This is a genomic window from Bacillus sp. MD-5, assembly GCF_002201875.1.
Taxonomy (GTDB): domain Bacteria; phylum Bacillota; class Bacilli; order Bacillales; family Bacillaceae; genus Bacillus; species Bacillus stercoris.
The window spans coordinates 4,090,001-4,145,860 of record NZ_CP021911.1; the positions used below are offsets into that span (position 1 = coordinate 4,090,001).

The 55,860-nt window shown below is 42.6% G+C and carries 73 protein-coding genes and 2 other annotated features (2 of these 75 only partly in view); all 73 genes read left to right on the forward strand.

The window, feature by feature from the left end; genetic code table 11:
• Positions 1–232 carry the 3' portion of a transcriptional regulator CtsR gene (gene ctsR / locus CDO84_RS20840; protein ID WP_014662512.1) on the forward strand. 233 nt of this gene lie to the left of the window's left edge, so 232 of the gene's 465 nt are visible here — the last part of the coding sequence; the start codon falls outside the window, past its left edge; its stop codon occupies positions 230–232.
• A 13-nt stretch (positions 233–245) separates the two neighbouring features.
• Positions 246–803, forward strand: coding sequence for a protein-arginine kinase activator protein McsA (gene mcsA, locus CDO84_RS20845; RefSeq protein WP_014475591.1), 558 nt, complete (start codon positions 246–248; stop codon positions 801–803).
• Entirely contained in the window at positions 803–1,894 is a 1,092-nt protein-coding gene (locus CDO84_RS20850) for a protein-arginine kinase McsB (RefSeq protein ID WP_040081043.1), read from the forward strand. The genes mcsA and CDO84_RS20850 overlap by 1 nt, the downstream gene beginning before the upstream one ends.
• Positions 1,891–4,323 (forward strand): ATP-dependent protease ATP-binding subunit ClpC, encoded by a 2,433-nt coding sequence (gene clpC, locus CDO84_RS20855; protein WP_014475592.1) that lies wholly within the window; start codon positions 1,891–1,893, stop codon positions 4,321–4,323. Before CDO84_RS20850 ends, clpC begins: the two co-directional genes overlap by 4 nt.
• Before the next feature lie 91 nt (positions 4,324–4,414).
• Complete coding sequence (gene radA / locus CDO84_RS20860; protein ID WP_015252992.1) at positions 4,415–5,791, forward strand: DNA repair protein RadA; 1,377 nt, start codon at positions 4,415–4,417, stop codon at positions 5,789–5,791.
• Between the two features lie 3 nt (positions 5,792–5,794).
• The gene (disA, locus tag CDO84_RS20865) at positions 5,795–6,877 is read left to right on the forward strand and encodes a DNA integrity scanning diadenylate cyclase DisA (RefSeq protein WP_014662516.1); all 1,083 of its coding nucleotides are present in this window, start codon (positions 5,795–5,797) and stop codon (positions 6,875–6,877) included.
• A gap of 115 nt (positions 6,878–6,992) precedes the next feature.
• A complete protein-coding gene (locus CDO84_RS20870; protein WP_014662517.1) occupies positions 6,993–8,093 on the forward strand; it encodes a PIN/TRAM domain-containing protein in 1,101 nt (366 codons plus the stop codon).
• 14 nt (positions 8,094–8,107) lie between these two features.
• On the forward strand, positions 8,108–8,806 hold the full coding sequence (gene ispD / locus CDO84_RS20875; protein WP_040081040.1) for a 2-C-methyl-D-erythritol 4-phosphate cytidylyltransferase: 699 nt from the start codon (positions 8,108–8,110) through the stop codon (positions 8,804–8,806).
• Entirely contained in the window at positions 8,799–9,275 is a 477-nt protein-coding gene (ispF, locus tag CDO84_RS20880) for a 2-C-methyl-D-erythritol 2,4-cyclodiphosphate synthase (protein ID WP_014475594.1), read from the forward strand. Before ispD ends, ispF begins: the two co-directional genes overlap by 8 nt.
• A 90-nt stretch (positions 9,276–9,365) precedes the next feature.
• Positions 9,366–10,817 carry a glutamate--tRNA ligase gene (gltX, locus tag CDO84_RS20885; RefSeq protein ID WP_014662519.1) on the forward strand — a complete coding sequence of 484 codons (1,452 nt, stop codon included), beginning with the start codon at positions 9,366–9,368 and terminating at the stop codon, positions 10,815–10,817.
• 2 nt (positions 10,818–10,819) lie between these two features.
• Positions 10,820–11,050, forward strand: a binding site (T-box leader).
• Between the two features lie 68 nt (positions 11,051–11,118).
• Entirely contained in the window at positions 11,119–11,772 is a 654-nt protein-coding gene (gene cysE, locus CDO84_RS20890) for a serine O-acetyltransferase (protein ID WP_003225749.1), read from the forward strand.
• The gene (gene cysS, locus CDO84_RS20895; RefSeq protein ID WP_014478619.1) at positions 11,769–13,169 is read left to right on the forward strand and encodes a cysteine--tRNA ligase; all 1,401 of its coding nucleotides are present in this window, start codon (positions 11,769–11,771) and stop codon (positions 13,167–13,169) included. Before cysE ends, cysS begins: the two co-directional genes overlap by 4 nt.
• Before the next feature lie 3 nt (positions 13,170–13,172).
• Complete coding sequence (locus CDO84_RS20900) at positions 13,173–13,604, forward strand: mini-ribonuclease 3 (RefSeq protein ID WP_040081037.1); 432 nt, start codon at positions 13,173–13,175, stop codon at positions 13,602–13,604.
• Positions 13,588–14,337, forward strand: coding sequence for a 23S rRNA (guanosine(2251)-2'-O)-methyltransferase RlmB (rlmB, locus tag CDO84_RS20905; RefSeq protein ID WP_003225755.1), 750 nt, complete (start codon positions 13,588–13,590; stop codon positions 14,335–14,337). The genes CDO84_RS20900 and rlmB overlap by 17 nt, the downstream gene beginning before the upstream one ends.
• A gap of 6 nt (positions 14,338–14,343) precedes the next feature.
• Positions 14,344–14,856 (forward strand): ribosome-dependent mRNA decay endonuclease Rae1/YacP, encoded by a 513-nt coding sequence (rae1, locus tag CDO84_RS20910; protein WP_003225756.1) that lies wholly within the window; start codon positions 14,344–14,346, stop codon positions 14,854–14,856.
• A 62-nt stretch (positions 14,857–14,918) separates the two neighbouring features.
• The gene (sigH, locus tag CDO84_RS20915) at positions 14,919–15,575 is read left to right on the forward strand and encodes an RNA polymerase sporulation sigma factor SigH (RefSeq protein ID WP_003225758.1); all 657 of its coding nucleotides are present in this window, start codon (positions 14,919–14,921) and stop codon (positions 15,573–15,575) included.
• Positions 15,576–15,667: 92 nt separating this feature from the next.
• A complete protein-coding gene (gene rpmG, locus CDO84_RS20920; protein ID WP_003156421.1) occupies positions 15,668–15,817 on the forward strand; it encodes a 50S ribosomal protein L33 in 150 nt (49 codons plus the stop codon).
• A gap of 34 nt (positions 15,818–15,851) precedes the next feature.
• A complete protein-coding gene (secE, locus tag CDO84_RS20925) occupies positions 15,852–16,031 on the forward strand; it encodes a preprotein translocase subunit SecE (protein ID WP_004399676.1) in 180 nt (59 codons plus the stop codon).
• Between the two features lie 178 nt (positions 16,032–16,209).
• The gene (gene nusG, locus CDO84_RS20930) at positions 16,210–16,743 is read left to right on the forward strand and encodes a transcription termination/antitermination protein NusG (protein WP_003225764.1); all 534 of its coding nucleotides are present in this window, start codon (positions 16,210–16,212) and stop codon (positions 16,741–16,743) included.
• Positions 16,744–16,910: 167 nt separating this feature from the next.
• Positions 16,911–17,336 (forward strand): 50S ribosomal protein L11, encoded by a 426-nt coding sequence (rplK, locus tag CDO84_RS20935; RefSeq protein WP_003156430.1) that lies wholly within the window; start codon positions 16,911–16,913, stop codon positions 17,334–17,336.
• Between the two features lie 94 nt (positions 17,337–17,430).
• Positions 17,431–18,129: a 50S ribosomal protein L1 gene (rplA, locus tag CDO84_RS20940; protein ID WP_003242022.1), complete on the forward strand. Its 699-nt coding sequence runs from the start codon at positions 17,431–17,433 to the stop codon at positions 18,127–18,129.
• 45 nt (positions 18,130–18,174) lie between these two features.
• Positions 18,175–18,315 (forward strand) — a sequence feature (ribosomal protein L10 leader region).
• Between the two features lie 65 nt (positions 18,316–18,380).
• A complete protein-coding gene (gene rplJ, locus CDO84_RS20945; protein ID WP_014662526.1) occupies positions 18,381–18,881 on the forward strand; it encodes a 50S ribosomal protein L10 in 501 nt (166 codons plus the stop codon).
• Positions 18,882–18,926: 45 nt separating this feature from the next.
• Positions 18,927–19,298 carry a 50S ribosomal protein L7/L12 gene (gene rplL / locus CDO84_RS20950; protein WP_003156436.1) on the forward strand — a complete coding sequence of 124 codons (372 nt, stop codon included), beginning with the start codon at positions 18,927–18,929 and terminating at the stop codon, positions 19,296–19,298.
• 89 nt (positions 19,299–19,387) lie between these two features.
• Positions 19,388–19,993 carry a class I SAM-dependent methyltransferase gene (locus tag CDO84_RS20955; protein WP_014662527.1) on the forward strand — a complete coding sequence of 202 codons (606 nt, stop codon included), beginning with the start codon at positions 19,388–19,390 and terminating at the stop codon, positions 19,991–19,993.
• A 245-nt stretch (positions 19,994–20,238) separates the two neighbouring features.
• Positions 20,239–23,820: a DNA-directed RNA polymerase subunit beta gene (gene rpoB, locus CDO84_RS20960; RefSeq protein WP_040081034.1), complete on the forward strand. Its 3,582-nt coding sequence runs from the start codon at positions 20,239–20,241 to the stop codon at positions 23,818–23,820.
• 61 nt (positions 23,821–23,881) lie between these two features.
• Positions 23,882–27,481 carry a DNA-directed RNA polymerase subunit beta' gene (gene rpoC, locus CDO84_RS20965; protein ID WP_004399688.1) on the forward strand — a complete coding sequence of 1,200 codons (3,600 nt, stop codon included), beginning with the start codon at positions 23,882–23,884 and terminating at the stop codon, positions 27,479–27,481.
• Between the two features lie 178 nt (positions 27,482–27,659).
• Positions 27,660–27,908, forward strand: a complete 249-nt coding sequence (locus tag CDO84_RS20970; RefSeq protein WP_003242012.1) for a 50S ribosomal protein L7ae-like protein — start codon at positions 27,660–27,662, stop codon at positions 27,906–27,908.
• Between the two features lie 113 nt (positions 27,909–28,021).
• Positions 28,022–28,438 carry a 30S ribosomal protein S12 gene (rpsL, locus tag CDO84_RS20975; protein ID WP_003225781.1) on the forward strand — a complete coding sequence of 139 codons (417 nt, stop codon included), beginning with the start codon at positions 28,022–28,024 and terminating at the stop codon, positions 28,436–28,438.
• A gap of 41 nt (positions 28,439–28,479) precedes the next feature.
• Positions 28,480–28,950 carry a 30S ribosomal protein S7 gene (gene rpsG, locus CDO84_RS20980; protein WP_003225784.1) on the forward strand — a complete coding sequence of 157 codons (471 nt, stop codon included), beginning with the start codon at positions 28,480–28,482 and terminating at the stop codon, positions 28,948–28,950.
• 52 nt (positions 28,951–29,002) lie between these two features.
• Positions 29,003–31,081 carry an elongation factor G gene (gene fusA, locus CDO84_RS20985; RefSeq protein ID WP_014662529.1) on the forward strand — a complete coding sequence of 693 codons (2,079 nt, stop codon included), beginning with the start codon at positions 29,003–29,005 and terminating at the stop codon, positions 31,079–31,081.
• Positions 31,082–31,200: 119 nt separating this feature from the next.
• Complete coding sequence (gene tuf, locus CDO84_RS20990) at positions 31,201–32,391, forward strand: elongation factor Tu (protein ID WP_003242008.1); 1,191 nt, start codon at positions 31,201–31,203, stop codon at positions 32,389–32,391.
• A 99-nt stretch (positions 32,392–32,490) separates the two neighbouring features.
• Positions 32,491–33,447 carry an alpha/beta fold hydrolase gene (locus CDO84_RS20995; protein ID WP_040081031.1) on the forward strand — a complete coding sequence of 319 codons (957 nt, stop codon included), beginning with the start codon at positions 32,491–32,493 and terminating at the stop codon, positions 33,445–33,447.
• A 236-nt stretch (positions 33,448–33,683) separates the two neighbouring features.
• A complete protein-coding gene (gene rpsJ / locus CDO84_RS21000) occupies positions 33,684–33,992 on the forward strand; it encodes a 30S ribosomal protein S10 (protein ID WP_003156464.1) in 309 nt (102 codons plus the stop codon).
• 39 nt (positions 33,993–34,031) lie between these two features.
• Positions 34,032–34,661, forward strand: a complete 630-nt coding sequence (rplC, locus tag CDO84_RS21005) for a 50S ribosomal protein L3 (RefSeq protein WP_014662531.1) — start codon at positions 34,032–34,034, stop codon at positions 34,659–34,661.
• Between the two features lie 27 nt (positions 34,662–34,688).
• Entirely contained in the window at positions 34,689–35,312 is a 624-nt protein-coding gene (gene rplD, locus CDO84_RS21010; RefSeq protein WP_003225792.1) for a 50S ribosomal protein L4, read from the forward strand.
• Entirely contained in the window at positions 35,312–35,599 is a 288-nt protein-coding gene (gene rplW, locus CDO84_RS21015) for a 50S ribosomal protein L23 (protein ID WP_003156467.1), read from the forward strand. The genes rplD and rplW overlap by 1 nt, the downstream gene beginning before the upstream one ends.
• Positions 35,600–35,630: 31 nt before the next feature.
• Positions 35,631–36,464: a 50S ribosomal protein L2 gene (gene rplB, locus CDO84_RS21020; protein ID WP_003225795.1), complete on the forward strand. Its 834-nt coding sequence runs from the start codon at positions 35,631–35,633 to the stop codon at positions 36,462–36,464.
• A gap of 57 nt (positions 36,465–36,521) precedes the next feature.
• Positions 36,522–36,800 carry a 30S ribosomal protein S19 gene (gene rpsS, locus CDO84_RS21025; protein ID WP_003156472.1) on the forward strand — a complete coding sequence of 93 codons (279 nt, stop codon included), beginning with the start codon at positions 36,522–36,524 and terminating at the stop codon, positions 36,798–36,800.
• 16 nt (positions 36,801–36,816) lie between these two features.
• Complete coding sequence (gene rplV / locus CDO84_RS21030) at positions 36,817–37,158, forward strand: 50S ribosomal protein L22 (protein WP_014662532.1); 342 nt, start codon at positions 36,817–36,819, stop codon at positions 37,156–37,158.
• A gap of 3 nt (positions 37,159–37,161) precedes the next feature.
• On the forward strand, positions 37,162–37,818 hold the full coding sequence (rpsC, locus tag CDO84_RS21035) for a 30S ribosomal protein S3 (RefSeq protein WP_003242001.1): 657 nt from the start codon (positions 37,162–37,164) through the stop codon (positions 37,816–37,818).
• 1 nt (position 37,819) lies between these two features.
• On the forward strand, positions 37,820–38,254 hold the full coding sequence (gene rplP / locus CDO84_RS21040; RefSeq protein ID WP_003225801.1) for a 50S ribosomal protein L16: 435 nt from the start codon (positions 37,820–37,822) through the stop codon (positions 38,252–38,254).
• Complete coding sequence (rpmC, locus tag CDO84_RS21045) at positions 38,244–38,444, forward strand: 50S ribosomal protein L29 (RefSeq protein ID WP_003156482.1); 201 nt, start codon at positions 38,244–38,246, stop codon at positions 38,442–38,444. Before rplP ends, rpmC begins: the two co-directional genes overlap by 11 nt.
• Before the next feature lie 22 nt (positions 38,445–38,466).
• Positions 38,467–38,730, forward strand: a complete 264-nt coding sequence (gene rpsQ / locus CDO84_RS21050) for a 30S ribosomal protein S17 (protein WP_003225804.1) — start codon at positions 38,467–38,469, stop codon at positions 38,728–38,730.
• Positions 38,731–38,770: 40 nt separating this feature from the next.
• Positions 38,771–39,139 carry a 50S ribosomal protein L14 gene (gene rplN / locus CDO84_RS21055; RefSeq protein ID WP_003225805.1) on the forward strand — a complete coding sequence of 123 codons (369 nt, stop codon included), beginning with the start codon at positions 38,771–38,773 and terminating at the stop codon, positions 39,137–39,139.
• 36 nt (positions 39,140–39,175) lie between these two features.
• The gene (rplX, locus tag CDO84_RS21060; RefSeq protein ID WP_003156486.1) at positions 39,176–39,487 is read left to right on the forward strand and encodes a 50S ribosomal protein L24; all 312 of its coding nucleotides are present in this window, start codon (positions 39,176–39,178) and stop codon (positions 39,485–39,487) included.
• 26 nt (positions 39,488–39,513) lie between these two features.
• Positions 39,514–40,053, forward strand: coding sequence for a 50S ribosomal protein L5 (rplE, locus tag CDO84_RS21065; RefSeq protein WP_003225809.1), 540 nt, complete (start codon positions 39,514–39,516; stop codon positions 40,051–40,053).
• 22 nt (positions 40,054–40,075) lie between these two features.
• Positions 40,076–40,261, forward strand: coding sequence for a 30S ribosomal protein S14 (gene rpsN / locus CDO84_RS21070; RefSeq protein WP_003156488.1), 186 nt, complete (start codon positions 40,076–40,078; stop codon positions 40,259–40,261).
• A 31-nt stretch (positions 40,262–40,292) separates the two neighbouring features.
• Entirely contained in the window at positions 40,293–40,691 is a 399-nt protein-coding gene (gene rpsH / locus CDO84_RS21075; RefSeq protein ID WP_003241998.1) for a 30S ribosomal protein S8, read from the forward strand.
• Between the two features lie 29 nt (positions 40,692–40,720).
• Positions 40,721–41,260 carry a 50S ribosomal protein L6 gene (gene rplF / locus CDO84_RS21080; RefSeq protein WP_014662533.1) on the forward strand — a complete coding sequence of 180 codons (540 nt, stop codon included), beginning with the start codon at positions 40,721–40,723 and terminating at the stop codon, positions 41,258–41,260.
• A 32-nt stretch (positions 41,261–41,292) separates the two neighbouring features.
• Complete coding sequence (rplR, locus tag CDO84_RS21085) at positions 41,293–41,655, forward strand: 50S ribosomal protein L18 (protein WP_003225816.1); 363 nt, start codon at positions 41,293–41,295, stop codon at positions 41,653–41,655.
• 24 nt (positions 41,656–41,679) lie between these two features.
• Positions 41,680–42,180, forward strand: a complete 501-nt coding sequence (rpsE, locus tag CDO84_RS21090; protein ID WP_003328273.1) for a 30S ribosomal protein S5 — start codon at positions 41,680–41,682, stop codon at positions 42,178–42,180.
• 13 nt (positions 42,181–42,193) lie between these two features.
• Positions 42,194–42,373 (forward strand): 50S ribosomal protein L30, encoded by a 180-nt coding sequence (gene rpmD / locus CDO84_RS21095; RefSeq protein WP_003156497.1) that lies wholly within the window; start codon positions 42,194–42,196, stop codon positions 42,371–42,373.
• Between the two features lie 30 nt (positions 42,374–42,403).
• Positions 42,404–42,844, forward strand: coding sequence for a 50S ribosomal protein L15 (rplO, locus tag CDO84_RS21100; RefSeq protein ID WP_014662534.1), 441 nt, complete (start codon positions 42,404–42,406; stop codon positions 42,842–42,844).
• 1 nt (position 42,845) lies between these two features.
• Positions 42,846–44,141 carry a preprotein translocase subunit SecY gene (gene secY, locus CDO84_RS21105; protein WP_014662535.1) on the forward strand — a complete coding sequence of 432 codons (1,296 nt, stop codon included), beginning with the start codon at positions 42,846–42,848 and terminating at the stop codon, positions 44,139–44,141.
• Positions 44,142–44,195: 54 nt separating this feature from the next.
• Positions 44,196–44,849: an adenylate kinase gene (locus tag CDO84_RS21110; protein ID WP_040081028.1), complete on the forward strand. Its 654-nt coding sequence runs from the start codon at positions 44,196–44,198 to the stop codon at positions 44,847–44,849.
• Positions 44,846–45,592 carry a type I methionyl aminopeptidase gene (gene map, locus CDO84_RS21115; protein ID WP_003225828.1) on the forward strand — a complete coding sequence of 249 codons (747 nt, stop codon included), beginning with the start codon at positions 44,846–44,848 and terminating at the stop codon, positions 45,590–45,592. Before CDO84_RS21110 ends, map begins: the two co-directional genes overlap by 4 nt.
• A gap of 59 nt (positions 45,593–45,651) precedes the next feature.
• Positions 45,652–45,855, forward strand: coding sequence for a KOW domain-containing RNA-binding protein (locus CDO84_RS21120; protein ID WP_014662537.1), 204 nt, complete (start codon positions 45,652–45,654; stop codon positions 45,853–45,855).
• 48 nt (positions 45,856–45,903) lie between these two features.
• On the forward strand, positions 45,904–46,122 hold the full coding sequence (gene infA / locus CDO84_RS21125) for a translation initiation factor IF-1 (protein WP_003156508.1): 219 nt from the start codon (positions 45,904–45,906) through the stop codon (positions 46,120–46,122).
• Positions 46,123–46,155: 33 nt separating this feature from the next.
• Positions 46,156–46,269, forward strand: coding sequence for a 50S ribosomal protein L36 (rpmJ, locus tag CDO84_RS21130; RefSeq protein ID WP_003156543.1), 114 nt, complete (start codon positions 46,156–46,158; stop codon positions 46,267–46,269).
• Positions 46,270–46,291: 22 nt separating this feature from the next.
• Positions 46,292–46,657, forward strand: coding sequence for a 30S ribosomal protein S13 (gene rpsM / locus CDO84_RS21135; protein ID WP_003235095.1), 366 nt, complete (start codon positions 46,292–46,294; stop codon positions 46,655–46,657).
• A 20-nt stretch (positions 46,658–46,677) separates the two neighbouring features.
• Positions 46,678–47,073 (forward strand): 30S ribosomal protein S11, encoded by a 396-nt coding sequence (gene rpsK / locus CDO84_RS21140; protein WP_009966385.1) that lies wholly within the window; start codon positions 46,678–46,680, stop codon positions 47,071–47,073.
• A 176-nt stretch (positions 47,074–47,249) separates the two neighbouring features.
• Complete coding sequence (locus tag CDO84_RS21145) at positions 47,250–48,194, forward strand: DNA-directed RNA polymerase subunit alpha (RefSeq protein WP_003225835.1); 945 nt, start codon at positions 47,250–47,252, stop codon at positions 48,192–48,194.
• 78 nt (positions 48,195–48,272) lie between these two features.
• Positions 48,273–48,635 carry a 50S ribosomal protein L17 gene (gene rplQ, locus CDO84_RS21150; RefSeq protein WP_003225836.1) on the forward strand — a complete coding sequence of 121 codons (363 nt, stop codon included), beginning with the start codon at positions 48,273–48,275 and terminating at the stop codon, positions 48,633–48,635.
• A 127-nt stretch (positions 48,636–48,762) separates the two neighbouring features.
• Complete coding sequence (locus CDO84_RS21155; protein WP_040081024.1) at positions 48,763–49,608, forward strand: energy-coupling factor ABC transporter ATP-binding protein; 846 nt, start codon at positions 48,763–48,765, stop codon at positions 49,606–49,608.
• Positions 49,584–50,453, forward strand: a complete 870-nt coding sequence (locus tag CDO84_RS21160) for an energy-coupling factor ABC transporter ATP-binding protein (protein WP_040081022.1) — start codon at positions 49,584–49,586, stop codon at positions 50,451–50,453. The genes CDO84_RS21155 and CDO84_RS21160 overlap by 25 nt, the downstream gene beginning before the upstream one ends.
• Positions 50,450–51,247, forward strand: coding sequence for an energy-coupling factor transporter transmembrane component T family protein (locus CDO84_RS21165; protein WP_040081020.1), 798 nt, complete (start codon positions 50,450–50,452; stop codon positions 51,245–51,247). The genes CDO84_RS21160 and CDO84_RS21165 overlap by 4 nt, the downstream gene beginning before the upstream one ends.
• A 9-nt stretch (positions 51,248–51,256) precedes the next feature.
• A complete protein-coding gene (truA, locus tag CDO84_RS21170; RefSeq protein ID WP_040081019.1) occupies positions 51,257–52,000 on the forward strand; it encodes a tRNA pseudouridine(38-40) synthase TruA in 744 nt (247 codons plus the stop codon).
• A gap of 161 nt (positions 52,001–52,161) precedes the next feature.
• A complete protein-coding gene (gene rplM, locus CDO84_RS21175) occupies positions 52,162–52,599 on the forward strand; it encodes a 50S ribosomal protein L13 (RefSeq protein ID WP_003241966.1) in 438 nt (145 codons plus the stop codon).
• Positions 52,600–52,619: 20 nt separating this feature from the next.
• Entirely contained in the window at positions 52,620–53,012 is a 393-nt protein-coding gene (gene rpsI, locus CDO84_RS21180) for a 30S ribosomal protein S9 (RefSeq protein WP_004399691.1), read from the forward strand.
• 453 nt (positions 53,013–53,465) lie between these two features.
• Positions 53,466–54,233, forward strand: coding sequence for a class I SAM-dependent methyltransferase (locus CDO84_RS21185; RefSeq protein WP_040081016.1), 768 nt, complete (start codon positions 53,466–53,468; stop codon positions 54,231–54,233).
• Between the two features lie 184 nt (positions 54,234–54,417).
• Positions 54,418–54,861 carry a YbaK family protein gene (locus CDO84_RS21190; RefSeq protein ID WP_014662543.1) on the forward strand — a complete coding sequence of 148 codons (444 nt, stop codon included), beginning with the start codon at positions 54,418–54,420 and terminating at the stop codon, positions 54,859–54,861.
• Between the two features lie 59 nt (positions 54,862–54,920).
• Entirely contained in the window at positions 54,921–55,634 is a 714-nt protein-coding gene (gene cwlD, locus CDO84_RS21195; protein WP_014662544.1) for an N-acetylmuramoyl-L-alanine amidase CwlD, read from the forward strand.
• Between the two features lie 94 nt (positions 55,635–55,728).
• Positions 55,729–55,860 carry the beginning of an iron-sulfur carrier protein/transcriptional regulator SalA gene (gene salA, locus CDO84_RS21200; protein WP_040081013.1) on the forward strand. The gene runs 927 nt beyond the window's last position, so 132 of the gene's 1,059 nt are visible here — the first part of the coding sequence; the start codon lies at positions 55,729–55,731; its stop codon lies off the right edge, out of view.

Sequence of the window (55,860 nt, forward strand, 5' to 3'; positions counted from 1 at the left end):
TGAAGTTGTCCTGATCAATAATATTATTTCTCAAATTAGTACCCATTTGTCTCAAGCAGCCTCTGATGACATTATTTTAAGGCTATTAGAAGACAAGGTGATTTCAGAAAGAGAAGCAAAAATGATGGTCAGCGTAATGGACCGCTCAGTTTTACACATTGACTTGCCTGAACGTGATGAATTAAGAGCAAGAATGATGAAGGCTATGCTGACTGCTTTAAAATTAAAATAAGCGGGTGAAAAGATTGATTTGTCAAGAGTGCCACGAGAGACCAGCCACTTTTCACTTTACAAAGGTTGTTAACGGAGAAAAAATAGAAGTTCATATTTGTGAACAATGTGCCAAAGAAAATAGTGATTCATATGGTATAAGTGCAAATCAAGGTTTCTCTATTCATAATTTACTTTCGGGTTTGCTGAACATGGATTCTTCATTTCAAAATGCAGGGACTCAAATGTTCAGTCACTCGGAGCAAATATCTGCTTGTCCGAAATGCGGAATGACGTTTCAGCAATTCAGAAAAATTGGCCGCTTTGGATGTTCTGAATGTTACAAAACATTCCATAGCAACATTACACCTATCCTACGTAAAGTGCACAGCGGAAACACTGTGCATGCAGGGAAGATACCGAAACGAATAGGCGGCAATCTTCATGTTAGACGGCAGATTGATATGCTGAAAAAAGAATTAGAATCCTTAATCCATCAAGAAGAATTTGAAAACGCAGCTCATGTGAGAGATCAAATTCGTTCTTTAGAACAATCACTCAAAAGTACAGATAGTGAGGAGGAACAGGGGTAATGTCGCTAAAGCATTTTATTCAGGACGCACTAAGCAGTTGGATGAAGCAGAAGGGACCTGAAAGTGACATTGTACTCAGCAGCCGCATACGTTTAGCAAGGAACTTTCAACATATTCGGTTCCCTACGCGGTATTCCAATGAAGAAGCCTCATCCATCATACAGCAATTTGAAGATCAGTTTTCAGAGCAAGAAATTCCCGGAATCGGCAAATTCGTTTTGATTAGAATGAATGATGCACAGCCTTTAGAAAAGCGTGTACTTGTTGAAAAGCATCTAATCAGTCCGAATTTGACAGAGTCTCCTTTTGGCGGCTGTTTGCTTTCTGAAAATGAGGAAGTAAGCGTCATGCTAAATGAAGAGGATCATATTAGAATACAATGTCTTTTCCCAGGATTTCAGCTTCTAGAAGCAATGAAAGCCGCGAACCAGGTCGATGACTGGATTGAAGAAAAAGTTGATTATGCATTCAATGAGCAGAGAGGGTACTTAACCAGCTGTCCTACAAACGTAGGTACAGGTTTAAGGGCTTCAGTCATGATGCATCTGCCAGCACTGGTTTTAACTAGGCAAATAAATCGAATTATACCGGCAATTAATCAATTAGGCTTAGTTGTTAGAGGAATTTATGGGGAAGGCAGCGAAGCAGTAGGGAATATCTTTCAAATTTCAAATCAGATCACGCTTGGTAAGTCCGAGCAGGATATTGTAGATGATCTTAACAGTGTTGCTGCTCAACTGATTGAACAAGAGCGATCTGCCCGAGAAGCGATTTATCAAACTTCTCAAATTGAACTTGAGGATCGGGTATATCGGTCTTATGGGGTCTTGTCTAATTGCCGGATGATAGAATCTAAAGAAACTGCAAAGTGCCTTTCAGATGTTCGGTTAGGCATAGACCTAGGCATTATAAAAGGACTTTCAAGCAACATACTTAACGAACTAATGATTTTGACGCAGCCAGGTTTTTTACAGCAGTACTCGGGAGGCGCTTTGCGTCCGAACGAAAGGGACATTCGAAGAGCGGCTCTCATAAGAGAACGGCTTCACTTAGAAATGAATGGGAAAAGACAGGAGGATGAATCGATATGATGTTTGGAAGATTTACAGAACGGGCTCAAAAGGTACTGGCGCTAGCACAGGAAGAAGCACTTCGTTTAGGTCATAATAATATTGGCACTGAGCATATTTTATTAGGACTGGTAAGAGAAGGAGAGGGCATTGCTGCCAAAGCTCTTCAAGCGCTTGGACTCGGTTCAGATAAAATTCAGAAAGAAGTAGAAAGTTTGATCGGGCGCGGGCAGGAAATGTCTCAAACGATTCATTATACTCCTAGAGCTAAAAAAGTCATTGAACTTTCGATGGATGAAGCAAGAAAACTCGGTCATTCTTATGTCGGAACAGAACATATTCTTCTTGGCCTGATTCGTGAAGGAGAAGGTGTTGCCGCGAGAGTTCTGAATAATCTCGGTGTCAGCTTAAATAAAGCAAGACAGCAGGTGCTCCAGCTTCTTGGAAGCAATGAAACAGGATCATCAGCGGCAGGAACAAACAGCAATGCGAATACGCCTACGCTTGATAGCTTGGCAAGAGACTTGACTGCTATTGCGAAGGAAGACAGTCTTGATCCTGTAATCGGCAGAAGCAAGGAAATCCAGCGTGTCATTGAAGTGTTAAGCCGCAGAACGAAAAACAACCCTGTTCTCATTGGTGAACCAGGTGTTGGTAAAACGGCTATCGCAGAAGGGCTGGCACAGCAAATTATCAATAATGAAGTACCCGAAATCTTACGTGATAAACGTGTGATGACATTAGACATGGGAACGGTTGTTGCCGGCACAAAATATCGCGGAGAATTTGAGGATCGCCTGAAAAAGGTCATGGATGAAATTCGCCAGGCAGGAAATATCATTCTATTCATCGATGAGCTCCATACATTAATCGGGGCAGGCGGAGCAGAAGGTGCAATCGATGCATCTAATATCTTAAAACCTTCACTTGCTCGCGGTGAGCTCCAATGTATTGGAGCAACGACTCTTGATGAGTACCGTAAATATATTGAAAAAGACGCAGCACTGGAACGCCGTTTTCAGCCGATCCAAGTTGATCAGCCATCTGTCGATGAAAGTATTCAAATTTTACAAGGTCTTCGTGATAGATACGAAGCCCACCACCGTGTTTCTATCACTGATGATGCCATTGAAGCTGCGGTTAAGCTTTCTGACAGATATATTTCTGACCGCTTCCTTCCGGATAAAGCCATTGACTTAATCGATGAAGCTGGTTCCAAGGTGAGACTGCGCTCCTTTACAACGCCTCCTAACTTAAAAGAGCTTGAGCAGAAGCTTGATGAGGTTCGTAAAGAGAAGGATGCGGCAGTGCAAAGCCAAGAGTTTGAAAAAGCTGCTTCCTTGCGTGATACTGAGCAGCGCCTGCGCGAGCAAGTAGAGGATACGAAGAAATCATGGAAAGAGAAGCAAGGGCAGGAAAACTCAGAGGTTACTGTGGATGATATTGCGATGGTTGTATCCAGCTGGACCGGTGTGCCTGTATCTAAAATCGCCCAAACTGAAACTGATAAGCTTCTCAATATGGAAAACATTCTTCACTCTCGTGTCATCGGCCAGGATGAAGCGGTTGTAGCTGTTGCAAAAGCCGTCAGACGTGCGAGAGCAGGGTTAAAAGATCCTAAACGCCCAATTGGCTCATTCATTTTCTTAGGCCCTACAGGTGTAGGTAAAACAGAGCTTGCGCGAGCACTTGCTGAATCCATTTTTGGCGATGAAGAATCCATGATCAGAATAGATATGTCTGAATACATGGAAAAACACTCAACTTCAAGACTTGTCGGTTCACCTCCGGGATACGTGGGATACGATGAAGGCGGTCAATTGACTGAGAAAGTCAGAAGAAAACCTTACTCTGTTGTGCTTCTTGATGAGATTGAGAAAGCGCACCCTGATGTCTTCAATATCCTTCTGCAAGTTCTTGAAGACGGCCGATTGACTGATTCTAAAGGACGTACAGTCGATTTCCGCAATACCATTTTGATCATGACATCAAACGTCGGAGCAAGTGAGCTGAAACGCAATAAATATGTCGGCTTTAACGTTCAGGATGAGACTCAAAATCATAAAGACATGAAAGATAAAGTGATGGGTGAATTGAAACGGGCGTTTAGACCTGAGTTCATCAACCGTATTGATGAAATCATCGTCTTCCATTCACTTGAGAAAAAACATCTTACTGAAATCGTGTCATTAATGTCTGATCAATTGACGAAACGCCTGAAAGAACAGGATCTTTCTATCGAATTGACTGATGCTGCAAAAGCAAAAGTCGCGGAAGAGGGCGTTGATCTGGAGTACGGAGCCCGTCCGTTAAGAAGAGCGATCCAAAAACACGTAGAGGATCGTTTATCTGAAGAACTCCTCAGAGGAAATATTCATAAAGGACAGCATATTGTTCTTGATGTAGAAGATGGTGAATTTGTCGTAAAAACGACTGCTAAAACGAATTAATATAGAAGACAGAAATGAGGCATACAGCATGTAAGTGTATGCCTCACTTTCATATCAAGAAATAGAACAAGGGAGAGGTCTTACACTATATATGGCTAAAACAAAATCGAAATTCATCTGCCAATCCTGCGGCTACGAGTCTCCAAAATGGATGGGGAAATGTCCGGGCTGCGGTGCTTGGAATACAATGGTTGAAGAAATGATTAAAAAAGCACCGGCCAATCGGAGAGCGGCTTTTTCTCATTCTGTTCAAACTGTACAGAAACCTTCACCTATTACATCAATCGAAACATCAGAAGAACCCCGCGTTAAAACCCAGCTTGGCGAGTTTAACAGAGTACTCGGCGGAGGTGTCGTTAAAGGCTCCCTCGTTTTAATCGGCGGTGATCCTGGTATCGGAAAGTCAACGTTATTACTGCAGGTTTCCGCTCAATTATCAGGCTCATCAAACAGTGTTCTGTATATTTCGGGAGAAGAATCTGTAAAGCAAACGAAGCTTCGAGCTGACCGCCTCGGCATCAATAATCCGTCACTGCATGTTTTATCTGAAACCGATATGGAGTATATTTCGTCTGCTATACAAGAGATGAATCCAGCGTTTGTCGTTGTTGACTCTATTCAAACGGTATACCAAAGCGATATCACATCGGCACCGGGCAGCGTGTCACAGGTCAGAGAATGTACCGCTGAGCTAATGAAAATTGCAAAAACAAAAGGTATCCCGATTTTTATCGTGGGACACGTGACGAAAGAAGGGTCTATTGCAGGGCCGAGACTGTTGGAGCATATGGTTGACACTGTTTTATATTTTGAAGGAGAACGTCACCATACTTTCCGCATTTTGCGGGCTGTAAAAAACCGTTTCGGATCTACAAACGAAATGGGCATATTTGAAATGCGGGAAGAGGGGCTGACTGAGGTTTTGAATCCTTCAGAAATTTTCTTAGAGGAACGCTCTGCGGGTTCCGCGGGCTCGAGTATCACTGCTTCTATGGAGGGCACTAGACCGATTCTCGTTGAAATTCAGGCGCTCATCTCGCCAACAAGCTTTGGAAATCCAAGGCGTATGGCAACGGGAATAGACCACAACAGGGTTTCTCTGTTAATGGCTGTATTAGAAAAAAGAGTGGGGCTGCTGCTGCAAAATCAGGATGCTTATTTGAAAGTGGCTGGCGGCGTTAAGCTTGATGAACCGGCAATTGATCTTGCCATTGCGATCAGTATCGCTTCAAGCTTTAGAGACACACCTCCAAATCCTGCAGATTGTTTTATTGGAGAAGTGGGATTAACCGGAGAAGTGCGACGGGTTTCAAGAATTGAACAGCGTGTGAAAGAAGCGGCAAAGCTTGGTTTTAAACGCATGATCATACCCGCGGCTAATCTGGATGGATGGACAAAACCAAAAGGGATTGAGGTTATCGGAGTAGCAAATGTTGCAGAGGCGCTTCGTACTTCATTAGGAGGATAATAGATGGAAAAAGAGAAAAAAGGGGCGAAACACGAGTTAGACTTGTCATCTATATTGCAGTTTGTTGCTCCGGGTACACCGCTCAGAGCGGGGATGGAGAACGTCTTGAGAGCAAATACAGGCGGTCTGATCGTTGTTGGATATAATGATAAAGTAAAAGAAGTGGTGGATGGAGGGTTTCACATCAACACGGCTTTTTCTCCGGCGCATTTGTATGAGCTGGCTAAAATGGATGGCGCGATCATTTTAAGTGATTCGGGTCAAAAGATCCTATATGCGAATACACAGCTGATGCCGGATGCCACAATTGCTTCATCAGAAACAGGAATGCGGCACAGAACTGCCGAAAGAGTAGCTAAGCAAACCGGCTGTCTTGTGATCGCTATTTCTGAAAGAAGAAATGTCATAACGTTATATCAGGAAAACATGAAGTATACACTAAAGGACATAGGATTTATTTTAACCAAGGCGAACCAAGCCATTCAAACACTTGAAAAATATAAGACAATCCTCGATAAAACGATTAATGCACTGAATGCGTTAGAGTTTGAGGAGCTTGTTACCTTCAGTGATGTCTTGTCTGTCATGCATCGTTATGAAATGGTGTTGAGAATTAAAAACGAAATAAATATGTATATCAAAGAGCTGGGGACAGAAGGACATCTGATCAAACTGCAAGTCATTGAATTGATTACGGATATGGAAGAAGAGGCCGCTTTATTTATTAAGGATTATGTAAAAGAAAAGATTAAAGATCCGTTTGTTCTTTTGAAGGAGCTGCAGGATATGTCCAGTTATGATCTGCTGGATGATTCCATTGTGTATAAGCTTCTCGGTTATCCTGCTTCTACTAATCTTGATGATTATGTATTGGCTAGAGGATACAGGCTGTTAAATAAGATACCGCGTCTGCCGATGCCAATTGTTGAAAATGTTGTAGAAGCATTTGGAGTCCTTCCAAGGATTATTGAGGCGAGTGCAGAAGAATTAGATGAAGTAGAGGGAATCGGTGAAGTACGAGCCCAAAAAATCAAAAAAGGATTAAAACGCCTGCAAGAGAAGCATTATTTAGACCGGCAGCTGTGATTTCGGTTAAAACCTGGTGAATACGGGTATATTAATGTTGGTTTTTGTTTATTCTGATATTCGTAGGGTGCATAAGACTTTGTGAAATTAAAATGTTTAAAAAGGAGGTGGGGGTATGTTAAAACGAATAGTTCAGGCGTTCTTCATTATTTTTGGCGGCGTTGTTGGTATATTTCTAATACCTGAATTGTTTGTACTGTTAAATATACAGGACATACCTTTAATAACAAACGCATATACGTCTGCGGCAATTGGGGCAATTATCTTTTTTCTCATCAGTATATGGGGTACAGAATACGTTGTGAACTGGGTGAAGTGGATAGAGGATTCATTGTTAAAAGCGCCGGTTCCAGATTTGTTATTTGGAAGTCTAGGCCTGGTTTTTGGACTTATAATTGCTTATCTTATCGTAAATGTTATTCCTTTAGACAATATACCTTACCGCATATTCAGCACAATTATCCCTGTATTTTTGGCTTTCTTCCTCGGTTATCTCGGCTTCCAGGTGGGCTTTAAGAAAAAGGATGAATTGATCAGCCTGTTTTCCATTTCCGCCAGAATGCAAAAGAAAAAAGGATCAGCTGAAGAAGAACATGAGGTTCAAGACAAGAAGCTGAAAATTTTGGACACTAGTGTTATTATTGATGGGAGAATAGCAGATATTTGCCAGACTGGATTTTTAGAGGGAGTTATCGTGATTCCGCAGTTTGTCCTTGAGGAGTTGCAGCATATTGCCGACTCTTCCGATGTGTTAAAACGAAACAGAGGACGCCGCGGTCTTGATATCCTGAACCGCATTCAGAAAGAATTAGACATTGAAGTTGAAATTTACGAAGGCGACTTTGAGGATATTCAGGAGGTTGACAGTAAGCTCGTCAAACTTGCGAAGCTGACATCCGGGGTCGTTGTGACGAATGATTTTAATTTAAATAAAGTATGCGAGCTTCAGAAGGTAGCAGTATTAAACATTAATGACCTTGCCAATGCGGTCAAGCCTGTTGTGCTTCCTGGCGAGGAAATGAATGTTCAGGTCATTAAGGATGGGAAAGAGCATAATCAGGGAGTTGCCTACTTGGATGATGGTACGATGATTGTCGTTGAAGAAGGACGCAATTATATCGGCAAGCATATTGATGTACTCGTCACAAGTGTGCTGCAGACAGCAGCGGGACGAATGATTTTTGCGAAGCCTAAGCTGTTGGAGAAGGCGCTGTAAAGGGAGAAAAAACAATGAGTTATGATGTGGTGATTCCTGCAGCCGGACAGGGAAAGCGGATGAAGGCAGGGAGAAATAAACTGTTCATTGAGCTGAAAGGAGACCCGGTGATCATACACACGTTAAGAGTGTTTGACAGCCACCGGCAGTGCGAAAAAATCATTTTGGTGATTAACGAGCAGGAGCGGGAGCACTTTCAACAATTGCTGACCGATTATCCGTTTCAAACATCGATTGAGCTTGTTGCAGGCGGAGATGAGCGTCAGCACAGTGTTTATAAGGGGCTGAAAGCCGTAAAGCAAGAAAAGATTGTCCTTGTACATGATGGTGCCCGCCCATTTATAAAACATGAAAAAATTGACGAACTGATCGCAGAGGCGGAACAGACAGGAGCGGCCATCCTCGCTGTCCCGGTAAAAGATACGATTAAACGCGTTCAAGATTTACAAGTCAGCGAGACGATTGAACGTTCAAGCTTGTGGGCTGTCCAAACGCCACAAGCTTTTCGTCTTTCTTTATTGTTGGAGGCTCACGCTGAGGCCGAGCGCAAGGGATTTTTAGGGACGGATGACGCCAGCCTCGTTGAACAGATGGAAGGCGGTTCGGTCCGTGTTGTAGAAGGCAGTTATACAAATATTAAGCTGACGACGCCAGACGATTTGACGTCAGCTGAAGCTATCATGGAATCAGAAAGTGGGAATAAACATGTTTAGAATTGGACAAGGATTTGATGTGCATCAATTAGTGGAGGGCCGTCCTCTGATTATTGGCGGAATTGAAATCCCGTACGAAAAAGGGCTGCTTGGCCATTCTGATGCAGACGTATTGCTGCATACTGTCGCTGACGCCTGTCTGGGAGCTGTGGGTGAAGGTGACATTGGCAAGCATTTTCCTGACACAGATCCTGAGTTCAAGGACGCAGACTCTTTCAAATTACTTCAGCATGTCTGGGGAATCGTGAAACAAAAAGGGTATGTCCTTGGGAACATTGATTGTACCATCATAGCGCAAAAGCCGAAGATGCTGCCGTACATAGAAGATATGAGAAAAAGAATCGCTGAAGGCCTTGAGGCAGAGGTTTCACAGGTAAATGTAAAAGCAACAACGACAGAAAAGCTTGGATTTACAGGCCGAGCGGAAGGAATAGCGGCTCAGGCGACTGTACTGATACAAAAAGGCTAACTTGTTTTGATGCTGGGTCTATTTGGTGGTAGAATAGATTCATACATTTTTGCCTGAGGCCATACATGACATGAAAGGAAGTATTTGAAAATGGGAAACGAAGTACGCGTCCGTTATGCACCGAGTCCAACCGGACATTTGCATATTGGAAATGCCAGAACGGCGCTTTTTAATTATTTATTTGCTCGCAATCAAGGCGGTAAGTTTATCATTCGTGTTGAGGACACTGATAAAAAGCGCAATATTGAGGGCGGAGAACAAAGCCAGCTGAATTATCTGAAGTGGCTAGGTATTGACTGGGATGAGAGTGTGGATGTCGGCGGAGAGTACGGCCCATACCGTCAGTCAGAGCGTAACGATATCTATAAAGTGTACTATGAAGAGCTCCTTGAAAAAGGGCTTGCTTATAAATGCTACTGTACGGAAGAAGAGCTTGAAAAAGAGCGTGAAGAGCAGATTGCCCGCGGAGAAATGCCACGGTATTCTGGGAAACACAGAGATCTGACTCAGGAAGAACAGGAGAAATTTATTGCTGAAGGCAGAAAGCCGAGTATTCGTTTCCGTGTTCCAGAAGGAAAAGTCATCGCCTTCAACGACATCGTAAAAGGCGAAATTTCTTTTGAATCAGATGGCATTGGCGACTTCGTTATTGTGAAAAAGGATGGAACGCCTACTTATAACTTCGCGGTAGCTATTGATGACTACTTAATGAAAATGACACACGTGCTGCGCGGTGAGGATCATATTTCTAACACACCGAAACAGATTATGATCTATCAAGCATTCGGGTGGGATATTCCTCAGTTCGGACATATGACGCTGATTGTAAACGAAAGCCGTAAAAAGCTCAGCAAACGTGATGAATCCATTATTCAATTCATCGAGCAGTACAAAGAGCTTGGCTACTTGCCAGAAGCGCTGTTCAACTTTATCGGACTGCTAGGCTGGTCACCGGTTGGAGAAGAAGAGCTTTTCACAAAAGAGCAGTTTATTGAAATTTTTGATGTAAATCGTTTATCTAAATCACCAGCTTTGTTTGATATGCATAAGCTAAAATGGGTTAACAACCAATATGTGAAGAAGCTGGATCTTGATCAGGTTGTTGAACTGACGCTTCCGCATTTGCAAAAAGCCGGCAAAGTTGGCACTGAGCTTTCTGCTGAAGAACAAGAGTGGGTTCGCAAATTGATTTCACTGTATCATGAGCAATTAAGCTACGGTGCCGAAATTGTTGAGCTGACTGATTTGTTCTTTGCGGATGAGATCGAGTATAATCAAGAAGCGAAAGCTGTTCTGGAAGAGGAGCAGGTTCCTGAAGTGCTCAGCACATTCGCTGCGAAGCTTGAAGAGCTTGAGGAGTTCACTCCAGATAATATCAAAGCATCGATCAAAGCAGTGCAGAAAGAAACTGGCCACAAAGGGAAAAAACTGTTTATGCCGATTCGTGTTGCTGTTACAGGGCAAACTCACGGTCCGGAACTGCCGCAATCAATCGAATTGATCGGTAAAGAGACTGCGATTCAGCGTTTGAAAAATATCTAAATAAATGATTGTTGATAGGGAAGAGTATAAAGCTTTAGGCCATTACAGAAAGGATCTTCATTGGCTGAGAGAGATCCATGAGCCGGGTTTTAGAAGTGCGCCCTTAAGACCTTTGAAGAACGTTTTTTAAAATCAGTATTCAAAGGCGGCCGCCGCCGTTACAGGCTGAAGTTGGGAGAGCAGGAGTCTGCTTTTCAAACAGAGTGGAACCGCGCGGTTAAAGCGTCTCTGTCATGTTTACATGCAGAGACGCTTTTTTTATTGGGCAGAGGAAATCAGATAGAGAAACGGGGGGAAGCATGTGTTTTTTAGAATGCTCAAAGAAGACATTGATACTGTTTTCGATCAAGATCCTGCAGCAAGAAGCTATTTTGAAGTGATTTTAACTTATTCCGGTTTACATGCTATATGGGCGCATCGGATTGCACATGCTTTATATAAACGAAAATTTTATTTCCTTGCACGCCTTATATCTCAAGTAAGCCGATTTTTTACCGGGATCGAAATCCACCCCGGCGCTACAATTGGGAGAAGATTTTTCATAGACCACGGCATGGGGGTTGTCATTGGGGAGACATGTGAAATCGGCAATAACGTAACCGTTTTTCAGGGGGTTACCCTTGGGGGAACGGGGAAAGAAAAGGGAAAAAGGCACCCAACGATTAAAGATGACGCATTGATAGCCACAGGTGCTAAAGTGCTCGGTTCAATTACGGTCGGTGAAGGCTCAAAGATTGGCGCTGGTTCAGTAGTGCTGCATGATGTTCCTGATTTTTCAACAGTTGTCGGTATCCCCGGACGGGTCGTTGTACAAAATGGCAAGAAGGTAAGACGCGATTTAAACCATCAGGATTTGCCCGATCCGGTTGCTGACCGCTTTAAGTCTTTGGAACAGCAGATTTTAGAGCTGAAGGCAGAACTTGAAGACAGAAAAGAAAGGATCAATCAAAAATGACAATCACACTTTATAATACATTGACTAGACAGAAGGAAACATTCGTTCCTCTTGAAGAGGGGAAAGTGAAAATGTATGTATGCGGACCGACAGTTTACAATTACATTCACATCGGAAACGCGCGTCCGGCTATCGTTTACGATACGGTTCGAAACTATTTGGAGTACAAAGGCTATGATGTGCAGTATGTCTCTAACTTCACAGACGTAGACGATAAATTAATTAAAGCGGCAAATGAACTTGGTGAGGATGTGCCTACCATTTCAGAGCGTTTTATTAAAGCATATTTTGAAGATGTAGGTGCGCTCGGATGCCGAAAAGCCGACCTTCATCCGCGAGTGATGGAAAACATGGATGCCATTATCGAATTCGTAGATCAGCTCGTGAAAAAGGGCTACGCTTATGAATCAGAAGGTGACGTTTATTTCAAAACAAGAGCGTTTGAAGGATACGGAAAGCTTTCTCAGCAATCAATCGATGAGCTAAGATCAGGTGCACGCATCCGGGTCGGCGAGAAAAAAGAAGATGCTCTTGATTTCGCACTGTGGAAAGCGGCAAAAGAAGGGGAAATCTCTTGGGATAGCCCTTGGGGAAAAGGACGTCCGGGCTGGCACATTGAATGCTCAGCAATGGTGAAAAAGTATCTGGGTGACCAGATTGATATCCATGCGGGCGGACAGGATTTAACATTCCCTCACCATGAAAACGAAATTGCGCAATCTGAGGCACTGACAGGAAAAACGTTTGCGAAGTACTGGCTCCATAATGGCTATATCAATATTGATAATGAAAAAATGTCAAAATCACTGGGCAACTTTGTGCTTGTGCATGACATCATTAAACAGCATGATCCGCAGCTTTTGAGATTCTTTATGCTATCTGTTCATTATCGCCATCCGATTAACTATTCAGAAGAGCTTCTAGAAAATACGAAAAGCGCATTTAACCGTTTAAAAACAGCGTACAGCAATCTTCAGCACCGTCTGAACAGCAGTACGAATTTAACGGAAGATGACGATCAATGGCTTGAGAAAGTTGAAGAACACCGCAAAGCATTTGAAGAAGCGATGGACGATGACTTTAATACGGCGAATGCGATTTCTGTCTTGTTCGACTTAGCGAAACACGCCAATTACTATCTTCAGAAAGACCATACAGCTGATCATGTGATTACGGCGTTTATCGAGATGTTTGACCGTATTGTTTCTGTTCTCGGTTTTTCATTGGGTGAGCAGGAACTTCTCGATCAAGAGATTGAAGACTTAATCGAAAAACGAAATGAAGCGCGCCGGAATCGCGATTTTGCGTTGTCAGACCAGATTCGCGACCAGCTGAAAAGCATGAATATCATTCTTGAAGATACGGCTCAAGGCACTCGCTGGAAACGGGGAGAATAACGGATGCTTGAATTTGATACGATAAAAGATTCAAAGCAGCTTAACGGTCTTGCGCTTGCTTATATAGGTGATGCCATTTTTGAAGTGTATGTAAGGCATCACCTGCTTAAGCAGGGCTTTACCAAACCAAATGATCTTCATAAGAAATCAAGCCGGATTGTTTCGGCAAAGTCGCAGGCTGAGATCCTATTTTTTCTGCAGAATCAATCATTTTTTACGGAAGAAGAGGAAGCGGTGCTGAAAAGAGGCAGAAATGCCAAGTCAGGAACAACACCTAAAAATACAGATGTTCAGACGTACCGCTATAGTACAGCATTTGAAGCTCTTCTGGGCTACCTTTTTCTAGAGAAAAGAGAGGAACGGCTTAGTCAGCTCGTAGCCGAAGCTATACAATTCGGGACGTCAGGGAGGAAAACAAATGAGTCAGCAACATGATTACGTCATAGGGAAGAATGCAGTGATCGAGACGTTAAAATCTGATCGGAAGCTGTATAAGCTGTGGATGGCGGAAAACACCGTAAAGGGACAGGCACAGCAAGTGATTGAGCTTGCGAAAAAGCAGGGAATCACGATTCAATACGTCCCGAGAAAAAAACTCGATCAAATGGTGACAGGACAGCATCAAGGCGTTGTGGCACAGGTTGCAGCGTATGAATATGCAGAACTGGACGATTTATATAAAGCAGCCGAAGAAAGAAATGAACAGCCTTTCTTCCTCATTCTGGACGAGCTTGAAGACCCTCATAATCTTGGTTCCATTATGAGAACAGCGGATGCGGTCGGCGCTCATGGCATCGTCATTCCAAAACGGAGAGCTGTCGGGCTGACAACAACAGTGGCAAAAGCTTCAACAGGGGCAATTGAGCACATTCCTGTAGCAAGAGTCACCAATTTGGCACGGACGTTAGAAGAGATGAAAGAGCGGGGAATCTGGGTTGTCGGAACGGACGCGTCCGCGCGTGAGGATTACCGCAATATGGACGGCAATATGCCTTTGGCTTTAGTCATCGGAAGTGAAGGAAAAGGGATGGGCCGCCTCGTGAAAGAAAAGTGTGATTTTCTCATTAAACTCCCGATGGCCGGAAAGGTAACTTCACTAAATGCATCTGTCGCGGCTGGTCTTTTGATGTATGAAGTCTACCGGAAACGAAACCCTCTGGGAGAATAAAGACCCATGGATATCCTGTTAGTAGACGGGTACAACATGATTGGAGCCTGGCCGCAGCTGAAGGATTTAAAAGCGAACAGTTTCGAAGAGGCGAGAGACGTACTGATTCAGAAAATGGCGGAATATCAATCGTATACAGGAAACAGGGTTATTGTTGTTTTTGACGCGCATCTCGTAAAAGGGCTTGAGAAAAAACAGACCAACCATCGAGTTGAAGTGATTTTTACAAAAGAAAATGAGACGGCTGATGAGCGGATAGAAAAGCTCGCTCAGGCTTTGAATAATATTGCGACTCAAATTCACGTTGCGACCTCTGACTATACTGAGCAATGGGCGATTTTCGGACAGGGGGCATTGCGGAAATCGGCCCGGGAGCTTTTGAGAGAGGTAGAAGCGATTGAAAGGCGAATAGAGAGACGGGTAAGAAAAATCACTTCCGAAAAGCCGGCGGGTAAAATTGCTTTATCGGAAGAGGTTTTGAAAACGTTTGAAAAGTGGAGGCGGGGAGACTTAGATTAAGTTGACGCTTTTTTGCCCAATACTGTATAATATTTCTATCTACGTGCGCCGGGGGGATCGGAGTGAATCTACAGAACAACAAGGGAAAATTCAACAAAGAGCAGTTTTGCCAGTTGGAGGACGAGCAGGTCATTGAAAAGGTTCATGTTGGGGACAGTGATGCGTTAGATTACTTGATTACGAAGTACCGAAACTTTGTTCGGGCGAAAGCAAGATCCTATTTCTTAATAGGGGCGGACAGAGAAGATATTGTTCAGGAAGGTATGATAGGCCTCTATAAGTCTATTCGTGACTTCAAAGAGGACAAGCTTACCTCTTTCAAAGCTTTCGCAGAATTATGTATTACCCGCCAAATTATTACCGCAATAAAGACAGCTACTCGCCAGAAACACATTCCTTTGAATTCCTACGTCTCATTAGATAAACCGATTTTTGATGAAGAATCAGACCGAACGCTGCTTGATGTCATTTCAGGGGCGAAAACCTTAAATCCTGAGGAAATGATCATTAATCAGGAAGAATTTGATGACATTGAAATGAAAATGGGAGAACTACTAAGTGATTTAGAGAGAAAAGTACTCGTCTTATATCTCGACGGGAGAAGTTACCAAGAGATTTCCGATGAACTGAACCGACATGTGAAATCGATCGACAATGCCCTTCAGCGTGTGAAACGCAAGCTGGAGAAGTACTTGGAAATTCGCGAAATCAGTTTGTAATAGGAATTTAAGCTATATTGACAGTATTTTTCTGACTATGATATGTTACTAAAGATAAGAACTAATGTCTATTTAGAAAAAGGTGTAATGACATGAGAAAAAAGATTACGTTAGCATGCAAGACATGCGGAAACCGTAATTATACGACAATGAAGAGCTCTGCATCAGCGGCTGAGCGATTAGAAGTAAAGAAATACTGCAGTACTTGCAATTCACATACAGCTCATCTTGAAACAAAATAGTTTTTGCGCTTTTTAAATTGTGGAGGTCTTTTACATGCGTATTATGAAATTCTTTAAAGATGTTGGGAAAGAAATGAAAAAGGTAAGCTGGCCTAAAGGAAAAGAGTTAACGCGTTATACCATTACGGTAATTTCAACAGTTATCTTTTTTGTTATCTTTTTTGCCCTCCTTGACACAGGAATTTCTCAATTAATTCGTTTAATAGTTGAATAATGATCAGCAATACGTGCTATAATAGATCATAATATTACTTGCCAAAACCCGTTCAGCGGGTTTTTTATTGTGGCTTAAAATGAAAGTTATCATAGGCTTGCCGCCTATTTTTTGAAGCGTTATGGTAATTCACTAAAACCAAATGCGGGGAGGGAAGGACTGGACAGTCCTGAAGAGAATGGAAAAGAATTGGTATGTTGTTCACACGTACTCTGGTTACGAGAATAAAGTAAAAGCCAACTTGGAAAAACGTGTTGAATCAATGGGGATGCAGGATAAAATTTTCCGTGTAGTCGTACCCGAAGAAGAAGAAACGGATATCAAAAACGGCAAGAAAAAAGTCGTGAAAAAGAAAGTATTCCCTGGTTATGTGCTTGTTGAAATTGTAATGACAGACGATTCTTGGTATGTTGTCCGCAACACGCCGGGTGTTACTGGATTCGTAGGATCTGCCGGATCAGGTTCAAAACCGACGCCGCTTCTTCCAGGCGAAGCAGAAACCATTCTGAAGAGAATGGGCATGGACGAACGCAAAACTGATATTGACTTTGAACTGAAAGAGACAGTGAAAGTAATAGACGGACCTTTTGCTAACTTTACTGGATCGATTGAAGAGATTGATTATGACAAAAGCAAGGTCAAAGTTTTCGTTAATATGTTCGGCCGCGAAACGCCGGTTGAGCTGGAATTTACCCAAATCGATAAATTGTAATGTGAAAAAACTTGAAATTGCTATATATAAATGATAATATAGCAAAGGTACGTCTTGGACTTATCCAAGGCAACTAGCATGATATTTCGTCATTCATATAAAGAATGAAACCTTGAGTGGGAGGGTTTACCCTATTACCACATCACGGACTTAAGGAGGTGTGTCTCGTGGCTAAAAAAGTAGTTAAAGTTGTAAAATTGCAAATTCCTGCTGGAAAAGCTAACCCAGCACCACCAGTTGGACCTGCACTTGGTCAAGCCGGTGTTAACATCATGGGATTCTGTAAGGAGTTTAACGCTCGTACAGCTGACCAAGCTGGTTTAATCATTCCTGTTGAAATTTCGGTTTACGAAGACCGTTCATTTACATTTATTACAAAAACTCCACCTGCTGCAGTATTGCTTAAAAAAGCAGCTGGAATTGAGTCTGGTTCTGGTGAACCAAACCGTAATAAAGTGGCAACCGTTAAGCGCGATAAAGTACGCGAAATCGCTGAAACGAAAATGCCTGACTTAAACGCAGCAGACGTTGAAGCGGCAATGCGCATGGTTGAAGGTACTGCCCGCAGTATGGGTATTGTAATCGAGGATTAATTTGTTTCTTGTCGGGTTGCGAGTTTTAACAAGTTCGCAACCCTTATTCGTGGGAGGTTATTCCGCTATAACCACATAAGGAGGAAATTTTAAAATGGCTAAAAAAGGTAAAAAGTACGTTGAAGCTGCTAAGCTTGTAGACCGTTCTAAAGCTTACGACGTTTCTGAAGCAGTAGCTCTCGTTAAAAAAACAAACACAGCTAAATTCGACGCTACAGTTGAAGTGGCTTTCCGTTTAGGGGTTGACCCTCGTAAAAACGACCAGCAAATCCGCGGAGCAGTTGTGCTTCCAAACGGAACTGGTAAAACTCAGCGTGTTCTCGTTTTCGCAAAAGGCGAAAAAGCGAAAGAAGCTGAAGCTGCTGGTGCAGATTACGTAGGCGATACTGACTACATCAACAAAATTCAACAAGGCTGGTTCGATTTCGATGTAATCGTAGCTACACCTGACATGATGGGTGAAGTTGGTAAAATCGGTCGTGTACTTGGACCAAAAGGTTTAATGCCAAACCCTAAAACTGGTACAGTTACTTTCGAAGTTGAAAAAGCGATCGGCGAAATCAAAGCTGGTAAAGTTGAATACCGCGTAGATAAAGCTGGAAACATTCATGTTCCTATCGGTAAAGTTTCTTTCGAGGATGAAAAACTTGTTGAGAACTTCACAACAATGTACGATACAATCCTGAAAGCTAAACCTGCCGCAGCTAAAGGCGTTTACGTGAAAAACGTTGCTGTAACTTCTACTATGGGACCTGGTGTCAAAGTAGACTCTTCAACTTTTAACGTAAAATAATATTGACATGACATCAACATTCTGATATGATTCAAAATGTTGTAAAATAGAATATCATTTATACCGTAGACAGTAGGGGCCTAACCGCTTAATCATCCTACCGAGGTGTATATTATCACAGCTATTACGTTACGTATGCTTGTATATACAGCCTCCATGTCTCATGGAGGCTTTTTATATGGAATCCGTCGTCTCAGTCGTGATCACCTAACGGTATAAGTGTTACACAAGAATCTACAGGAGGTGTAACCATGAGCAGCGCAATTGAAACTAAAAAAGTTGTTGTTGAAGAAATTGCTTCTAAACTGAAAGAAAGTAAATCAACGATCATCGTTGACTATCGCGGACTTAACGTTTCTGAAGTAACTGAACTTCGTAAACAGCTTCGCGAAGCTAACGTTGAGTTCAAAGTTTACAAAAATACGATGACTCGCCGTGCGGTTGAACAAGCTGAGCTTAATGGTTTGAATGATTTCTTAACTGGACCGAACGCGATCGCATTTAGCACTGAAGATGTTGTCGCTCCGGCTAAAGTTCTGAATGACTTCGCTAAAAATCACGAAGCTCTTGAAATCAAAGCTGGCGTAATCGAAGGTAAAGTTTCTACTGTTGAAGAAGTGAAAGCTCTTGCTGAACTTCCATCACGCGAAGGCTTGCTTTCTATGTTGCTTAGCGTACTTCAAGCTCCAGTTCGCAACTTTGCTCTTGCTGCAAAAGCTGTGGCAGAACAAAAGGAAGAACAAGGCGCTTAATCTAATCAGTTTTTCATAAATTAAAACAAAATGGAGGAATTACAAATGGCTTTAAATATCGAAGAAATCATTGCTTCCGTTAAAGAAGCAACTGTACTTGAATTGAACGACCTAGTAAAAGCAATCGAAGAAGAATTTGGCGTAACTGCTGCTGCTCCTGTAGCTGTAGCTGGCGGAGCTGCTGCAGGCGGAGCTGCTGAAGAGCAAAGCGAATTCGATCTTATCCTTGCTGGTGCTGGATCTCAAAAAATCAAAGTTATCAAAGTTGTACGTGAAATCACTGGTCTTGGCTTGAAAGAAGCTAAAGAACTTGTTGACAACACTCCAAAACCACTTAAAGAAGGTATTGCTAAAGAAGAAGCTGAAGAGCTTAAAGCTAAACTTGAAGAAGTTGGCGCTTCTGTAGAAGTTAAGTAATCTTCACTTACCTGGAGGGGAAGCTCGCTTTTATGAGGCGAGCTTTTTCTTTGCCATTCTTTAAGCCATGAAAAAAGGAGGTTCTAATAATGAGTGAGCACTATTATTCAGAAAAACCTTCAGTGAAAAGCAACAAGCAAACCTGGTCTTTTAGGCTTCGGAATAAAGATTTCACGTTTACCAGCGACAGCGGGGTTTTTTCTAAAAAAGAAGTTGATTTCGGCTCCCGCCTGCTGATTGATTCTTTTGAAGAGCCTGAGGTTGAGGGCAGCATTTTGGATGTAGGCTGCGGGTACGGGCCGATTGGTTTATCGCTTGCCAGCGACTTTAAAGACCGGACTATCCACATGATTGATGTTAATGAGAGAGCCGTAGAACTATCAAATGGAAATGCGGAACAGAACGGAATAACAAACGTTAAGATTTATCAAAGCGATTTGTTTTCAAACGTTGATTCTGCTCAAACATTTGCTTCTATTCTTACAAATCCCCCAATCCGAGCCGGAAAAAAAGTTGTCCATGCTATCTTTGAGAAAAGCGCTGAACACTTAAAAGCTTCAGGTGAATTGTGGATCGTCATACAGAAAAAGCAAGGCGCGCCTTCTGCCATTGAAAAGCTCGAGGAACTGTTCGATGAAGTTTCTGTCGTTCAAAAAAAGAAAGGCTATTATATCATAAAAGCAAAAAAAGTTTGACTCGGTATTTTAACTATGTTAATATTGTAAAATGCCAATGTATATATTTTGCTTGATATAATGAATTGTCAATATCTATGTATAAATTATACAAGTATGGAAATGCTAATAAAATCGGTATTTGTTTTTGGATGTGGTTTTCTTAATTAGAAACCCTTTTTTCTTTTGTCTTGTAAAAGTATTTTCTTTCTTTGGAAGAAATGCTTATTACACATATAATACGCATGATTTGAGGGGTGAATCAGTTGACAGGTCAACTAGTTCAGTATGGACGACACCGCCAGCGCAGAAGCTATGCTCGCATTAGCGAAGTGTTAGAATTACCAAATCTCATTGAAATTCAAACCTCTTCTTATCAGTGGTTTCTTGATGAGGGTCTTAGAGAGATGTTTCAAGACATATCACCAATTGAGGATTTCACTGGTAACCTCTCTCTTGAGTTCATTGATTATAGTTTAGGTGAGCCTAAATATCCTGTAGAGGAATCAAAAGAACGTGATGTGACTTACTCAGCTCCGCTAAGAGTGAAGGTTCGTTTAATTAACAAAGAAACTGGAGAGGTAAAAGACCAAGATGTCTTCATGGGTGATTTCCCTATTATGACAGATACAGGTACTTTTATCATTAACGGTGCGGAACGCGTTATCGTTTCTCAGCTTGTTCGGTCTCCAAGTGTATATTTCAGTGGTAAAGTAGACAAGAACGGTAAAAAAGGTTTTACCGCAACTGTCATTCCAAACCGTGGCGCATGGTTAGAATACGAAACTGATGCGAAAGATGTTGTTTATGTCCGCATTGATCGCACACGTAAGTTGCCGGTTACGGTTCTTTTGCGTGCTCTCGGCTTCGGCTCCGATCAAGAGATTCTTGATCTCATAGGAGAAAACGAATACCTGAGAAATACGCTTGATAAAGATAACACAGAAAACAGCGACAAAGCGCTGCTTGAAATTTACGAGCGTCTCCGTCCTGGAGAGCCGCCTACAGTAGAAAATGCGAAAAGCTTGCTTGATTCTCGTTTCTTTGATCCGAAACGATACGATCTTGCCAATGTAGGACGCTATAAAATTAATAAAAAACTTCATATTAAGAATCGCCTCTTCAATCAGAGACTTGCTGAAACGCTCGTTGATCCTGAAACAGGAGAAATCCTTGCTGAAAAAGGTCAGATTCTTGATAGAAGGACACTTGATAAAGTACTGCCATACTTAGAAAACGGAATCGGTTTCAGAAAGCTGTATCCGAATGGCGGTGTTGTTGAAGATGAAGTGACTCTTCAATCCATTAAAATCTTTGCTCCGACTGATCAAGAAGGAGAACAGGTTATTAATGTAATCGGGAATGCTTACATCGAAGAAGAGATTAAAAACATCACGCCTGCTGATATTATTTCTTCAATCAGCTACTTCTTCAACCTGCTGCACGGAGTAGGCGACACAGATGATATCGATCATCTTGGAAACCGCCGTTTACGTTCTGTAGGCGAGCTTCTCCAGAACCAATTCCGTATCGGTTTAAGCCGTATGGAGCGTGTGGTTCGTGAGAGAATGTCAATTCAAGATACGAATACAATTACGCCTCAGCAGCTGATCAATATTCGTCCTGTTATTGCGTCCATTAAAGAGTTCTTTGGAAGCTCACAGCTTTCTCAATTCATGGATCAGACGAACCCGCTTGCTGAATTAACGCATAAGCGCCGTCTGTCAGCATTAGGACCGGGCGGATTGACACGTGAGCGTGCCGGAATGGAAGTGCGTGACGTTCACTACTCCCACTATGGCCGTATGTGTCCGATTGAAACGCCTGAGGGCCCGAACATCGGTTTGATCAACTCACTATCATCTTATGCAAAAGTAAACCGTTTTGGCTTTATTGAAACGCCATATCGCCGCGTTGATCCTGAAACAGGGAAGGTAACGGGCAGAATCGATTACTTAACTGCTGATGAAGAGGATAACTATGTTGTCGCTCAAGCGAACGCTCGTCTTGATGACGAAGGCGCCTTTATTGATGACAGCATCGTAGCTCGTTTCCGCGGGGAGAACACCGTTGTTTCCAGAAACCGTGTAGACTACATGGATGTATCGCCTAAGCAGGTTGTATCTGCTGCGACAGCATGTATCCCGTTCTTAGAAAACGATGACTCCAACCGTGCCCTCATGGGAGCGAACATGCAGCGTCAGGCTGTGCCTTTGATGCAGCCAGAAGCGCCATTTGTTGGAACTGGTATGGAATACGTATCAGGAAAAGACTCTGGTGCCGCTGTAATTTGTAAACACCCTGGTATCGTTGAACGCGTAGAAGCGAAAAACGTTTGGGTTCGCCGTTATGAAGAAGTAGACGGTCAAAAAGTAAAAGGAAACCTGGATAAATACAGCCTGCTGAAATTTGTCCGCTCTAACCAAGGTACGTGCTACAACCAGCGTCCGATCGTAAGTGTCGGCGATGAAGTGGTAAAAGGAGAAATCCTTGCTGACGGCCCTTCTATGGAGCTTGGTGAACTTGCACTTGGCCGTAACGTAATGGTTGGCTTCATGACATGGGATGGCTACAACTATGAGGATGCCATCATCATGAGTGAACGCCTTGTAAAGGATGATGTTTATACATCTATCCACATTGAAGAATACGAATCAGAAGCACGTGATACGAAACTTGGACCTGAAGAGATCACTCGCGATATTCCAAACGTCGGTGAAGATGCGCTTCGCAATCTTGATGACCGCGGAATCATCCGTATTGGGGCAGAAGTAAAAGACGGAGATCTTCTTGTTGGTAAAGTAACGCCTAAAGGCGTAACTGAACTGACTGCAGAAGAACGCCTGCTTCACGCCATCTTTGGCGAGAAAGCCCGCGAGGTTCGTGATACTTCTCTTCGTGTGCCTCACGGCGGCGGAGGAATTATCCATGACGTTAAAGTCTTCAACCGTGAAGACGGAGACGAACTTCCTCCAGGTGTTAACCAGTTAGTACGCGTATATATCGTTCAGAAACGTAAGATTTCTGAAGGGGATAAAATGGCCGGTCGTCACGGTAACAAAGGTGTTATCTCTAAGATTCTTCCTGAAGAGGATATGCCTTACCTTCCTGACGGCACACCAATTGATATCATGCTTAACCCGCTGGGCGTACCATCACGTATGAACATCGGGCAGGTATTGGAACTTCATATGGGTATGGCCGCTCGTTACCTCGGCATTCACATTGCATCTCCTGTATTTGACGGAGCGCGTGAAGAGGATGTCTGGGAAACACTTGAAGAAGCCGGCATGTCTCGTGACGCCAAAACAGTGCTTTACGACGGACGTACTGGAGAGCCGTTTGATAACCGCGTATCTGTCGGTATCATGTACATGATCAAACTGGCTCACATGGTTGACGATAAACTCCATGCTCGCTCTACAGGTCCTTACTCACTTGTTACGCAGCAGCCTCTTGGCGGTAAAGCGCAATTTGGCGGACAGCGTTTCGGTGAGATGGAGGTTTGGGCACTTGAAGCTTATGGTGCGGCTTACACTCTTCAAGAAATTCTGACTGTTAAGTCCGATGACGTGGTTGGACGTGTGAAAACATACGAAGCCATCGTTAAAGGCGACAATGTTCCTGAACCAGGTGTTCCGGAATCATTCAAAGTGTTAATCAAAGAACTTCAAAGCTTAGGTATGGATGTCAAAATCCTTTCTGGTGATGAAGAAGAAATAGAAATGAGAGATTTAGAAGACGAAGAAGATGCGAAACAAGCTGACGGCCTGGCATTATCAGGTGATGAAGAGCCGGAAGAAACAGCATCTGCAGACGTTGAACGTGATGTAGTAATAAAAGAATAATCTCTAGTTATAAAGGCAAGTGACATCGGTTAATCCGAAGATAAAAAGGGAGGTAGGCCCCTTGCTAGATGTGAACAATTTTGAGTATATGAACATCGGTCTTGCTTCACCGGATAAAATCCGTTCATGGTCTTTTGGTGAAGTGAAAAAGCCTGAAACGATAAACTATCGTACGTTAAAACCTGAAAAGGACGGTCTATTCTGCGAACGCATTTTCGGACCGACTAAGGACTGGGAATGTCATTGTGGGAAGTACAAGCGAGTTCGTTATAAAGGCGTAGTTTGTGACCGCTGCGGAGTCGAAGTAACACGGGCTAAAGTCCGTCGTGAGAGAATGGGGCACATTGAACTGGCTGCCCCAGTTTCCCACATTTGGTATTTCAAAGGTATTCCAAGCCGTATGGGTCTTGTGCTGGATATGTCACCTCGTGCTTTAGAAGAAGTGATTTACTTTGCTTCTTACGTTGTAACTGACCCGGCAAATACACCGCTTGAAAAGAAACAGCTTCTGTCTGAGAAAGAATACCGTGCTTATCTTGATAAATACGGTAATAAATTCCAAGCATCTATGGGTGCTGAAGCAATTCATAAACTTCTTCAAGATATCGATCTTGTAAAAGAAGTTGATATGTTAAAAGAAGAGCTGAAAACTTCACAAGGACAACGACGTACTCGTGCGATCAAACGTCTTGAAGTTTTAGAAGCCTTCCGTAACTCAGGAAACAAGCCTTCTTGGATGATCCTTGATGTGCTTCCTGTTATTCCTCCGGAGCTTAGACCGATGGTTCAGCTAGATGGCGGACGTTTTGCGACTTCTGATTTGAACGATCTTTATCGTCGTGTCATCAACCGTAACAATCGTTTGAAACGCCTTCTGGACCTTGGTGCGCCAAGCATCATCGTTCAAAACGAAAAGCGTATGCTTCAAGAGGCTGTCGATGCCTTAATTGACAACGGCCGCCGCGGACGCCCTGTAACAGGTCCTGGTAACAGACCGTTAAAATCTCTTTCTCACATGTTGAAAGGGAAGCAAGGCCGTTTCCGTCAAAACCTTCTTGGTAAACGTGTCGATTACTCCGGACGTTCTGTAATCGTTGTTGGTCCTCATTTGAAAATGTACCAATGCGGATTACCGAAGGAAATGGCGCTTGAACTCTTCAAGCCTTTCGTTATGAAAGAACTTGTTGAAAAGGGTCTTGCTCACAACATTAAGAGTGCGAAACGCAAAATTGAGCGCGTACAGCCTGAAGTTTGGGATGTATTAGAATCAGTTATTAAGGAGCACCCAGTACTGCTGAACCGTGCCCCTACACTTCACAGATTAGGTATTCAGGCGTTTGAACCAACGCTTGTTGAAGGACGCGCAATCCGCCTTCACCCGCTCGTATGTACAGCTTACAACGCTGACTTTGACGGTGACCAAATGGCGGTTCACGTACCATTATCTGCTGAAGCACAAGCTGAAGCACGCATCTTGATGCTTGCGGCTCAAAACATCTTGAACCCTAAAGATGGTAAACCGGTTGTAACTCCGTCTCAGGATATGGTACTTGGTAACTATTACCTGACACTTGAGCGTGCCGGTGCTGTCGGTGAAGGTATGGTCTTCAAGAATACAGACGAAGCGCTTCTTGCTTATCAAAACGGATATGTTCACCTTCATACGAGAGTAGCTGTTGCAGCTAACTCCCTTAAGAATGTGACATTTACCGAAGAACAGCGCTCAAAATTGTTAATTACAACTGTCGGTAAGCTTGTCTTCAATGAAATTCTTCCGGAATCATTCCCTTACATGAATGAACCAACGAAGAGCAACATTGAAGAGAAAACACCTGACCGTTTCTTCTTGGAAAAAGGTGCTGACGTTAAAGCTGTCATCGCACAGCAGCCAATCAATGCACCGTTCAAAAAAGGTATTCTGGGTAAAATCATCGCGGAAATCTTTAAACGATTCCATATCACGGAAACGTCTAAAATGCTTGACCGCATGAAAAACTTAGGTTTCAAATATTCAACAAAAGCTGGTATTACAGTTGGGGTTTCTGACATCGTCGTACTCGATGATAAACAAGAAATTCTTGAAGAAGCGCAAAGCAAAGTTGACAACGTTATGAAGCAGTTCCGCCGCGGTCTGATCACTGAAGAAGAACGCTATGAGAGAGTCATCTCTATCTGGAGTGCTGCAAAAGACGTGATCCAAGGCAAACTGATGAAATCACTTGATGAACTCAACCCAATCTACATGATGAGTGACTCTGGTGCCCGTGGTAACGCATCTAACTTTACGCAGCTTGCCGGAATGCGCGGTCTGATGGCCAACCCGGCTGGACGTATCATTGAGTTGCCGATCAAATCAAGTTTCCGTGAAGGTCTGACAGTATTGGAGTACTTTATCTCCACACACGGTGCGCGTAAAGGTCTTGCCGATACCGCTCTTAAAACTGCTGACTCAGGTTACCTTACACGCCGTCTCGTTGACGTTGCGCAGGATGTTATCATCCGTGAAACTGATTGCGGAACTGACCGAGGCATTCTTGCTAAGCCTCTTAAAGAAGGAACCGAAACAATTGAGCGCTTAGAAGAACGCTTAATCGGCCGTTTTGCACGAAAACAAGTGAAGCACCCTGAAACAGGTGAAGTGCTTGTGAATGAAAACGAACTAATCGATGAAGATAAGGCGCTGGAGATTGTCGAAGCTGGCATTGAAGAAGTGTGGATCCGTTCTGCCTTCACATGTAATACGCCTCATGGTGTATGTAAACGATGCTATGGCCGAAATCTTGCAACTGGCTCCGATGTTGAAGTCGGTGAAGCTGTCGGAATCATTGCTGCCCAATCAATCGGTGAGCCTGGTACACAGTTAACAATGCGTACATTCCATACAGGCGGGGTTGCCGGAGACGATATCACACAGGGTCTTCCGCGTATCCAAGAGCTTTTCGAAGCGCGTAATCCGAAAGGTCAGGCAACAATTACAGAAATCGACGGTACAGTCGTTGAGATTAATGAAGTTCGTGATAAGCAGCAGGAAATTGTCGTTCAAGGCGCAGTGGAAACACGTTCTTATACGGCACCTTACAACTCCCGTCTGAAAGTAGCGGAAGGAGATAAAATTACTCGTGGCCAAGTACTGACAGAAGGTTCAATCGATCCGAAAGAACTTCTTAAAGTGACTGACCTGACGACTGTTCAAGAGTATCTTCTCCATGAGGTTCAAAAGGTTTACCGTATGCAGGGTGTTGAAATCGGTGATAAACACGTAGAAGTAATGGTTCGCCAGATGCTTCGTAAAGTACGCGTAATTGATGCCGGTGACACTGATGTGCTTCCAGGTACATTGCTTGACATCCACCAATTTACTGAAGCGAACAAAAAGGTGTTGCTTGAAGGCAATCGACCTGCTACAGGCCGTCCTGTCTTACTCGGTATTACAAAAGCATCTCTTGAAACTGATTCATTCTTATCTGCTGCTTCCTTCCAGGAAACAACGCGTGTCCTTACAGATGCAGCGATCAAAGGTAAGCGTGACGAGCTTCTCGGCTTGAAAGAGAATGTTATCATCGGTAAACTTGTTCCAGCTGGTACAGGAATGATGAAATACCGTAAAGTAAAACCAGTATCAAATGTTCAGCCGACTGACGATATGGTTCCGGTTGAATAACTGATTTCATTCTGCTGAAAGACTGTTTTTGCAGTCTTTCAGCAGATATATTTATTAAAAAGTCACTCTATGAGAAGATAGAAACTAAAAAATGTCATACCTTGTTGACATTCGTCTCCTAGAATGATAATATAACCAAGGTGCTCGAAATAAACCTGTTACTTTGGAGGATATGTTTATGTCTTATGATAAAGTATCACAGGCCAAATCAATTATTATTGGTACGAAGCAAACAGTGAAAGCTCTAAAGCGAGGTTCAGTAAAGGAAGTAGTCGTTGCAAAGGACGCAGATCCGATACTTACGTCAAGTGTTGTTTCACTTGCGGAAGATCAAGGTATCTCTGTCTTAATGGTTGAATCCATGAAAAAGCTCGGCAAAGCCTGCGGAATTGAGGTAGGAGCAGCCGCTGTTGCCATTATTTTATAACGTACTTTTGTTTTTACGTAAGATTCAATCTTGTGTAAAGACATTGTTTTTTGCCTTTTGATGAACCACCTGGGTATGTGGGTTATAAAACGTAATGAAGGGAGGAAAAAATCATGCCTACAATTAATCAGCTAATTCGCAAAGGACGCGTGAGTAAAGTAGAAAACTCAAAGTCTCCTGCACTTAACAAAGGATACAACAGCTTTAAAAAAGAGCACACTAACGTATCTTCTCCACAAAAACGCGGGGTATGTACTCGTGTTGGTACAATGACACCGAAAAAACCGAACTCAGCACTTCGTAAATATGCTCGTGTTCGTTTGACTAACGGAATCGAGGTTACTGCTTACATTCCTGGTATCGGTCACAACCTGCAAGAGCACAGTGTTGTACTTATCCGCGGTGGACGTGTAAAAGACTTACCAGGGGTACGTTACCACATCGTTCGTGGTGCGCTTGATACTGCTGGAGTTGAAAACCGTGCACAAGGCCGTTCTAAATACGGTACGAAAAAACCTAAAGCAAAATAATAAACGAAAATACGCATAATTGATGAAGGGAGGATATTCAGATGCCACGTAAAGGTCCTGTAGCTAAAAGAGATGTTTTACCTGATCCGATTTACAACTCTAAACTTGTATCTCGTCTAATCAACAAAATGATGATCGATGGTAAAAAAGGTAAGTCTCAAACAATCCTATACAAGTCATTCGATATCATTAAAGAACGTACTGGCAATGATGCAATGGAGGTTTTCGAACAAGCATTGAAAAACATCATGCCTGTACTTGAAGTAAAAGCACGCCGTGTAGGTGGTGCGAACTACCAAGTTCCTGTAGAAGTTCGTCCTGAACGTCGTACGACTCTTGGACTTCGCTGGTTAGTAAACTACGCTCGTCTTCGTGGAGAAAAAACGATGGAAGAGCGTTTAGCTAACGAAATCCTTGACGCAGCTAACAACACTGGTGCTGCTGTTAAGAAACGTGAAGATACTCATAAGATGGCTGAAGCAAACAAAGCATTTGCTCACTATCGTTGGTAGGATTTATATACTAAAAAACACAATTTCCCAATAAGGAAGGAGAAATTACCCAATGGCAAGAGAGTTCTCCTTAGACAAAACTCGTAATATCGGGATCATGGCTCACATTGATGCCGGTAAAACGACTACTACAGAACGTATCTTGTTCTATACTGGTCGTATCCACAAAATTGGTGAAACTCATGAAGGAGCTTCACAAATGGACTGGATGGAGCAGGAACAAGAACGTGGTATCACAATCACTTCCGCTGCGACAACTGCACAGTGGAAAGGATACCGCGTAAACATCATCGATACTCCAGGACACGTAGACTTCACAGTTGAAGTTGAACGTTCTCTTCGTGTACTTGATGGTGCTGTTGCTGTACTTGATGCGCAATCAGGCGTTGAGCCTCAAACAGAAACTGTTTGGCGTCAGGCAACAACTTACGGAGTACCGCGTATCGTTTTTGTTAACAAAATGGACAAAATCGGTGCAGACTTCCTTTACTCTGTAGGAACTTTAAGAGATCGTCTTCAAGCAAACGCTCATGCAATTCAATTGCCGATCGGTGCTGAAGATAATTTCGAAGGTATCATCGACCTTGTAGAAAACGTTGCGTATTTCTACGAAGATGACCTCGGAACTCGTTCTGATGCAAAAGAAATCCCTGAAGAGTATAAAGAGCAAGCTGAAGAGCTTCGCAACAGCCTTATTGAAGCTGTATGTGAGCTTGATGAAGAGCTTATGGATAAATACCTTGAGGGTGAAGAAATCACAATTGACGAGTTAAAAGCAGGTATCCGTAAAGGTACATTAAATGTTGAATTCTACCCTGTTCTTGTTGGTTCTGCCTTCAAAAACAAAGGTGTTCAACTCGTACTTGATGCTGTTCTTGACTACCTTCCTGCACCAACTGACGTTGCTGCAATCAAAGGTACACGTCCTGATACAAATGAAGAGATTGAGCGTCATTCTTCTGATGAAGAGCCATTCTCTGCATTAGCATTTAAAGTTATGACTGACCCTTACGTTGGTAAGTTGACGTTCTTCCGTGTGTACTCTGGAACACTTGATTCCGGTTCATACGTGAAAAACTCTACTAAAGGCAAACGTGAGCGTGTTGGACGTATTCTTCAAATGCACGCTAACAGCCGTGAAGAAATCTCTACTGTATACGCAGGGGATATCGCAGCTGCTGTAGGTCTAAAAGATACAACTACTGGAGATACTCTATGTGATGAGAAGGATCTTGTTATCCTTGAGTCAATGGAATTCCCAGAACCAGTTATCGACGTTGCTATTGAGCCTAAATCAAAAGCTGACCAAGATAAAATGGGTATCGCTTTAGCGAAACTTGCTGAAGAAGATCCTACATTCCGTACTCAAACAAACCCAGAAACTGGCCAAACGATCATCTCTGGTATGGGTGAACTTCACCTTGATATCATTGTTGACCGTATGAAGCGCGAATTTAAAGTAGAAGCCAATGTTGGTGCTCCTCAAGTTGCGTACCGTGAAACATTCCGTACCGGTGCAAAAGTAGAAGGTAAATTCGTACGTCAGTCTGGTGGACGCGGTCAGTTCGGACACGTTTGGATCGAATTCGAACCAAACGAAGAAGGCGCGGGCTTTGAATTTGAAAATGCGATTGTTGGTGGGGTCGTTCCTCGTGAATACATCCCAGCTGTTCAAGCAGGTCTGGAAGATGCACTTGAAAATGGTGTACTAGCAGGCTTCCCGCTTATCGACATTAAAGCTAAACTTTTCGACGGTTCTTACCATGATGTTGACTCAAACGAAATGGCATTTAAAGTTGCTGCTTCTATGGCATTGAAAAATGCAGTCAGCAAATGTAACCCAGTTCTTCTTGAACCAATCATGAAAGTAGAAGTGGTTATTCCAGAAGAATACATGGGAGATATCATGGGTGATATCACTTCACGTCGCGGACGCGTAGAAGGTATGGAAGCACGCGGTAACGCTCAAGTTGTTCGTGCTATGGTTCCTCTTGCTGAAATGTTCGGTTACGCTACTGCACTTCGTTCTAATACGCAAGGTCGCGGTACGTTCACTATGTTCATGGATCACTACGAAGAAGTGCCGAAGAGCGTTTCTGAAGAAATTATCAAAAAAAATAAAGGCGAATAATTGATTTTGCCGCTTAACTCAAGTATAACTACTATTGTAAGATGAGGAAGTGAAAGCTTTCTTTCACTTCCTATCACTCTATACATTACTAATTAAAAGCTCTTAAGGAGGATTTTAGAATGGCTAAAGAAAAATTCGACCGTTCCAAATCACATGCCAATATTGGTACAATTGGACACGTTGACCATGGTAAAACAACTTTAACTGCTGCTATCACAACAGTACTTCATAAGAAATCTGGTAAAGGTACAGCTATGGCGTACGATCAAATTGATGGTGCTCCAGAAGAACGTGAGCGCGGTATCACAATCTCTACTGCACACGTTGAGTACGAAACTGAAACTCGTCACTATGCACACGTTGACTGCCCAGGACACGCTGACTATGTTAAAAACATGATCACTGGTGCTGCACAAATGGACGGAGCTATCCTTGTAGTATCTGCTGCTGATGGCCCAATGCCACAAACTCGTGAGCACATCCTTCTTTCTAAAAACGTTGGTGTACCATACATCGTTGTATTCTTAAACAAATGCGACATGGTAGACGACGAAGAGCTTCTTGAACTAGTTGAAATGGAAGTTCGCGATCTTCTTAGCGAATACGACTTCCCTGGTGATGATGTACCAGTAATCAAAGGTTCTGCTCTTAAAGCTCTTGAAGGTGACGCTGAGTACGAAGCTAAAATCTTCGAACTTATGGATGCGGTTGATGAGTACATCCCAACTCCAGAACGTGACACTGAAAAACCATTCATGATGCCAGTTGAGGACGTATTCTCAATCACTGGTCGTGGTACAGTAGCGACTGGCCGTGTAGAACGCGGACAAGTTAAAGTCGGTGACGAAGTTGAAATCATCGGTCTACAAGAAGAGAACAAGAAAACAACTGTTACAGGTGTTGAAATGTTCCGTAAGCTTCTTGATTATGCTGAAGCTGGTGACAACATTGGTGCCCTTCTTCGTGGTGTATCTCGTGAAGAAATCCAACGTGGTCAAGTACTTGCTAAACCAGGTACAATCACTCCACACAGCAAATTCAAAGCTGAAGTTTACGTTCTTTCTAAAGAAGAGGGTGGACGTCACACTCCATTCTTCTCTAACTACCGTCCTCAGTTCTACTTCCGTACAACTGACGTAACTGGTATCATCCATCTTCCAGAAGGCGTAGAAATGGTTATGCCTGGAGATAACACTGAAATGAACGTTGAACTTATCTCTACAATCGCTATCGAAGAAGGAACTCGTTTCTCTATTCGTGAAGGCGGACGTACTGTTGGTTCAGGCGTTGTTTCTACAATCACTGAGTAATAGTATGATTTTAAACGAGATCCACTGTGGGTCTCGTTTTTTGTTTGCTTATCTTTTTCTTGTATAATAGGATCTATCATATTCGAGGGGCTACTATCTATGATTCCTGAAAAGAGATCAATCGCAATCATGAAAGAACTGAGCATTGAAAATACAAAGCAAATGCTGATGATTAATGGAGCTGATATTGAAAATCCATTGCTGCTTTTTTTACATGGCGGGCCGGGTACGCCGCAAATCGGATACATTAGACATTATCAAAAAGAGCTGGAACGGTATTTCACTGTAGTTCATTGGGATCAGAGAGGATCAGGGCTTTCATATTCTAAACGAATTTCGCAACACTCCATGACAATAAATCACTTCATTAAAGATGCAATCCATGTCACTCAATGGCTCTTAGCTCACTTTTCAAAAACAAAACTATATCTGGCCGGTCATTCTTGGGGGTCAATACTGGCGCTTCATGTAGTGCAGCAGCGCCCGGACTTGTTTTACGCTTATTATGGAATCAGTCAGGTTGTCAGCCCTCACGATGAAGAATCAACTGCTTATCGACATATTCGTAAAACTTCTGAAGAAAAAAAAGCCAGCATATTATCTTTGCTAACACGTTTCATTGGTGCTCCGCCTTGGAAGCAGGATATCCAGCATCTTATCTATCGATTTTGCGTTGAGGTAAGCAGAGGAGGATTCACTCGCCTGCATCGACATTCTCTTGCTGTTTTATTTCAAATGCTTACTGGTAATGAGTATGGTGTGCGAAACATTCATAGCGTCCTCAATGGACTGCGCTTCAGCAAAAAACATTTAACAGATGAGTTGTACAGGTTTAATGCATTTAGATCTGTTCCTTCTATTAAAGTACCGTGTGTTTTCATTTCAGGGAAACATGACTTAATTGTTCCAACTGAAATATCGAAACAGTATTATCAAGAACTCGTGGCGCCCGAAAAGCGCTGGGTTCAATTTGAGAATTCAGCTCATACCCCGCATATTGAAGAGCCGTCATTATTCGCTAGTACACTAAGTCGTCATGCACGCTACCATTTATGATAGGTCCTTGATAAATAAGAAAAACCCCTGTATAATATAAAAAGTGTGCAAACCATGCATATTTTAAATAAGTCTTGCAACATACGCCTATTTTCTGTATAATGGTGTATGTTGGTCTTTGACTGCGATGAAGTGAGAGGTTGCTGACACACCCGGCCGCTTTGCCATGGCAAGGTGTTCAGGTTTTTCTCACGGAGAACTGTCTAACGTGATGTAGGCGAAAAGGAGGGAAAATAATGGCAAAACAAAAAATTCGTATTCGTTTGAAAGCATATGATCATAGAATCCTTGATCAATCTGCAGAGAAGATTGTTGAAACGGCAAAACGTTCTGGTGCCAGCGTATCTGGTCCGATTCCGTTGCCAACTGAAAAATCAGTTTACACAATCCTTCGTGCGGTGCACAAATACAAAGATTCTCGTGAGCAATTTGAAATGCGTACACATAAACGTTTAATCGACATTGTGAACCCAACACCACAAACTGTTGATGCTCTTATGCGATTAGACTTACCATCTGGTGTCGATATCGAAATTAAACTTTAATTCTAAAATATAGAATGATCTTAATAGGAGGTGTGACGAATGACCAAAGGAATCTTAGGAAGAAAAATTGGTATGACGCAAGTATTCGCTGAGAACGGTGATCTTATTCCGGTAACTGTTATCGAGGCTGCTCCAAACGTTGTTCTTCAAAAGAAAACAGCTGAAAACGACGGTTACGAAGCAATCCAGCTTGGTTTTGACGACAAGCGTGAAAAGCTTTCTAACAAACCTGAAAAAGGGCACGTTGCAAAAGCGGAAACTGCTCCTAAGCGCTTCGTTAAAGAATTACGCGGAGTGGAAATGGATGCGTATGAAGTTGGTCAGGAAGTCAAGGTTGAAATTTTCTCTGCTGGAGAAATCGTAGATGTAACAGGAGTATCTAAAGGTAAAGGTTTCCAAGGTGCGATCAAACGCCACGGACAATCTCGCGGACCTATGTCTCACGGTTCACGCTACCACCGTCGTCCTGGTTCAATGGGACCTGTAGATCCTAACCGTGTATTCAAAGGTAAATTATTACCTGGACGTATGGGCGGAGAGCAAATCACTGTTCAAAACCTTGAAATCGTAAAAGTTGATGCAGAACGCAATCTTCTTTTGATCAAAGGTAACGTACCTGGTGCGAAGAAAACTTTAATCACTGTTAAAAGTGCTGTTAAATCTAAATAACTCTCTTAGGAAAGGAGGAAATTGATCATGCCAAAAGTAGCATTATACAACCAAAACGGTTCTACTGCTGGTGACATCGAATTAAATGCTTCTGTATTTGGTATCGAACCAAATGAGAGTGTTGTATTCGACGCTATTCTTATGCAAAGAGCTTCCTTACGTCAAGGAACTCACAAAGTAAAAAATCGTTCTGAAGTACGCGGCGGAGGTCGTAAACCATGGCGTCAAAAAGGTACTGGACGTGCCCGTCAAGGTTCAATCCGTTCACCGCAATGGCGCGGAGGTGGTGTCGTATTCGGCCCAACACCACGCAGCTATTCTTATAAATTACCTAAAAAAGTTCGCCGCTTGGCAATCAAATCAGTATTGTCTTCTAAAGTGAACGACAACAACATCATCGTTCTTGAAGATCTTACTCTTGATACGGCTAAAACAAAAGAAATGGCAGCTATCCTTAAAGGATTATCTGTTGAGAAAAAAGCTTTAATCGTAACTGCGGATGCAAACGAAGCAGTAGCTTTATCTGCTCGTAACATTCCTGGAGTTACTGTTGTTGAAGCTAACGGAATCAACGTTTTAGACGTTGTCAACCACGAGAAGCTTCTGATTACAAAAGCAGCGGTTGAAAAAGTAGAGGAGGTGCTTGCATAATGAAAGATCCTCGTGATGTTCTAAAGCGCCCCGTCATTACTGAACGTTCTGCTGATTTAATGACTGAAAAGAAATATACTTTTGAAGTTGATGTAAGAGCTAACAAAACAGAAGTGAAAGACGCGGTTGAAAGCATCTTTGGAGTGAAAGTTGACAAAGTCAACATCATGAACTACAAAGGTAAATCAAAACGTGTTGGACGCTACACTGGTATGACTAGCCGTCGCAGAAAAGCGATCGTAAAACTTACTGCAGACAGCAAAGAAATCGAAATTTTTGAAGCTTAATTATCTGTAAAAAGAAGGAGGGAAATTCAAAATGGCGATTAAAAAGTATAAACCGACCTCTAATGGACGTCGTGGCATGACAACTTCAGATTTTGCTGAAATCACGACTGACAAGCCGGAAAAATCCTTGCTTGCTCCCCTTCACAAAAAAGGCGGACGTAACAACCAAGGTAAATTGACTGTACGTCACCAAGGTGGCGGACATAAACGCCAATACCGTGTTATCGACTTCAAACGCGATAAAGATGGTATACCTGGACGCGTTGCTACAGTTGAATACGATCCAAACCGTTCAGCTAACATCGCTCTAATCAACTATGCAGACGGAGAAAAACGTTACATTCTTGCTCCTAAAGGAATTCAAGTGGGTACTGAAATCATGTCAGGTCCTGAAGCTGACATTAAAGTAGGTAATGCACTTCCACTTATCAACATCCCTGTTGGTACAGTTGTGCATAACATTGAATTAAAACCTGGTAAAGGCGGACAGCTTGTACGTTCAGCTGGTACATCTGCTCAGGTTCTTGGTAAAGAAGGTAAATACGTTCTTGTACGTCTTAACTCTGGTGAAGTTCGCATGATCCTTTCTGCTTGCCGTGCTTCTATCGGTCAAGTAGGTAACGAACAGCACGAACTTATCAACATTGGTAAAGCTGGACGTTCTCGCTGGAAAGGCATCCGTCCTACAGTTCGTGGTTCTGTAATGAACCCTAACGATCACCCACACGGTGGTGGTGAAGGACGTGCGCCAATCGGACGTAAATCACCAATGTCTCCATGGGGTAAACCAACTCTTGGATTCAAGACTCGTAAGAAAAAGAACAAATCCGATAAATTTATCGTACGTCGTCGTAAAAATAAATAACGGGGTTGTCTACGGTTCTTTTCGGACCGTAGTGCAATCACGAAGGGAGGTTCCAAAATGGCTCGCAGCTTAAAAAAAGGACCATTTGTCGATGGACACTTGATGACTAAAATCGAGAAATTAAATGAAACAGACAAGAAACAAGTCGTAAAAACTTGGTCTCGTCGTTCTACTATTTTCCCACAGTTTATTGGTCACACAATCGCAGTCTATGACGGACGTAAACACGTGCCTGTATTCATCTCTGAAGATATGGTAGGGCACAAGTTGGGTGAATTCGCTCCAACTCGTACGTACAAAGGTCATGCTAGTGATGACAAAAAAACAAGACGCTAAGAGAGGAGGCTTTTAAATGCAAGCTAAAGCTGTTGCAAGAACAGTCCGTATTGCTCCTCGTAAAGCACGTCTAGTAATGGACCTGATTCGAGGCAAGCAAGTAGGTGAGGCAGTATCAATCTTGAACCTTACACCAAGAGCTGCTTCTCCAATTATCGAGAAAGTATTAAAATCCGCTATTGCAAATGCTGAGCATAACTATGAAATGGACGTTAACAACCTGGTTATTTCTCAAGCATTCGTTGACGAAGGCCCTACGTTAAAAAGATTCCGCCCACGTGCTATGGGACGTGCGAGCCAAATCAACAAACGTACGAGCCACATTACAATCGTTGTATCAGAAAAGAAGGAGGGATAAGTAGTGGGTCAAAAGGTAAATCCAGTCGGTCTTCGTATCGGAGTCATTCGTGATTGGGAATCTAAGTGGTACGCTGGTAAAGATTACGCTGACTTCCTGCACGAAGATTTAAAAATTCGTGAATACATTAGCAAACGCCTTTCTGACGCTTCTGTTTCTAAAGTAGAAATCGAGCGTGCAGCAAACCGCGTTAACATTACGATCCACACAGCTAAGCCTGGTATGGTTATCGGTAAAGGCGGTTCTGAAGTCGAAGCACTTCGCAAAGCCCTTAACAGCCTTACTGGCAAGCGTGTACACATTAACATTCTTGAAATCAAAAGAGCAGATCTTGATGCACAGCTAGTTGCTGACAACATCGCTCGTCAATTAGAAAACCGTGTTTCTTTCCGCCGTGCGCAGAAACAACAAATCCAACGTACTATGCGTGCTGGAGCACAAGGTGTGAAAACAATGGTTTCTGGTCGTCTTGGCGGTGCAGATATCGCTCGTTCTGAATACTACAGTGAAGGAACTGTTCCATTGCACACATTACGTGCGGACATTGACTATGCAACATCTGAAGCTGACACTACTTACGGTAAGCTTGGTGTGAAAGTCTGGATCTATCGTGGAGAGGTTCTTCCTACTAAGAAGAAAACTGAGGAAGGAGGAAAATAATATGTTATTACCAAAACGCGTTAAATATCGCAGAGAGCATCGCGGAAAAATGCGTGGCCGTGCGAAAGGCGGTACTGAAGTACATTTCGGTGAATTCGGTATCCAAGCTCTTGAAGCTTCTTGGATCACTAACCGTCAAATCGAAGCTGCACGTATTGCGATGACTCGTTACATGAAACGTGGCGGTAAAGTTTGGATCAAAATTTTCCCTTCTAAACCTTACACTGCTAAACCACTTGAGGTACGTATGGGATCCGGTAAAGGGGCTCCAGAAGGTTGGGTAGCTGTTGTAAAACCGGGCAAAGTTTTATTTGAGATTTCTGGTGTGTCTGAAGAGGTTGCTCGTGAAGCGCTTCGTCTTGCATCTCACAAATTGCCAATTAAAACGAAGTTCGTAAAACGTGAAGAAATTGGTGGTGAATCAAATGAAAGCTAATGAAATTCGTGACCTTACCACTGCTGAAATTGAACAAAAAGTAAAGTCTCTTAAAGAAGAACTTTTCAATCTTCGCTTTCAATTAGCGACAGGACAACTTGAAAATACTGCTCGCATTCGTGAAGTGCGCAAAGCTATCGCGCGCATGAAAACTGTGATTCGTGAAAGAGAAATTGCTGCTAATAAATAATCACTGAGGGGAGGTCGTGAGCATGAGCGAACGTAACCAACGCAAGGTTTACCAAGGCCGTGTTGTTTCTGACAAAATGGATAAAACCATCACTGTTGTTGTTGAGACATACAAAAAACATACACTTTACGGTAAACGCGTAAAATACTCAAAAAAATTCAAAGCACATGATGAAAATAATCAAGCTAAAATCGGTGACATCGTTAAGATTATGGAAACTCGTCCATTGTCTGCAACTAAGCGTTTCCGTCTAGTTGAAGTTGTCGAAGAAGCTGTTATTATCTAATAAAGTTCGGAATTCTTTTTCCGAAGGGAGGTAACAAATAATGATTCAACAAGAGACTCGTTTAAAAGTAGCTGACAACTCTGGCGCACGTGAAGTACTTACTATTAAAGTTCTTGGTGGTTCTGGACGTAAAACAGCTAACATTGGTGATGTAATTGTTTGCACGGTTAAACAAGCAACACCAGGAGGCGTTGTCAAAAAAGGTGAAGTCGTAAAAGCTGTTATCGTTCGCACTAAAAGCGGAGCGCGCAGAAGTGATGGTTCATACATCAGCTTCGATGAGAATGCATGTGTTATCATCCGTGACGACAAGAGCCCACGCGGAACTCGTATCTTCGGACCAGTTGCTCGTGAATTGCGTGAAAACAACTTTATGAAAATTGTTTCTCTAGCTCCAGAAGTTATCTAATGAAATAAATGCCTTACTCAAGGAGGTGCGATCAGGATGCATGTAAAAAAAGGCGATAAAGTTATGGTTATCTCTGGTAAAGATAAAGGCAAACAAGGAACAATCCTTGCTGCTTTCCCTAAAAAGGACCGCGTTTTAGTTGAAGGTGTTAACATGGTAAAGAAACACTCTAAACCAACTCAAGCTAACCCTCAAGGCGGTATTTCTAATCAAGAGGCGCCAATTCATGTATCAAACGTTATGCCGCTCGATCCTAAAACAGGTGAAGTGACTCGCGTAGGATACAAAGTGGAAGATGGCAAAAAAGTTCGTGTTGCAAAAAAATCTGGGCAAGTTCTAGATAAATAGTATTAAAAGGAAGGGAGGTCTATCTCATGAACCGCCTTAAAGAAAAGTACAATAAAGAAATTGCACCTGCTTTAATGACTAAGTTCAACTATGATTCAGTCATGCAAGTGCCTAAAATCGAAAAAATCGTAATCAACATGGGTGTTGGTGACGCTGTTCAAAACGCAAAAGCAATCGACAGTGCTGTTGAAGAATTAACGTTTATCGCAGGTCAAAAACCTGTCGTTACTCGTGCGAAGAAATCAATTGCTGGATTCCGTCTTCGTGAGGGAATGCCTATCGGTGCGAAAGTAACTCTTCGCGGAGAGCGCATGTATGATTTCCTTGATAAACTTATTTCTGTATCTTTACCGCGTGTACGTGACTTCCGCGGGGTTTCTAAAAAATCTTTCGACGGTCGCGGTAACTACACACTTGGTATTAAAGAACAGTTAATCTTCCCTGAAATTGACTACGATAAAGTAACAAAGGTTCGAGGAATGGACATCGTTATCGTAACAACTGCTAATACTGACGAAGAAGCTCGTGAGCTATTAACTCAAGTAGGTATGCCGTTCCAGAAATAATCAATGAAAGGGAGGCGAAATCGTGGCTAAAAAGTCTATGATTGCGAAACAACAACGTACACCAAAGTTTAAAGTACAAGAGTACACACGCTGTGAACGCTGCGGACGTCCGCATTCAGTCATTCGTAAATTTAAACTTTGCCGTATTTGTTTCCGTGAGCTTGCATATAAAGGACAAATTCCTGGCGTGAAAAAAGCCAGCTGGTAATCCCCAAGAAAGGGAAGGAGGTAATTATATAATGGTTATGACAGATCCAATTGCAGATATGCTAACTCGTATTCGCAATGCAAACATGGTACGTCATGAGAAGCTTGAAATTCCTGCTTCTAAATTGAAAAGAGAAATTGCTGAAATTTTAAAGCGTGAAGGTTTCATTCGTGACGTTGAGTTCGTAGAAGACAGCAAACAAGGTATCATCCGCGTTTTCTTGAAATACGGACAAAACAACGAGCGCGTTATCACTGGTCTTAAAAGAATCAGCAAGCCTGGTTTGCGTGTTTATGCTAAATCTAATGAAGTACCTCGCGTACTTAACGGTCTTGGAATCGCGATTATTTCTACATCACAAGGTGTTTTAACGGACAAAGAAGCCCGTGCAAAACAAGCTGGTGGAGAAGTTCTAGCATACGTTTGGTAAGAAGTTTATCATGAATGGAGGTGTTTGGTATGTCTCGTGTAGGTAAGAAGCTACTTGAGATTCCTTCTGATGTTACAGTAACGTTAAATGATAACAACACTGTAGCTGTGAAAGGACCAAAAGGAGAATTAACTCGTACGTTTCACCCTGATATGGAGATTAAAGTAGAGGACAATGTGCTTACAGTCGTTCGTCCTTCTGATCAAAAAGAGCACCGTGCCCTGCATGGTACGACTCGCAGTCTGCTTGGCAACATGGTTGAGGGTGTATCTAAAGGATTTGAAAGAGGTTTGGAATTAGTCGGTGTCGGTTACCGTGCTTCTAAATCCGGAAATAAACTTGTTTTAAACGTTGGATACTCTCATCCTGTTGAGATCGTTCCTGAAGAAGGCATCGAAATCGAAGTTCCTTCTCAAACTAAAGTAGTTGTAAAAGGTACAGACAAAGAACGTGTAGGAGCTATTGCTGCTAACATCCGTGCTGTACGTTCTCCAGAGCCTTACAAAGGTAAAGGAATCCGCTACGAAGGTGAAGTTGTTCGCCGTAAAGAAGGTAAATCTGCTAAGTAAGATCGCTTAAAGTGAAGAAAGGAGTGACCTAGATGATTACGAAAACTAGCAAAAATGCTGCTCGTCTTAAAAGACACGCTCGTGTTCGCGCTAAACTTTCCGGTACTGCTGAAAGACCGCGTCTGAACGTTTTCCGTTCTAACAAGCACATTTACGCTCAAATCATCGATGATGTAAATGGTGTAACACTTGCTAGTGCATCTACTCTCGATAAAGACTTGAACGTTGAAAGCACTGGAGATACTTCTGCTGCTACTAAAGTTGGAGAATTAGTTGCAAAACGCGCTGCTGAAAAAGGCATTTCTGACGTAGTATTTGACCGTGGCGGATACTTATACCATGGACGTGTAAAAGCTTTAGCTGATGCCGCTCGTGAAGCTGGACTTAAATTTTAATAAAAGAAGGAGGGACACATGATTATGCGTCGTATTGACCCAAGCAAATTAGAGTTAGAAGAACGCTTAGTTACGGTTAACCGCGTAGCGAAAGTTGTTAAAGGTGGTCGTCGTTTCCGCTTCGCAGCTCTAGTCGTTGTCGGTGACAAAAACGGACACGTAGGATTCGGTACTGGTAAAGCACAAGAAGTACCAGAAGCGATCCGCAAAGCTGTTGAAGATGCGAAAAAGAATTTGATTGAAGTACCAATGGTTGGAACTACAATTCCACACGAAATCATCGGACGTTTCGGTGCAGGTAACATCTTGTTAAAACCTGCTTCTGAAGGTACTGGAGTTATCGCTGGAGGCCCTGTACGTGCGGTACTTGAGCTAGCTGGTGTAGCTGATATCCTTTCTAAGTCTTTAGGTTCTAACACACCGATCAACATGATTCGTGCAACACTTCAAGGTTTAAGTGAACTTAAACGTGCTGAAGACGTTGCGAAGCTTCGTGGAAAATCTGTAGAAGAACTGTTAGGATAAGGAGGGAACATTAATGGCTAAATTAGAAATTACCCTCAAACGAAGTGTAATCGGTCGCCCGGAAGACCAACGCGTTACTGTAAGAACACTTGGTTTAAAGAAAACAAACCAAACTGTTGTTCATGAAGACAACGCTGCGATCCGTGGCATGATTAATAAAGTATCTCATTTAGTTTCTGTTAAAGAACAATAAAAATATTTGATCGGATAAGGAGGTGTCCTAATGAAACTTCATGAATTAAAACCTTCAGAAGGTTCACGCAAAACGCGTAATCGCGTAGGTCGTGGTATTGGTTCTGGTAACGGTAAAACAGCTGGTAAAGGTCACAAAGGTCAAAACGCTCGTTCTGGCGGCGGTGTACGCCCTGGATTCGAGGGGGGACAAATGCCTTTATTCCAACGTCTTCCTAAACGCGGTTTCACTAACATCAACCGCAAGGAATACACTGTAGTCAACCTAGACAAATTGAACGGTTTTGCAGAAGGAACGGAAGTCACTCCTGAACTTCTTCTTGAGACTGGTGTTATTAGCAAACTTAATGCAGGAGTAAAGATTCTTGGCAACGGTAAATTAGAGAAAAAATTAACTGTAAAAGCCAATAAATTCTCTGCTTCTGCGAAAGAAGCTGTTGAAGCTGCTGGCGGTACAGCTGAGGTGATCTAACTTGTTTAAAACAATCTCCAACTTTATGCGTGTGAGTGATATCAGGAATAAAATCATATTCACTTTACTCATGCTTATCGTCTTTCGCATAGGTGCGTTTATTCCTGTGCCTTATGTTAACGCTGAAGTGTTACAGGCACAGTCTCAAATGGGTGTTTTTGATCTCCTTAATACATTTGGCGGCGGTGCGCTTTACCAATTTTCCATTTTTGCAATGGGAATTACTCCTTATATCACGGCTTCGATCATCATTCAGCTGCTTCAGATGGATGTTGTACCGAAGTTTACCGAGTGGTCTAAGCAAGGTGAAGTTGGCCGCCGTAAATTAGCTCAGTTCACAAGGTACTTTACGATTGTGCTTGGGTTCATCCAGGCGTTAGGTATGTCTTATGGATTCAACAATCTGGCAAACGGTATGCTGATCGAAAAATCCGGTGTATCGACATATCTTATTATTGCTTTAGTGCTCACTGGCGGAACTGCCTTTTTAATGTGGCTTGGGGAACAAATTACGTCTCATGGAGTAGGCAACGGAATATCGATCATTATCTTCGCGGGGATTGTGTCTAGTATTCCAAAAACAATTGGGCAAATATATGAGACTCAATTTGTCGGCAGCAACGATCAGTTGTTTATTCATATTGTGACAATCGCACTTCTTGTGATTGCGATTTTAGCAGTTATTGTTGGAGTTATTTTCATTCAGCAAGCCGTACGGAAAATTGCGATTCAATATGCTAAAGGCACAGGTCGTTCACCTGCTGGCGGAGGTCAGTCTACACACCTTCCATTGAAAGTGAATCCTGCAGGGGTTATTCCGGTAATCTTTGCGGTTGCGTTTTTGATAACGCCGCGGACGATCGCGTCATTCTTTGGAACAAACGATGTGACAAAGTGGATTCAAAACAACTTTGATAATACGCATCCGGTGGGTATGGCGATATATGTTGCGTTGATTATTGCCTTTACGTACTTTTATGCTTTTGTGCAGGTAAACCCTGAACAAATGGCTGATAACCTTAAAAAACAGGGTGGCTATATCCCGGGGGTTCGTCCAGGGAAAATGACTCAAGATAGAATTACGAGCATTTTGTATCGACTTACGTTTGTGGGTTCTATATTCTTAGCCGTGATTTCCATTCTTCCTATCTTTTTCATTCAATTCGCTGGATTGCCTCAAAGTGCACAAATTGGCGGAACATCTTTGTTAATTGTTGTCGGGGTAGCCTTGGAGACAATGAAACAACTAGAAAGCCAGTTGGTGAAACGAAACTACCGTGGATTTATGAAAAACTAGAGGAAATGGATTTATCCATTCCCTCTTAATAAAGAGAGGACGGGGGAAATCCGAATGAACTTAGTCTTAATGGGGCTTCCTGGTGCCGGCAAAGGCACACAGGGCGAACGAATTGTTGAGGATTATGGGATTCCTCATATCTCAACAGGAGATATGTTCCGTGCTGCTATGAAAGAAGAAACACCACTCGGACTCGAAGCAAAATCTTATATTGATAAGGGAGAGCTCGTACCTGACGAAGTCACAATCGGAATTGTAAAAGAAAGACTTGGCAAAGATGATTGTGAAAGAGGTTTTCTTCTGGACGGATTTCCGCGAACAGTCGCTCAAGCCGAAGCTCTTGAAGAAATTCTTGAGGAATACGGCAAGCCGATTGATTATGTCATTAACATTGAAGTCGACAAAGACGCTCTTATGGAACGTCTGACTGGACGCAGAATTTGCAGTGTTTGCGGCACAACCTATCATTTAGTCTTTAATCCGCCGAAAACGCCGGGTGTTTGTGATAAAGACGGAGGCGAACTCTATCAACGGGCAGATGATAATGAGGAAACCGTCTCTAAACGGCTTGAGGTAAACATGAAGCAAACTCAGCCTTTACTCGATTTCTATTCAGAGAAAGGTTATCTTGCAAACGTAAATGGCCAACAGGACATTCAAGACGTTTATGCAGATGTGAAGGATCTTCTTGGAGGATTAAAAAAATGATTATCTGTAAAACCCCACGTGAACTTGGTATCATGCGGGAAGCAGGGCGAATCGTGGCTTTAACTCATGAAGAGTTAAAAAAGCACATTAAACCAGGAATCTCGACAAAAGAATTGGATCAAATTGCCGAACGTTTTATTAAGAAGCAGGGTGCAATCCCATCTTTTAAGGGGTATAATGGGTTTCGCGGGAGCATTTGCGTATCAGTTAATGAAGAACTCGTTCATGGCATTCCTGGCAGCAGGGTGCTGAAGGACGGTGACATCATCAGTATTGATATCGGTGCTAAATTAAATGGTTATCATGGTGACTCTGCATGGACATATCCGGTAGGAAACATCAGCGATGATGACAAAAAACTTCTGGAAGTGACAGAGGAGTCTTTATATAAAGGCTTGCAGGAAGCAAAACCAGGTGAACGTTTGTCGAATATTTCCCACGCAATACAAACGTATGTCGAAAATGAGCAGTTTTCAGTTGTTAGGGAGTATGTCGGACATGGTGTTGGTCAAGACTTGCATGAGGACCCGCAAATTCCTCATTACGGTCCGCCCAACAAAGGACCACGGCTCAAACCTGGCATGGTTCTCGCTATTGAACCTATGGTGAACGCTGGCAGCCGCTACGTGAAAACATTGGCTGATAACTGGACGGTTGTAACGGTAGATGGGAAAAAGTGTGCTCATTTTGAACATACGATTGCGATTACGGAAACGGGTTTTGATATACTGACGAGAGTCTAGATGATGAAAATAATTCCGAAGACAGATGTTTTTTCGGCTTGATAGGGCAGAAAGCTTGGATGAACATTGGCAGGACTGAATTCATCTTGCCGCTTGTCATTGGAATTTTGACCATCATCAATGTACTAACAGCAGACGGAGAAAAGCGTACATTTCATTCTCCTAAGAAAAAGAATATCAATCATGTAACCCTTTATGATTGCGTATCTCCGGAAGTTCAGAACAGTATAAACGAAACAGGGCGTGTGACAAACTTCTTTTGAAATTTGTCAGAAAGCAAGTTACTGATTTGATGAAGGGAGAACACTTGAATGGCGAAAGACGATGTAATTGAAGTGGAAGGTACTATAGTCGAAACACTGCCAAACGCGATGTTCAAAGTTGAACTTGAAAATGGCCACACTGTTTTGGCTCATGTATCTGGTAAAATCCGCATGCACTTCATTCGCATTTTACCTGGAGACAAAGTTACGGTAGAATTATCTCCATATGACTTAACTCGTGGCAGGATTACGTACCGTTACAAATAAAGCACTCCGGAAACTGAAGGAGGTTGGAAACACATGAAAGTGAGACCATCAGTTAAACCAATCTGCGAAAAATGTAAAGTTATTCGCAGAAAAGGAAAAGTAATGGTGATCTGTGAAAATCCAAAGCATAAACAAAAACAAGGATAATTTATAAGGAGGTGCCCAGAGAATGGCTCGTATTGCTGGTGTAGATATCCCACGTGACAAACGTGTTGTTATTTCTTTAACATACATCTTCGGAATTGGCCGCACAACGGCTCAGCAAGTTTTAAAAGAAGCTGGAGTTTCAGAAGATACTCGTGTGCGCGATCTTACTGAAGAAGAACTTGGTAAAATCCGTGATATTATTGATAAACTGAAAGTAGAAGGTGACCTTCGCCGTGAAGTTTCTCTTAATATCAAACGTCTGATTGAAATCGGAAGCTACCGCGGAATCCGTCATCGCAGAGGATTACCTGTTCGCGGACAAAACTCTAAAAACAATGCGCGTACTCGTAAAGGTCCGCGTCGTACTGTAGCTAACAAGAAAAAATAAGTAAGGGAGGTTCTTAAACAATGGCTGCTGCTCGTAAATCTAACACGCGTAAACGTCGCGTGAAAAAGAATATTGAGTCTGGTATTGCTCATATTCGTTCAACTTTCAATAACACGATCGTTACGATCACTGACACTCATGGTAATGCTATTTCTTGGTCTAGTGCCGGAGCTTTAGGATTCAGAGGTTCTCGTAAATCTACTCCTTTCGCTGCGCAAATGGCTGCAGAAACAGCTGCTAAAGGTTCAATCGAACATGGTCTTAAAACTCTAGAGGTTACTGTTAAAGGACCTGGTTCAGGCCGTGAAGCTGCAATCCGTGCACTTCAAGCTGCTGGACTAGAAGTCACTGCTATCAGAGACGTAACTCCTGTTCCTCATAACGGATGCCGTCCACCAAAACGTCGCCGCGTGTAATTTGTTTGTATAGATTTTGTGTCCCTGTCAATAATGGGTTATGATACAGTTATTTATGAAACGAATGCACCGACTCGTTGCCTGAGCACATACGGGACTAAACAATGGGGAATTTCGGATGGAATCTCATATGATTCTATTCGAGGTTTCGACGTTTTGAAGGAGGGTTTTAAGTAATGATCGAGATTGAAAAACCAAAAATCGAAACGGTTGAAATCAGCGACGATGCCAAATTTGGTAAGTTTGTCGTAGAGCCACTTGAGCGTGGATATGGTACAACTCTGGGTAACTCCTTACGTCGTATCCTCTTATCCTCACTCCCTGGTGCCGCTGTAACATCAATCCAGATAGATGGTGTACTGCACGAATTCTCGACAATTGAAGGCGTTGTGGAAGATGTTACAACGATTATCTTACACATTAAAAAGCTTGCATTGAAAATCTACTCTGATGAAGAGAAGACGCTAGAAATTGATGTACAGGGTGAAGGAACTGTAACGGCAGCTGATATTACACACGATAGTGATGTAGAGATCTTAAATCCTGATCTTCATATCGCGACTCTTGGTGAGAATGCGAGTTTCCGAGTTCGCCTTACTGCTCAAAGAGGACGTGGGTATACGCCTGCTGACGCAAACAAGAGAGACGATCAGCCAATCGGCGTGATTCCGATCGATTCTATCTATACGCCAGTTTCTCGTGTATCTTATCAGGTAGAGAACACTCGTGTAGGCCAAGTTGCAAACTATGATAAACTTACACTTGATGTTTGGACTGATGGAAGCACTGGACCGAAAGAAGCAATTGCGCTTGGTTCAAAGATTTTAACTGAACACCTTAATATATTCGTTGGTTTAACTGACGAAGCTCAACATGCTGAAATCATGGTTGAAAAAGAAGAAGATCAAAAAGAGAAAGTTCTTGAAATGACAATTGAAGAATTGGATCTTTCTGTTCGTTCTTACAACTGCTTAAAGCGTGCGGGTATTAACACGGTTCAAGAGCTTGCGAACAAGACGGAAGAAGATATGATGAAAGTTCGGAATCTAGGACGCAAATCACTTGAAGAAGTGAAAGCGAAACTAGAAGAACTTGGACTCGGACTTCGCAAAGACGATTGACTAGTTTCCCTTGTGAACTAGGATTTTCGTGTGTTTATTATTCAGAAAACAGCATTCCAATAAAGGAGGGGACATCACATGTCATACAGAAAACTAGGACGTACGAGTGCACAGCGTAAAGCTATGCTTCGTGATCTTACAACTGATTTGATCATCAACGAAAGAATCGAAACAACTGAAACACGTGCGAAAGAACTTCGCTCTGTAGTTGAAAAAATGATCACGCTTGGCAAACGCGGTGATCTTCACGCTCGCCGTCAAGCTGCTGCATACATCCGCAACGAGGTTGCAAACGAAGAAAATAACCAAGATGCACTTCAAAAATTATTCTCTGACATTGCAACTCGTTACGAGGAGCGCCAAGGCGGATACACACGTATTATGAAGCTTGGTCCTCGCCGTGGTGACGGAGCACCAATGGCAATTATCGAATTGGTTTAATCACATATTTTTGTGTGTCTAAAGAAGGGCGGGACAGTTTCTAACTGGATCTATGCCCTTTTTTTAGATACTGCAACTTTTTATATAGAGACAAGCAGAGCATTAGCTGAGAGGAGGCCGGTTTTCCATGAATCAAAATCAGTTGATATCGGTAGAGGATATCGTATTTCGATATCGGAAGGACGCAGAAAGACGAGCACTAGACGGCGTCTCCCTGCAGGTGTATGAGGGTGAATGGCTTGCAATTGTAGGTCATAACGGTTCAGGGAAATCAACACTGGCACGGGCATTGAATGGTTTAATTCTTCCTGAATCAGGCGACATTGAGGTTGCCGAGATTCAATTGACAGAGGAATCAGTTTGGGAAGTGCGTAAGAAGATAGGTATGGTCTTTCAAAATCCGGATAACCAATTTGTCGGAACGACTGTTCGCGATGATGTGGCTTTTGGTTTAGAAAACAATGGTGTACCGCGGGAAGAAATGATTGAGAGAGTAGACTGGGCAGTAAAACAGGTAAATATGCAAGATTTTCTCGATCAAGAGCCGCACCATCTCTCCGGAGGCCAAAAGCAGAGAGTTGCGATTGCGGGAGTTATTGCCGCACGTCCTGATATTATTATCTTAGATGAAGCAACATCCATGCTTGATCCGATCGGGCGAGAAGAAGTGCTTGAAACGGTAAGACATTTAAAAGAACAGGGCATGGCGACTGTCATATCCATTACACATGATCTGAATGAGGCAGCAAAAGCAGACAGGATCATTGTCATGAATGGCGGTAAAAAATATGCTGAAGGGCCACCTGAAGAGATTTTTAAATTGAATAAAGAACTTGTTCAAATCGGGCTTGATTTACCCTTCTCCTTCCAACTTAGCCAGCTTTTAAGAGAAAATGGACTGGCTTTGGAAGAAAACCATTTGACTCAGGAAGGGCTGGTGAAAGAGCTATGGACATTACAATCAAAGATGTAGAGCATCGCTATCAGATGAAGACGCCGTTCGAGCGCCTGGCACTGTATGATATCAATGCATCGATTAAAGAAGGAAGCTATGTAGCCGTTATCGGACATACAGGCTCTGGCAAGTCCACTCTTCTTCAGCACTTAAATGGTCTCCTGAAGCCGACGAAGGGACAGCTATCACTAGGCAGCACTGTCATTCAGGCAGGGAAAAAGAATAAAGAGCTGAAAAAACTTCGTAAAAAAGTCGGAATCGTTTTCCAATTTCCTGAGCATCAATTATTCGAAGAAACAGTTCTTAAAGATATATCGTTCGGACCGATGAACTTTGGGGTTAAAAAAGAGGATGCTGAACAAAAAGCGAGGGAGATGCTGAAGCTTGTAGGTTTATCAGAAGAGCTTCTGGACAGATCCCCTTTTGAATTAAGCGGCGGACAAATGCGCAGAGTTGCAATTGCAGGCGTACTTGCAATGGATCCTGAGGTGCTTGTTCTGGATGAACCGACTGCAGGATTGGACCCAAGAGGGCGAAAAGAGATTATGGACATGTTTTATGAGCTTCATCAACGTGGGAACCTGACGACGATCCTTGTGACACACAGCATGGAGGATGCAGCTGCATACGCTGATGAAATGATTGTTATGCATAAAGGAACGATACAAGCATCAGGCAGTCCGCGTGAACTGTTTTTAAAGGGTGAAGAGATGGCTGGCTGGGGGCTGGATCTTCCGGAAACGATAAAATTTCAAAGACATCTTGAAGCTGCACTGGGTGTGAAATTTAATGAGCCTATGCTCACAATTGAAGATGCCGCAGCTGAAATCTGTGCTCTTTTTCAGGGGGAGAAGACCTTATGATGGACAGCATGATTATCGGCAAGTATGTACCTGGCTCCTCACTTGTGCATCGGCTTGACCCCAGAACAAAGCTTATTACGATCTTTTTATTTGTCTGTATCGTATTCTTAGCCAATAATGTGCAGACATATGCGTTGCTGGGATTGTTTACAGTTGGCGTCGTTTCTTTAACAAGAGTTCCTTTCTCTTTTTTAATGAAAGGGCTGAAGCCTATCATCTGGATTGTCCTCTTTACGTTCCTTCTTCACATTTTTATGACACATGAAGGACCGGTTATCTTTCAAATAGGTTTTTTCAAAGTTTATGAGGGCGGACTGGTTCAGGGGATATTCATTTCCCTTAGATTCGTCTATCTGATTTTAATCACCACCTTATTAACGCTTACGACAACACCGATTGAGATTACCGATGGAATGGAGCAGCTGCTGAATCCATTGAAAAAATTAAAGCTTCCTGTCCACGAGCTGGCCCTAATGATGTCCATTTCTTTGCGGTTTATTCCGACGCTGATGGAGGAAACAGATAAGATCATGAAGGCTCAGATGGCGCGAGGCGTTGATTTTACAAGCGGACCTGTTAAAGATAGGGTGAAGGCTATTGTTCCGCTTCTTGTCCCCCTTTTCGTCAGTGCTTTTAAACGTGCTGAAGAGCTTGCGGTGGCAATGGAAGCAAGAGGCTATCAGGGCGGAGAAGGACGTACGAAATATAGAAAGCTTGTATGGACAGGAAAAGACACTTCTGTCATTGTCAGCTTGATGGTATTAGCTGCTTTGTTATTCTTCTTAAGGGCTTAGAGGTGCTGTATGAGACTGAAATGCACGATTTCTTATGACGGACATTTGTTTAACGGTTATCAGGTTCAGCCGGGCAAAAGAACGGTTCAGGATGAACTGGAGAAGGCTTTGGCTGTCCTGCATAAGTCAAAAGAAAGAATTCCTGTCGTTTCGTCTGGAAGAACAGACAGCGGGGTTCACGCAGCCGGACAGGTGATTCATTTTGACACTCCGCTGTCTATCCCGGCGGAAAGATGGCCTTATGCCTTAAATGCACTGCTTCCGGACGATATCGCAGTCAAACAGGCAGAAATTGCGGATGATGGGTTCCATGCACGATTTAGCGCAGTCAAAAAAGAATATCGCTATTTTGTATACACGGAGAAACACCCGGACGTATTTAAACGGCATTACGCTTACCATTTTTCATATCGCCTTAATGTGCAGGACATGAAAGAAGCGGCAAAGCATCTTATAGGGACACATGATTTTACGAGCTTTTGTGCGGCTAAAACAGAAGTGCAGGACAAGGTAAGAACGATTTACGAGCTTGATTGGACTGAGACGGATGACGGCCTGCAAATGCGGATCACAGGCAGCGGTTTCTTATATAATATGGTCAGAATTATTGTCGGTACTTTGCTTGATGCAGGTATTGGAAAAATTGCTCCTGATGATGTGAAATCCATGCTGGAAGCGAAGGATCGCGAAGCGGCAGGACGCACAGCACCGGGGCACGGGCTATATTTATGGAACGTTTACTATGACAACTAAACCAGGTGTATAATATTTTCTTGACAGAGTCTGCATAAAGTTATAAGATATCATATGGTATGTATTTCAACCCCACGATAAGCCCCGGAACTTATTGTGTTGTGAAATAGAACGTAATCGAAGTTTATTGAAAATGACAGATCATTTAGGAGGGAAATTCAATGCGTACAACACCTATGGCTAACGCAAGTACTATTGAACGCAAGTGGTTAGTTGTTGATGCTGCTGGCAAGACTTTAGGTCGTCTTTCTTCAGAAGTTGCAGCTATCCTTCGCGGAAAACACAAACCAACTTACACACCACACGTTGATACTGGAGATCATGTGATCATCATCAACGCTGAAAAAATCGAGTTAACTGGTAAAAAGTTAACTGATAAAATCTACTACCGTCACACTCAACATCCAGGCGGATTAAAATCAAGAACTGCTCTTGAAATGCGTACAAACTACCCTGAGAAAATGCTTGAGCTTGCTATCAAAGGCATGCTTCCAAAAGGTTCTCTAGGTCGTCAAATGTTCAAAAAATTGAACGTATACCGTGGTTCTGAGCATCCACACGAAGCACAAAAACCTGAAGTTTACGAACTTCGCGGTTAATTAAAAAGGAGGTTACCAATTTGGCACAGGTTCAATATTACGGTACTGGCCGTCGTAAAAGCTCTGTAGCGCGTGTGCGTTTAGTTCCAGGAGAAGGCCGTATCGTCGTTAATAATCGTGAAATCAGCGAACACATCCCATCTGCAGCTTTAATCGAAGATATCAAACAACCATTAACTTTGACTGAAACAGCTGGCACTTATGATGTTTTAGTAAACGTACATGGAGGCGGCTTATCTGGTCAAGCTGGAGCAATCCGTCACGGTATCGCTCGTGCATTGCTTGAAGCAGATCCAGAATACCGTACAACTCTTAAACGTGCAGGTCTTCTGACTCGTGACGCTCGTATGAAAGAACGTAAAAAATACGGTCTTAAAGGCGCTCGTCGTGCACCTCAGTTCTCAAAACGTTAATTTTGCGTTTTCAAAAAAGCTCTCGACCTTGTGTTGGGAGCTTTTTTCTTTTATTAGTTCCGCAACAAAAAATGGACGAATGACGTTTATAAACAAATTGCTTGCTTATAAACGGTCTCACTTGTAATAATCATAATATCGTTCATTTCATAATCATTAGAAATGTGGTCATTGTTTATAATCGTTACGTCGCCAGCTCAGCCCATTCTATCCCTGTCTCTCATCCGTTAAAGTCACTGCTGATTCTCATTTATTTCTTAGCCCAGAGGAACAATAGCTCTTTGCTAATGACATTACTTAAAGAAGCAAGTGTAAATGTAATGACGTAAATCACATATCTCCTTTGTGATTTTTTTGCGTTTTTATGAACTTTTTTCTAAATATGCAAAGGGAAAGCGTTATCAATCTAGAAATATTTGTTATACTCTATACATTAAAGTAAGGAGAAGATTCATGAATGCGTTAGTAGCTCATAATAGCAAAGCCTGGGATAAAAAAGTAGAAACAGGCAATGAATGGACTGTTGCTGTTGATCAGCAGGTTATCGAACAAGCGAAAAAAGGCAATTGGGATATAAGAGTAACACCAATGAAAGATGTACCGAAGGATTGGTTTCCGCCTGTCAAAGGTCTGAAAATACTCTGTTTAGCATCAGGCGGCGGCCAGCAAGGTCCAATTTTGGCAGCTGCGGGGGCGGATGTCACCGTATTAGATAACTCCGCAAAACAGCTGAATCAGGATAGAATGGTTGCTGAGCGAGATGGCCTCACAATACACACTGTCAAAGGAAGCATGGATGATCTCAGTGTATTTAATAATGAATCATTTGATATCATTGTACATCCTGTTGCCAATGTTTTTGTTGAGAATGTCCTCCCGGTCTGGAAGGAAGCACACCGTGTATTGAAAAGAAACGGCGTACTAATCTCAGGGTTTGTCAATCCTGTCGTATTTCTGTTTGATGTAGAATTAGAACAGCAAGGTATTTTAAAAGTAAAGCACTCCATTCCATATGCAGACCCAGAAGATCTTCCGAAACATAAAGTGAAAAAACTAATCGATAATAATGAGGCTCTGGAATTCGGCCATTCCTTAGAAGACCAAATCAAAGGCCAAATAGATGCCGGTTTTATTGTCACTGGTTTTTATGAAGATAAAGGCGGGTTTGTGTTAGATCAATATATCCATACATATTCTGCAACAAGAAGCGTGAAAGTATGAAAAGCAGCGACCTGTCAGAGGGGCTGCTTTTTTCATAACTAATTACAGAACGTTTGTTCCATACCCTTCAGAAAGCTGCCTTTTTATCGATTCACACCTTCATTTGGGCGAATTTCCAACCGAATTCGGGCATTGTTTCATCATCCAAACCCCAAAATAATCGGTAAAAGGAGAGTGAATTTATATGGCAGAAGTACTGTCTTTTATGGATGTGAAACGGCAAAAGGATTTTGAATTAGAAAAGAACTTGCTCAAAGAACTCTCTCTGAGACAAATTATCCAGTCTGTTAAGGACTGTTTGGAACCATTATTCCCTTTTTTACATGATGAACGAGATATAATTAGCGAAGGCTGTATTGATTTTGCGATTGAAGCCTATTTGTTAGGCGGGCGTTTTGGGATATTCGGCTATTACGGAGAATCCATGCAAAGTATCAGTGCCCGCTCTGCAAGAGAAGAAGAAGAGCTTCGAATGGAGTTTTTTGATTATCTCTATAATTGGATACACGAGCAATACGCAACATTTGATAAAAACACTGTTTATGAAGCGGCACGCAAGTTTATTAAAGATTGGTGGACAGCAGGGTTTGTTCAAAGAGAAAAACAGTGTAAGCTTCGCATGCGGTAATCATATTTCCCGGCCCTGTCCCATAGTTATGTAATAACGGACAAGCGGGAGGGGAAGGGATGAGGAAAAAGCTTAAATGGCTCAGTTTTTTGCTAGGCTTCATCGTATTACTATTTCTGTTCAAGTATCAGTTCAGCAATAACGATTCTTGGAAGCCGTGGAGCCTGCCCTTGAGCGGGAAAATCATTTACCTAGATCCAGGGCATGGCGGGCCTGACGGCGGAGCAGTCGGCGGAAAGCTGTTAGAGAAGGATGTTACCCTGGAAGTCGCGTTTAGAGTCAGGGATTATCTACAAGAACAAGGAGCGCTTGTGATCATGACCAGAGAAAGTGATACTGATCTCGCTCCTGAAGGAACGAAGGGTTATAGCAGACGAAAAGCGGAAGACCTAAGACAGCGGGTCAAATTAATAAATCATTCAGAGGCAGAGCTCTATATCAGCATTCATCTCAATGCGATTCCGTCGCAAAAATGGAGCGGAGCCCAAAGCTTTTATTACGGAAAATATGCGGAAAATGAAAAAGTCGCAAAATACATTCAGGATGAGCTGAGAAGAAACCTGGAAAACACAACCCGGAAAGCAAAGCGGATTCATGGTATCTACTTAATGCAAAACGTCACTAAACCGGGGGCGCTTATAGAAGTCGGATTTTTATCCAATCCAAGTGAAGCAACGCTGCTCGGTAAACCGAAATATCAAGACAAAGTGGCATCTTCCATATATAAAGGCATTTTGCGATATTTCACAGAAAAAGGAGACCCTCCGGAATAAGGAGGGTTTACTTGCAGTTCTAAGCATAAGACACCCGCCATTTATGTATGATATAATAATAATTGTAAACGAATACACAAAAGGGTGAGGTTCGATGATAAGAGAAGATGAAGTAAGAAAACTAGTCGGAGAAATGCGCGAACCTTTTCTTCAAAGACCTCTGGGAGAATTGGATGCCGTTAAGGAAATTAAAATAAAGCCTGAAAAACGGCATGTCAGTGTAAAA

Coding starts and splice junctions, on each gene's coding strand:
- ispD (WP_040081040.1), top strand. CDS start 8,108: ATGAGTTATGATGTGGTGATTCCTGCAGCCGGACAGGGAAAGCGGATG.
- CDO84_RS20995 (WP_040081031.1), top strand. CDS start 32,491: ATGATTCCTGAAAAGAGATCAATCGCAATCATGAAAGAACTGAGCATT.
- rlmB (WP_003225755.1), top strand. CDS start 13,588: ATGAGTCAGCAACATGATTACGTCATAGGGAAGAATGCAGTGATCGAG.
- rpsQ (WP_003225804.1), top strand. CDS start 38,467: ATGAGCGAACGTAACCAACGCAAGGTTTACCAAGGCCGTGTTGTTTCT.
- clpC (WP_014475592.1), top strand. CDS start 1,891: ATGATGTTTGGAAGATTTACAGAACGGGCTCAAAAGGTACTGGCGCTA.
- infA (WP_003156508.1), top strand. CDS start 45,904: ATGGCGAAAGACGATGTAATTGAAGTGGAAGGTACTATAGTCGAAACA.
- rplR (WP_003225816.1), top strand. CDS start 41,293: ATGATTACGAAAACTAGCAAAAATGCTGCTCGTCTTAAAAGACACGCT.
- rplC (WP_014662531.1), top strand. CDS start 34,032: ATGACCAAAGGAATCTTAGGAAGAAAAATTGGTATGACGCAAGTATTC.
- rplX (WP_003156486.1), top strand. CDS start 39,176: ATGCATGTAAAAAAAGGCGATAAAGTTATGGTTATCTCTGGTAAAGAT.
- nusG (WP_003225764.1), top strand. CDS start 16,210: ATGGAAAAGAATTGGTATGTTGTTCACACGTACTCTGGTTACGAGAAT.
- CDO84_RS21190 (WP_014662543.1), top strand. CDS start 54,418: ATGGCAGAAGTACTGTCTTTTATGGATGTGAAACGGCAAAAGGATTTT.
- rpsE (WP_003328273.1), top strand. CDS start 41,680: ATGCGTCGTATTGACCCAAGCAAATTAGAGTTAGAAGAACGCTTAGTT.
- rplP (WP_003225801.1), top strand. CDS start 37,820: ATGTTATTACCAAAACGCGTTAAATATCGCAGAGAGCATCGCGGAAAA.
- rpmG (WP_003156421.1), top strand. CDS start 15,668: ATGAGAAAAAAGATTACGTTAGCATGCAAGACATGCGGAAACCGTAAT.
- rpsL (WP_003225781.1), top strand. CDS start 28,022: ATGCCTACAATTAATCAGCTAATTCGCAAAGGACGCGTGAGTAAAGTA.
- CDO84_RS21120 (WP_014662537.1), top strand. CDS start 45,652: ATGAACATTGGCAGGACTGAATTCATCTTGCCGCTTGTCATTGGAATT.
- disA (WP_014662516.1), top strand. CDS start 5,795: ATGGAAAAAGAGAAAAAAGGGGCGAAACACGAGTTAGACTTGTCATCT.
- rpsS (WP_003156472.1), top strand. CDS start 36,522: ATGGCTCGCAGCTTAAAAAAAGGACCATTTGTCGATGGACACTTGATG.
- CDO84_RS20850 (WP_040081043.1), top strand. CDS start 803: ATGTCGCTAAAGCATTTTATTCAGGACGCACTAAGCAGTTGGATGAAG.
- cysS (WP_014478619.1), top strand. CDS start 11,769: ATGACAATCACACTTTATAATACATTGACTAGACAGAAGGAAACATTC.
- rplW (WP_003156467.1), top strand. CDS start 35,312: ATGAAAGATCCTCGTGATGTTCTAAAGCGCCCCGTCATTACTGAACGT.
- rplB (WP_003225795.1), top strand. CDS start 35,631: ATGGCGATTAAAAAGTATAAACCGACCTCTAATGGACGTCGTGGCATG.
- rplM (WP_003241966.1), top strand. CDS start 52,162: ATGCGTACAACACCTATGGCTAACGCAAGTACTATTGAACGCAAGTGG.
- CDO84_RS20970 (WP_003242012.1), top strand. CDS start 27,660: ATGTCTTATGATAAAGTATCACAGGCCAAATCAATTATTATTGGTACG.
- rplE (WP_003225809.1), top strand. CDS start 39,514: ATGAACCGCCTTAAAGAAAAGTACAATAAAGAAATTGCACCTGCTTTA.
- cwlD (WP_014662544.1), top strand. CDS start 54,921: ATGAGGAAAAAGCTTAAATGGCTCAGTTTTTTGCTAGGCTTCATCGTA.
- rpsG (WP_003225784.1), top strand. CDS start 28,480: ATGCCACGTAAAGGTCCTGTAGCTAAAAGAGATGTTTTACCTGATCCG.
- rpsJ (WP_003156464.1), top strand. CDS start 33,684: ATGGCAAAACAAAAAATTCGTATTCGTTTGAAAGCATATGATCATAGA.
- CDO84_RS21160 (WP_040081022.1), top strand. CDS start 49,584: ATGGACATTACAATCAAAGATGTAGAGCATCGCTATCAGATGAAGACG.
- CDO84_RS21155 (WP_040081024.1), top strand. CDS start 48,763: ATGAATCAAAATCAGTTGATATCGGTAGAGGATATCGTATTTCGATAT.
- rplD (WP_003225792.1), top strand. CDS start 34,689: ATGCCAAAAGTAGCATTATACAACCAAAACGGTTCTACTGCTGGTGAC.
- radA (WP_015252992.1), top strand. CDS start 4,415: ATGGCTAAAACAAAATCGAAATTCATCTGCCAATCCTGCGGCTACGAG.
- map (WP_003225828.1), top strand. CDS start 44,846: ATGATTATCTGTAAAACCCCACGTGAACTTGGTATCATGCGGGAAGCA.
- rplQ (WP_003225836.1), top strand. CDS start 48,273: ATGTCATACAGAAAACTAGGACGTACGAGTGCACAGCGTAAAGCTATG.
- rpsH (WP_003241998.1), top strand. CDS start 40,293: ATGGTTATGACAGATCCAATTGCAGATATGCTAACTCGTATTCGCAAT.
- CDO84_RS20900 (WP_040081037.1), top strand. CDS start 13,173: ATGCTTGAATTTGATACGATAAAAGATTCAAAGCAGCTTAACGGTCTT.
- rpsM (WP_003235095.1), top strand. CDS start 46,292: ATGGCTCGTATTGCTGGTGTAGATATCCCACGTGACAAACGTGTTGTT.
- ispF (WP_014475594.1), top strand. CDS start 8,799: ATGTTTAGAATTGGACAAGGATTTGATGTGCATCAATTAGTGGAGGGC.
- CDO84_RS21145 (WP_003225835.1), top strand. CDS start 47,250: ATGATCGAGATTGAAAAACCAAAAATCGAAACGGTTGAAATCAGCGAC.
- rpmJ (WP_003156543.1), top strand. CDS start 46,156: ATGAAAGTGAGACCATCAGTTAAACCAATCTGCGAAAAATGTAAAGTT.
- CDO84_RS21165 (WP_040081020.1), top strand. CDS start 50,450: ATGATGGACAGCATGATTATCGGCAAGTATGTACCTGGCTCCTCACTT.
- CDO84_RS20955 (WP_014662527.1), top strand. CDS start 19,388: ATGAGTGAGCACTATTATTCAGAAAAACCTTCAGTGAAAAGCAACAAG.
- tuf (WP_003242008.1), top strand. CDS start 31,201: ATGGCTAAAGAAAAATTCGACCGTTCCAAATCACATGCCAATATTGGT.
- rplV (WP_014662532.1), top strand. CDS start 36,817: ATGCAAGCTAAAGCTGTTGCAAGAACAGTCCGTATTGCTCCTCGTAAA.
- CDO84_RS20870 (WP_014662517.1), top strand. CDS start 6,993: ATGTTAAAACGAATAGTTCAGGCGTTCTTCATTATTTTTGGCGGCGTT.
- gltX (WP_014662519.1), top strand. CDS start 9,366: ATGGGAAACGAAGTACGCGTCCGTTATGCACCGAGTCCAACCGGACAT.
- secE (WP_004399676.1), top strand. CDS start 15,852: ATGCGTATTATGAAATTCTTTAAAGATGTTGGGAAAGAAATGAAAAAG.
- rplF (WP_014662533.1), top strand. CDS start 40,721: ATGTCTCGTGTAGGTAAGAAGCTACTTGAGATTCCTTCTGATGTTACA.
- rplO (WP_014662534.1), top strand. CDS start 42,404: ATGAAACTTCATGAATTAAAACCTTCAGAAGGTTCACGCAAAACGCGT.
- rplA (WP_003242022.1), top strand. CDS start 17,431: ATGGCTAAAAAAGGTAAAAAGTACGTTGAAGCTGCTAAGCTTGTAGAC.
- rpmD (WP_003156497.1), top strand. CDS start 42,194: ATGGCTAAATTAGAAATTACCCTCAAACGAAGTGTAATCGGTCGCCCG.
- rpmC (WP_003156482.1), top strand. CDS start 38,244: ATGAAAGCTAATGAAATTCGTGACCTTACCACTGCTGAAATTGAACAA.
- truA (WP_040081019.1), top strand. CDS start 51,257: ATGAGACTGAAATGCACGATTTCTTATGACGGACATTTGTTTAACGGT.
- rplJ (WP_014662526.1), top strand. CDS start 18,381: ATGAGCAGCGCAATTGAAACTAAAAAAGTTGTTGTTGAAGAAATTGCT.
- rae1 (WP_003225756.1), top strand. CDS start 14,344: ATGGATATCCTGTTAGTAGACGGGTACAACATGATTGGAGCCTGGCCG.
- rplL (WP_003156436.1), top strand. CDS start 18,927: ATGGCTTTAAATATCGAAGAAATCATTGCTTCCGTTAAAGAAGCAACT.
- rpsK (WP_009966385.1), top strand. CDS start 46,678: ATGGCTGCTGCTCGTAAATCTAACACGCGTAAACGTCGCGTGAAAAAG.
- fusA (WP_014662529.1), top strand. CDS start 29,003: ATGGCAAGAGAGTTCTCCTTAGACAAAACTCGTAATATCGGGATCATG.
- rplN (WP_003225805.1), top strand. CDS start 38,771: ATGATTCAACAAGAGACTCGTTTAAAAGTAGCTGACAACTCTGGCGCA.
- CDO84_RS21110 (WP_040081028.1), top strand. CDS start 44,196: ATGAACTTAGTCTTAATGGGGCTTCCTGGTGCCGGCAAAGGCACACAG.
- CDO84_RS21185 (WP_040081016.1), top strand. CDS start 53,466: ATGAATGCGTTAGTAGCTCATAATAGCAAAGCCTGGGATAAAAAAGTA.